This window comes from Streptomyces sp. NPDC044063 (assembly GCF_056434285.1).
The window spans coordinates 1-46364 of the sequence record NZ_JBWKFM010000043.1 but is presented as its reverse complement, the minus strand read 5'-3'; the positions used below and the strand labels follow the sequence as shown (position 1 = coordinate 46364).

Annotated in this window: 38 protein-coding genes; 22 read left to right on the top strand and 16 right to left on the bottom strand. The window is 75.4% G+C overall.

Annotation, left to right across the window (positions count from 1 at the left end):
- The first annotated feature begins 469 nt into the window (after nucleotides 1–469).
- Both AC07BS_RS33005 and ptsP read left to right on the top strand, forming a co-directional pair.
- Nucleotides 470–919: a PTS sugar transporter subunit IIA gene (locus AC07BS_RS33005; RefSeq protein ID WP_478644228.1), complete on the top strand. Its 450-nt coding sequence runs from the start codon at nucleotides 470–472 to the stop codon at nucleotides 917–919.
- Between the two features lie 107 nt (nucleotides 920–1026).
- Nucleotides 1027–2697, top strand: a complete 1671-nt coding sequence (ptsP, locus tag AC07BS_RS33000; RefSeq protein WP_478644231.1) for a phosphoenolpyruvate--protein phosphotransferase — start codon at nucleotides 1027–1029, stop codon at nucleotides 2695–2697.
- Nucleotides 2698–2787: 90 nt separating this feature from the next.
- Here the strand turns inward: ptsP and AC07BS_RS32995 are convergent, their stop codons facing one another.
- Nucleotides 2788–3741 (bottom strand): hypothetical protein, encoded by a 954-nt coding sequence (locus AC07BS_RS32995; protein ID WP_478935327.1) that lies wholly within the window; start codon nucleotides 3739–3741, stop codon nucleotides 2788–2790.
- Nucleotides 3742–3853: 112 nt separating this feature from the next.
- Entirely contained in the window at nucleotides 3854–5860 is a 2007-nt protein-coding gene (locus tag AC07BS_RS32990) for an acetoacetate--CoA ligase (RefSeq protein ID WP_478935326.1), read from the bottom strand.
- 206 nt (nucleotides 5861–6066) lie between these two features.
- Here AC07BS_RS32990 and AC07BS_RS32985 point away from each other — a divergent pair, with 206 nt between their 5' ends.
- A complete protein-coding gene (locus AC07BS_RS32985) occupies nucleotides 6067–8424 on the top strand; it encodes a glycoside hydrolase family 31 protein (RefSeq protein ID WP_478935325.1) in 2358 nt (785 codons plus the stop codon).
- Between the two features lie 73 nt (nucleotides 8425–8497).
- Entirely contained in the window at nucleotides 8498–9286 is a 789-nt protein-coding gene (locus AC07BS_RS32980) for a M15 family metallopeptidase (protein WP_478644239.1), read from the top strand.
- Nucleotides 9287–9293: 7 nt separating this feature from the next.
- Here AC07BS_RS32980 and AC07BS_RS32975 read toward each other — a convergent pair whose 3' ends face one another.
- From AC07BS_RS32975 to AC07BS_RS32960, 4 genes are all read right to left on the bottom strand, one after another.
- A complete protein-coding gene (locus AC07BS_RS32975) occupies nucleotides 9294–9899 on the bottom strand; it encodes a GTP-binding protein (protein ID WP_478935324.1) in 606 nt (201 codons plus the stop codon).
- Nucleotides 9900–10047: 148 nt separating this feature from the next.
- Nucleotides 10048–10446, bottom strand: coding sequence for a DUF742 domain-containing protein (locus AC07BS_RS32970; RefSeq protein ID WP_478644243.1), 399 nt, complete (start codon nucleotides 10444–10446; stop codon nucleotides 10048–10050).
- An 8-nt stretch (nucleotides 10447–10454) separates the two neighbouring features.
- Nucleotides 10455–10916 carry a roadblock/LC7 domain-containing protein gene (locus AC07BS_RS32965; RefSeq protein ID WP_478644245.1) on the bottom strand — a complete coding sequence of 154 codons (462 nt, stop codon included), beginning with the start codon at nucleotides 10914–10916 and terminating at the stop codon, nucleotides 10455–10457.
- On the bottom strand, nucleotides 10913–13387 hold the full coding sequence (locus AC07BS_RS32960; RefSeq protein WP_478935323.1) for a sensor histidine kinase: 2475 nt from the start codon (nucleotides 13385–13387) through the stop codon (nucleotides 10913–10915). Before AC07BS_RS32960 ends, AC07BS_RS32965 begins: the two co-directional genes overlap by 4 nt.
- 247 nt (nucleotides 13388–13634) lie before the next feature.
- Between AC07BS_RS32960 and AC07BS_RS32955 the strand changes: the two genes are divergently transcribed.
- Nucleotides 13635–13997 carry a hypothetical protein gene (locus tag AC07BS_RS32955; RefSeq protein ID WP_478935322.1) on the top strand — a complete coding sequence of 121 codons (363 nt, stop codon included), beginning with the start codon at nucleotides 13635–13637 and terminating at the stop codon, nucleotides 13995–13997.
- Nucleotides 13998–14022: 25 nt separating this feature from the next.
- Here AC07BS_RS32955 and AC07BS_RS32950 read toward each other — a convergent pair whose 3' ends face one another.
- From AC07BS_RS32950 to AC07BS_RS32930, 5 genes are all read right to left on the bottom strand, one after another.
- Nucleotides 14023–18645, bottom strand: coding sequence for a coiled-coil domain-containing protein (locus AC07BS_RS32950; RefSeq protein WP_478935321.1), 4623 nt, complete (start codon nucleotides 18643–18645; stop codon nucleotides 14023–14025).
- Between the two features lie 67 nt (nucleotides 18646–18712).
- A complete protein-coding gene (locus AC07BS_RS32945; RefSeq protein WP_478644255.1) occupies nucleotides 18713–19624 on the bottom strand; it encodes a hypothetical protein in 912 nt (303 codons plus the stop codon).
- A 259-nt stretch (nucleotides 19625–19883) separates the two neighbouring features.
- A complete protein-coding gene (locus tag AC07BS_RS32940; RefSeq protein WP_478644257.1) occupies nucleotides 19884–21446 on the bottom strand; it encodes a hypothetical protein in 1563 nt (520 codons plus the stop codon).
- A 106-nt stretch (nucleotides 21447–21552) separates the two neighbouring features.
- On the bottom strand, nucleotides 21553–22521 hold the full coding sequence (locus AC07BS_RS32935; protein ID WP_478935320.1) for a DUF979 domain-containing protein: 969 nt from the start codon (nucleotides 22519–22521) through the stop codon (nucleotides 21553–21555).
- Nucleotides 22518–23210 carry a DUF969 domain-containing protein gene (locus AC07BS_RS32930; RefSeq protein WP_478935319.1) on the bottom strand — a complete coding sequence of 231 codons (693 nt, stop codon included), beginning with the start codon at nucleotides 23208–23210 and terminating at the stop codon, nucleotides 22518–22520. Before AC07BS_RS32930 ends, AC07BS_RS32935 begins: the two co-directional genes overlap by 4 nt.
- 168 nt (nucleotides 23211–23378) lie before the next feature.
- On the opposite strand from AC07BS_RS32930, the gene AC07BS_RS32925 reads away from it, so the two are divergent.
- The 4 genes from AC07BS_RS32925 to AC07BS_RS32910 are packed head-to-tail and all read left to right on the top strand — an operon-like array spanning nucleotide 23379 to nucleotide 26294.
- On the top strand, nucleotides 23379–24023 hold the full coding sequence (locus tag AC07BS_RS32925) for a GntR family transcriptional regulator (RefSeq protein ID WP_478935318.1): 645 nt from the start codon (nucleotides 23379–23381) through the stop codon (nucleotides 24021–24023).
- Nucleotides 24020–24796 carry a LamB/YcsF family protein gene (locus tag AC07BS_RS32920; RefSeq protein WP_478644263.1) on the top strand — a complete coding sequence of 259 codons (777 nt, stop codon included), beginning with the start codon at nucleotides 24020–24022 and terminating at the stop codon, nucleotides 24794–24796. Before AC07BS_RS32925 ends, AC07BS_RS32920 begins: the two co-directional genes overlap by 4 nt.
- The gene (gene pxpB, locus AC07BS_RS32915; RefSeq protein ID WP_478935317.1) at nucleotides 24793–25431 is read left to right on the top strand and encodes a 5-oxoprolinase subunit PxpB; all 639 of its coding nucleotides are present in this window, start codon (nucleotides 24793–24795) and stop codon (nucleotides 25429–25431) included. Before AC07BS_RS32920 ends, pxpB begins: the two co-directional genes overlap by 4 nt.
- On the top strand, nucleotides 25428–26294 hold the full coding sequence (locus AC07BS_RS32910; protein WP_478935316.1) for a 5-oxoprolinase subunit C family protein: 867 nt from the start codon (nucleotides 25428–25430) through the stop codon (nucleotides 26292–26294). Before pxpB ends, AC07BS_RS32910 begins: the two co-directional genes overlap by 4 nt.
- A gap of 21 nt (nucleotides 26295–26315) precedes the next feature.
- Here AC07BS_RS32910 and AC07BS_RS32905 read toward each other — a convergent pair whose 3' ends face one another.
- Complete coding sequence (locus AC07BS_RS32905; RefSeq protein ID WP_478935315.1) at nucleotides 26316–27470, bottom strand: glycosyltransferase family 4 protein; 1155 nt, start codon at nucleotides 27468–27470, stop codon at nucleotides 26316–26318.
- A gap of 73 nt (nucleotides 27471–27543) precedes the next feature.
- Nucleotides 27544–27720 (bottom strand): hypothetical protein, encoded by a 177-nt coding sequence (locus AC07BS_RS32900; protein ID WP_478644270.1) that lies wholly within the window; start codon nucleotides 27718–27720, stop codon nucleotides 27544–27546.
- 212 nt (nucleotides 27721–27932) lie between these two features.
- Here AC07BS_RS32900 and AC07BS_RS32895 point away from each other — a divergent pair, with 212 nt between their 5' ends.
- From AC07BS_RS32895 to AC07BS_RS32865, 7 genes are all read left to right on the top strand, one after another.
- Nucleotides 27933–28388, top strand: coding sequence for an SPW repeat protein (locus tag AC07BS_RS32895; protein ID WP_478935314.1), 456 nt, complete (start codon nucleotides 27933–27935; stop codon nucleotides 28386–28388).
- 519 nt (nucleotides 28389–28907) lie between these two features.
- Entirely contained in the window at nucleotides 28908–30521 is a 1614-nt protein-coding gene (gene mdlC, locus AC07BS_RS32890) for a benzoylformate decarboxylase (RefSeq protein ID WP_478644275.1), read from the top strand.
- A gap of 104 nt (nucleotides 30522–30625) precedes the next feature.
- Complete coding sequence (locus AC07BS_RS32885; protein ID WP_478935313.1) at nucleotides 30626–32029, top strand: FAD-binding oxidoreductase; 1404 nt, start codon at nucleotides 30626–30628, stop codon at nucleotides 32027–32029.
- Entirely contained in the window at nucleotides 32026–33465 is a 1440-nt protein-coding gene (locus tag AC07BS_RS32880; protein WP_478935312.1) for a cytochrome P450, read from the top strand. The genes AC07BS_RS32885 and AC07BS_RS32880 overlap by 4 nt, the downstream gene beginning before the upstream one ends.
- Complete coding sequence (locus AC07BS_RS32875) at nucleotides 33462–34832, top strand: alpha/beta hydrolase family protein (protein WP_478644281.1); 1371 nt, start codon at nucleotides 33462–33464, stop codon at nucleotides 34830–34832. The genes AC07BS_RS32880 and AC07BS_RS32875 overlap by 4 nt, the downstream gene beginning before the upstream one ends.
- Before the next feature lie 82 nt (nucleotides 34833–34914).
- Nucleotides 34915–36678, top strand: coding sequence for a peroxidase family protein (locus AC07BS_RS32870; RefSeq protein WP_478644283.1), 1764 nt, complete (start codon nucleotides 34915–34917; stop codon nucleotides 36676–36678).
- Entirely contained in the window at nucleotides 36675–36965 is a 291-nt protein-coding gene (locus AC07BS_RS32865; RefSeq protein ID WP_478644285.1) for a hypothetical protein, read from the top strand. Before AC07BS_RS32870 ends, AC07BS_RS32865 begins: the two co-directional genes overlap by 4 nt.
- A 73-nt stretch (nucleotides 36966–37038) precedes the next feature.
- Here AC07BS_RS32865 and AC07BS_RS32860 read toward each other — a convergent pair whose 3' ends face one another.
- Nucleotides 37039–37386 carry a hypothetical protein gene (locus tag AC07BS_RS32860; RefSeq protein ID WP_478935311.1) on the bottom strand — a complete coding sequence of 116 codons (348 nt, stop codon included), beginning with the start codon at nucleotides 37384–37386 and terminating at the stop codon, nucleotides 37039–37041.
- A gap of 226 nt (nucleotides 37387–37612) precedes the next feature.
- Here AC07BS_RS32860 and AC07BS_RS32855 point away from each other — a divergent pair, with 226 nt between their 5' ends.
- Together AC07BS_RS32855 and AC07BS_RS32850 are read left to right on the top strand one after the other, a co-directional pair.
- The gene (locus AC07BS_RS32855; RefSeq protein WP_478644289.1) at nucleotides 37613–39013 is read left to right on the top strand and encodes an FtsW/RodA/SpoVE family cell cycle protein; all 1401 of its coding nucleotides are present in this window, start codon (nucleotides 37613–37615) and stop codon (nucleotides 39011–39013) included.
- Nucleotides 39014–39165: 152 nt separating this feature from the next.
- Nucleotides 39166–40710 (top strand): ATP-dependent DNA ligase, encoded by a 1545-nt coding sequence (locus tag AC07BS_RS32850; RefSeq protein WP_478935310.1) that lies wholly within the window; start codon nucleotides 39166–39168, stop codon nucleotides 40708–40710.
- A gap of 149 nt (nucleotides 40711–40859) precedes the next feature.
- Here the strand turns inward: AC07BS_RS32850 and AC07BS_RS32845 are convergent, their stop codons facing one another.
- The gene (locus AC07BS_RS32845) at nucleotides 40860–41276 is read right to left on the bottom strand and encodes an ankyrin repeat domain-containing protein (protein WP_478644291.1); all 417 of its coding nucleotides are present in this window, start codon (nucleotides 41274–41276) and stop codon (nucleotides 40860–40862) included.
- A 105-nt stretch (nucleotides 41277–41381) separates the two neighbouring features.
- On the opposite strand from AC07BS_RS32845, the gene AC07BS_RS32840 reads away from it, so the two are divergent.
- Nucleotides 41382–41576: a hypothetical protein gene (locus AC07BS_RS32840; RefSeq protein ID WP_478644292.1), complete on the top strand. Its 195-nt coding sequence runs from the start codon at nucleotides 41382–41384 to the stop codon at nucleotides 41574–41576.
- A gap of 3 nt (nucleotides 41577–41579) precedes the next feature.
- Nucleotides 41580–43121, top strand: a complete 1542-nt coding sequence (locus AC07BS_RS32835) for a hypothetical protein (RefSeq protein ID WP_478935309.1) — start codon at nucleotides 41580–41582, stop codon at nucleotides 43119–43121.
- Between the two features lie 6 nt (nucleotides 43122–43127).
- Here AC07BS_RS32835 and AC07BS_RS32830 read toward each other — a convergent pair whose 3' ends face one another.
- Nucleotides 43128–44633, bottom strand: a complete 1506-nt coding sequence (locus tag AC07BS_RS32830; RefSeq protein WP_478644296.1) for an SCO1417 family PLP biosynthesis transcription factor — start codon at nucleotides 44631–44633, stop codon at nucleotides 43128–43130.
- Nucleotides 44634–44697: 64 nt separating this feature from the next.
- Between AC07BS_RS32830 and yczE the strand changes: the two genes are divergently transcribed.
- Both yczE and AC07BS_RS32820 read left to right on the top strand, forming a co-directional pair.
- Nucleotides 44698–45516, top strand: a complete 819-nt coding sequence (yczE, locus tag AC07BS_RS32825) for a membrane protein YczE (RefSeq protein WP_478935308.1) — start codon at nucleotides 44698–44700, stop codon at nucleotides 45514–45516.
- Between the two features lie 251 nt (nucleotides 45517–45767).
- Entirely contained in the window at nucleotides 45768–46142 is a 375-nt protein-coding gene (locus AC07BS_RS32820) for an RNA polymerase-binding protein RbpA (RefSeq protein WP_004948858.1), read from the top strand.
- Nucleotides 46143–46364: the final 222 nt, after the last annotated feature.

Genomic DNA, 46364 nt, shown 5'->3' with positions numbered 1-46364 from the left:
AGATGGACGGGGTGTCAACATATCTGGCGTTGACTTTTGGCACGCTGTTGAGTTCTCAAGGAACGGACGCTTCCTTTGTACTCACCTCAGCTATTAGCTGGGGCTTTCCTCCGGGCGCTTCCCTTCGGTGTTCCACCACTCTATCAGGAGTTTTCCGGCCCCTTCACCGCCCGTCCTTCCCTCATGCACAACGGCATGCGAAAAGAACCAGCAGATCCGGGAATCTGGATCTCATCCGAATGGAGGCCGCCCTCGCCTTGCCCGCATCTCTGCGGGCCTCGGTCGTGGGCAGGAATCTGACAGTACATGCCTCGTCGGAGCGAGGCAAATCGATTACTCAGCGCACACGCCTCCCGCGCGCACGCTCGTGCGGAATCCTCAGTTCCTATGACTTAGGCTTCCGACCAGTGCGCCGTCCAGGACAGGTAGTGACGGCGCGTGATGAATCTCCACCTCTGGGAGGCTTCCCATGACCACCGTGACGTCCCCGATCGCCGGACGCGCCATCGGACTCGCGGCAGTGCCCGACCCGGTCTTCTCCGGCGCGATGGTGGGACCCGGTACCGCCATCGACCCCGTGCGTGAGCCCGCCACCGCGGTCTCCCCGGTCGACGGTGTCATCGTCTCGCTCCACCCCCACGCGTTCGTCGTCGTCGACTCGGAGGGGCACGGCGTGCTCACCCACCTCGGCATCGACACCGTGCAGCTCAACGGCGAGGGTTTCGAGCTGCTCGTCAACAAGGGCGACACCGTGACCCAGGGCCAGGGCGTCGTGCGCTGGAACCCGGTCGCCGTCGAGGAGGCCGGCAAGTCCCCGGTCTGCCCGATCGTCGCGCTCGAGGCCGTGGCCGCCTCGCTGGACGGCGTCCGCGAGGACGGCGACATCAAGGTCGGCGACATCCTCTTCACCTGGCAGTGACGTTTCACCTGTAGGACCCTCTGCCGTCGCGCCCTCCGGCGACCGGCGGCACGTACGACATCCACGGCGGCGGCATGTTCCGCCGCATCCACACGGAGACAGGTGAAATGGAGACAACGCTGCGAGGCGTCGGCGTGAGCCACGGTGTGGCGATCGGCGAGGTGCGGCACATGGGCACGGCGGTTCTGGAGCCGCCGGCCAAGCAGATCCCGACGGACGAGGCGCCGCGCGAGCAGGGGCGGGCGCGTCAGGCCGTCGAGGCCGTCGCCGCCGATCTCATCGCGCGCGGCAACCTCGCCGGCGGCGAGGCCCAGCACGTGCTGGAGGCCCAGGCCATGATGGCCCAGGACCCCGAGCTGATGGCCGACGTCGAACGACGCATCACCGTCGGCAGCACCGCCGAGCGCGCGGTGTACGACGCCTTCGCCGCCTACCGCGCGCTGCTCGCCAACGCGGGCGAGTACCTGGCCGGCCGCGTGGCCGACCTGGACGACGTCCGCAACCGCATCGTCGCGCGCCTGCTGGGCGTGCCGATGCCGGGCGTGCCGGACAGCGACGAGCCGTACGTGCTCATCGCGCGGGATCTGGCGCCGGCCGACACGGCGCTGCTGGACCCGGCGCTGGTGCTGGGCTTCGTGACCGAGGAGGGCGGGCCGACCAGCCACTCCGCGATCCTGGCGCGTGCGCTCGGGGTGCCGGCGGTCGTGGCGCTGCCGGGCGCCGGTGAGCTGGCCGAGGGCACGGTGGTGGCCGTGGACGGCAGCACTGGCGACATCTTCGTCGACCCGAGCCCGGAGAAGCGGGCCGAGCTGACGAAGGCGGCCGAGGAGCGGAAGGCCGCTCTGGCGGCTTCGTCCGGTCCGGGCGCGACGTCCGACGGGCACAAGGTGCCGCTGCTGGCGAACGTCGGCGGTCCGGCGGACGTGCCGGCCGCGGTCGAGGCGGGCGCGGAGGGCGTGGGCCTGTTCCGTACCGAGTTCCTCTTCCTCGACGACAGCAAGCAGGCTCCGTCGGAGGCCAAGCAGGTCGAGGCCTACCGCAAGGTGCTGGAGGCGTTCCCCGAGGGCCGTGTGGTCGTGCGGGTGCTGGACGCCGGCGCGGACAAGCCGCTGGACTTCCTGACGCCGGCCGACGAGCCGAACCCGGCTCTGGGCGTGCGGGGTCTGCGGACGCTGCTCGACCACCCCGAGGTGCTGCGGACCCAGCTGACGGCGCTGGCCAAGGCCGCCGCGGGGCTGCCGGTCTACCTGGAGGTCATGGCCCCGATGGTGGCGGACCGCACGGACGCCAAGGCGTTCGCGGACGCGTGCCGTGAGGCCGGGCTCCAGGCGAAGTTCGGCGCGATGGTGGAGATCCCGTCCGCCGCGCTGCGGGCCCGTTCGATCCTGCAGGAGGTCGAGTTCCTGTCGCTGGGGACGAACGACCTGGCGCAGTACACCTTCGCCGCCGACCGTCAGGTGGGCGCGGTGTCGCGGCTGCAGGACCCGTGGCAGCCGGCGCTGCTGGACCTGGTGGCCGTGTCGGCCGAGGCCGCCAAGGCCGAGGGCAAGAGCTGCGGCGTGTGCGGTGAGGCCGCCTCGGACCCGCTGCTGGCCTGTGTGCTGACGGGTCTGGGCGTGACGAGCCTGTCGATGGGCGCCGCCTCGATCCCCTACGTCCGTGCCACGCTGGCCAAGCACACGCTGGCCCAGTGCGAGCGCGCGGCCGCCGCCGCGCGTGCCACGGACACGGCCGAGGAGGCCCGCCTGGCCGCGCAGGCCGTGCTGTCCGGCGAGTAGTCGCCGGCGTACGGCCGGCGTACGGCGCCGGGTGACATCGCGTCCCACGAGGGGTGCTCCCGCTGATGGCGGGGGCACCCCTCGTGCCGTTCACACGTCTCCTCCCCCGCCGGGTTCGTCCAGGTCGAGCGGGACGCCCGCGCGGTGGTCGACGCCGGGCTCGGGCGGCACGGGCTCGCCGGTCTCGGCGTCGGTGCAGTAGGCGGCGAAGACCTCGGCCTCGGTCAGGGGCCGCAGTCCGCCGTCGCGCAGGCCCCAGCCGCGGACCGTGTCGGGCCGGCCGCCGCCGGCGGTGGTGCGCAGGACGACGCCGCCGGTGCGGCCGGTGGCCATGCCCGCGGCGAGCACCGTGCAGAACACCAGGGCCTCGGTCTCGGCCAGGTGGAGGCGGCCGTCGCGGCAGTCGGCGGGGAGTACGGCGGTCAGGGGTGCCGTCCCTTCCTCGGGGACGCTGCACACGAGGTGGTGGGTGCCCTCCCCGGCGGCTTCGAGGATGAGGCGCAGTGCCCGGGAGGCGCGGGCGAAGGCGGCCCGGCCGGCGTCCTTTCCGCAACCGGCGCAGCCGCCTCCGGCGGAGAGGAGGGTGGTGGCACGTTCCCAGGTGGCGCGCTGCGCGGCCTCGTCGGTGAGGCGGGGCAGGAGGCGGGTCATGGGCTGGCCCTCGTAGGGGACCGTGGCGCCGGTGGCGGCGACGTCGGCGGTGTAGCGGGTGCGGCTGCCGGCGGTGTCGGGGTCGAGGCGGTGGTCGGCGCAGTAGCGCGCGTAGTCGCCGGGGTCGAAGAGGACGACGCCGGTGCGGGTGCCCCGGGTGGTCAGGGAGCGCAGCAGGCCCTCGACCTCGCGGAGGTAGGTGGCGTGGTCGTCGAAGAGGAAGGTGGTGTAGCGCCGCATGGCGGCGAAGTCCTTCTCGTCGGCGAGGACGGCCACGGTGCTGGGCGCCTCGGCGCGCAGGGCGCGGCGTGCGGCCCTGCGTGCCCGTGGCCCGGTGTGTGCTCTCGGCCCCGTGGGTCGTGCGCGGCCCGGGCCGTGGTCGGTGTGCGGCATGGATTCCCCCCTCGGCGCGTGGCCGGGCCCGGTGCCCGACCACGCGTAGTCGATGCTCACTCACCGTAACCGAGGGGTCTGACAGCGGCCCTGCGCGGTCCGTCCGCCCCGGTCAGGAGCGTTCGCGGGCCAGGCGCTCGTAGAAGCCGAGCAGTTCGGCGTTGTCGACGGAGCCGGGGTTGACCGCCTTCTCCAGCGGCGTGCCCTGGAGGAGGCGCTTGACGGGGACCTCGATGCGCTTGCCGGTGAGGGTGTGGGGGATGGCGGGGACCTCGATGACCTCGTCGGGGACGTGGCGGGGGGAGAGCTGTTCGCGGATCGTGCGCTTGATCTTCTCCAGCAGCGCGTCGTCCAGCCGGGCGTCCGGTGCGAGGTGGACGAAGAGCGGCATCCAGTAGCCACCGTCGGGCTGTTCGACGCCGATGACGAGGGATTCGCGGATCTCGGGGAGGCGCTCGACGGCCTCGTAGATGTCGGCGGAGCCCATGCGCACGCCCTGGCGGTTCAGGGTGGAGTCGGAGCGGCCGTGGATGACGGCGGTGCCGCGGGAGGTGAGGGTGATCCAGTCGCCGTGCCGCCAGACGCCGGGGAACATCTCGAAGTAGCTCTCGCGGTAGCGGTGGCCGTCGGGGTCGTTCCAGAAGCGGATCGGCATGGAGGGCATGGGGTTGGTGACGACGAGCTCGCCGACCTCGTCGGTGACGGGCTTGCCGTGGGCGTCCCAGGCCTGGAGGTCGGTGCCCAGGCAGGGGGCCTGGAGCTCGCCGATGTACACGGGGAGGGTGGGGACGGCGCCGGCGAAGCAGCTGCAGACGTCGGTGCCGCCGCTGACGGAGGCGATCCACATGTCCTCGGCGACCTCGTCGTGGATCCAGCGGAAGCCGTCGGGGGGCAGCGGGGAGCCGGTGGTGGCGACGCAGCGGACGGTGGAGAGGTCGAAGTCGCGGCCGGGGTGGACGCCGGCCTTGCGGCAGGCCATGACGTAGGCGGCGGAGGTGCCGAAGAGGGTGGTCCGGGTGCGTTCGGCGATGCGCCACTGGGCGGCGGTGTCGGGGTGGCCGGGGCTGCCGTCGTAGAGGACGACGGTGGTGCCGGTCAGGAGGCCGGAGACGAGGAAGTTCCACATCATCCAGCCGGTGGAGGTGTACCAGAAGAAGCGGTCGCCGGGGCCGAGGTCGCAGTGGAGGGAGAGCTGCTTGAGGTGTTCGAGGAGGATGCCGCCCTGGGACTGGACGATGGCCTTGGGCAGTCCGGTGGTGCCGGAGGAGTAGAGGACCCACAGGGGGTGGTCGAAGGGGACCTGCTCGAAGACCGGGGCGGTGTCCGAGGACGTCAGGGCGGACCAGTCGAGGGTGCCCTCGGGGGCCGGGGTGCCGAGCAGCGGGATGTGGACGACGGCGCGCACCGTGGGCAGTTCGGAGCGCAGTTCGGCGACGACGTCGGCCCGGTCGTGGCGCTTGCCGCCGTAGCGGTAGCCGTCGACGGTGAACAGGACGACGGGTTCGACCTGCTGGAAGCGGTCGAGGACGCTGCGGGCGCCGAAGTCGGGGGCGCAGGAGGTCCATACGGCGCCGACCGCGGCGGTCGCCAGGAGGGCGACGACGGCCTCGGGGATGTTGGGGAGGTAGCCGCTGACGCGGTCGCCGGGGCGGACGCCGAGGCGGCGCAGTTCGGCGGCGAGCGAGCCGACCTGGCGGCGGAGTTCCGCCCAGGTGACGGGACGGGGGTCGTGGGTCTCGTCGACGGCGAGGAGGGCCGCCTCGCCGGCTCTGGTGGGGTCCTCGGCGGTGCGCAGGGCGTGCTCGGCGTAGTTGAGGGTGGCGCCGGGGAACCAGCGGGCGCCGGGCATGGCGCGGTCGGCGAGCACCTGGTCGGCGGGGGTCGTGAAGCGGACGTCGCACCATGCGGCGACGGCCCGCCAGAAGTCGTCGAGTTCGGTGGCGGACCAGCGGTGGAGCGCGGCGTAGCTCGCGGCGGGGTCGCCGGGGACGGGGGCGGGGGCGCCGTGGCGGTCGGCCGCCCAGGCGTGGAAGCGGGTGACCTGGGCGCCGGCGACGCGGTCCGCGCCGGGGCTCCACAGGGGTTCCGGCCGGTCGACGGGCTGCGGTGCGGTGGTCATGGCTGCTCCCGGGCTCTACGCGTCGTGGGCGGGGCCGCGCGCACGGCGGGGTGTGCGCGGCGCGTGGCTGTCCAGGACGATGCCATGTGATCGACTCGTGCACCAGGGTCGGCGGCACGGATCACGTGGGGCGTGGCGTCGCCCGGGGGGTGAACGCCACTTGAACGGTGGGCGCGGCTGGGTGGGGCGGTGGGAGGGTGAGCGGCATGGACGCTGGTGACCTTGTGCGGCCGGGGATGTGGCGGGCCGCGTTGCGGGTGGTGGGGAGCGCTCAGGGGCTGCGGTCCGTGCGGTCGGCGTGGCGCCGGCAGCGCGTGGACGCCGCGGGTCTGCCCCGGCCGGGGGCCGGGCGGGCGCGGGTACCGGGTGTGGCGGTGGGGGCGGACGCGGAGCCGGGGGGTGGTGTGGTGCGGTTCGCCCGGTCGTCGCTGCGGGTGCGGGTGGCGGCGGGCGGGGCGGTGTTCTGCGGCTGGGACGACGCGGCGCCGGAGCCGTCGTACGCGCTGGCGGGGCCGGTTCCGCCGGCGGACGAGCGGGCGGTGCTGGAGCCGGACACGGACGGCGGCTGGCGGGTGGTGTCGGAGCGGGTGCTGGTGGTGGTGTCGCGGCACGGCGCGGTGGAGGTGCGGACGCCGGGCGGGGTGCTGCTGCGGCGTGACCTGCCGCCGCGCTGGTGGGAGCCGGCGGCGCGGGAGGCGGGCGGGGCGCGGTGGACGCAGCGTTCCGAGGTGCCGGCGGACGCGCGGTTCTTCGGTCTGGGCGGTCGGGCGGTGGGGCCGCGGCTGCGGGACGGCTCGTACCGGCTGTGGAACACCGATCCGGGGGCCTTCGAGCCCGGCGAGGACCCGCTGTACATCACGATGCCGGTGCAGCTGGTGGTGGCGGACGCCGGGACGCACCTGGCGTTCCACGACAACACCTGGGACGGCCGGGTCTCGGTGTGGGAGGGCGAGGAGGGCGCGGGCTCGGGCCACGACCGGCCGGGGCGCGCCGAGATCCGTATGGACGGGGGGCCGCTGCGGTCCTGGGTGCTGGTGGGTACGCCGGCGCGGGTGCTGCACGGCTGGGCGGGGCTGACGGGGGCGGCGGCGCTGCCGCCGGCGTGGGCGCTGGGGTACCAGCACGCCCGCTGGGGGTTCGGCAGTGAGCCGGAGGTACGGCGGGTGGTGACGGGCTATCAGGAGCGGGGTCTTCCGCTGTCGGCGCTGCATCTGGACATCGACCACTACCGGGGGCACCGGGTGTTCACGGTGGACCGGGAGCGGTTCCCTGATCTGCCGGGGCTGGCGGAGGACCTGCGGGAGCGGGGGGTGCGGCTGGTGTCGATCGTGGACCCGGCGGTGAAGGCGGAGCCGGGGCTGCCGGTGTACGACGAGGGGACGGCGGCCGGCGCGTTCGTGAAGGACGCCCGGGGGCGGGTGGTGCGCGGCGAGGTGTGGCCGGGCGAGTCGGTGTTCCCGGACTTCACGGATCCGGCGGTGCGCCGCTGGTGGGGCGGGTTGTACGCGGAGCGCCTCGCGCAGGGTTTCGCCGGGTTCTGGCACGACATGAACGAGCCGGTGTCGTTCGCCGCGTTCGGTGATCCGACGCTGCCGCGATCGTCGCGGCACGCGCTGGAGGGGCGGGGCGGGGACCACCGCGAGGCGCACAACGTGTACGGGCTGACGATGGCACGGGCGGGATACGAGGGGCTGTGCGCGCTGCGCCCCGGGGAGCGGCCGTTCCTGTTCTCGCGGTCGGGCTGGGCGGGCATGCAGCGGTACGGCGGCACCTGGTCGGGCGATGTGGCGACGGGCTGGCCGGGGCTGCGGGCCTCGCTGGCGCTGGTGCTGGGGCTGGGCCTGTGCGGGGTGCCGTACTCGGGGCCGGACGTGGGCGGTTTCGACGGGTTCCCGTCGCCGGAGCTGTATGTGCGGTGGTTCCAGCTGGGGTCGTACCTGCCGTTGTTCCGTACCCACGCGGCGATCTCGGCGGGGCGGCGGGAGCCGTGGGAGTTCGGGGCGGAGGCGCTGGAGTACGCGGGGGCGGCCCTGCGGGAGCGGCAGCGGCTGCTGCCGTACTTCATGACGCTGGCGCACCTGGCGCGGCGGACGGGGGCGCCGTACGTGCGGCCGGTGTGGTGGCGGTCGCCGGAGGACCGGGCGTTGCGGGACTGCGAGGACGAGTTCCTGCTGGGCGACGCGCTGCTGGTGGCCCCGGTGCTGGAGGCGGGCGCGGACCGGCGGGCGGTGCGGTTGCCGCGCGGCCGGTGGTACGACACGGCGACGGGCCGGGTGTACGAGGGGCCGGGGCAGGTGCTGCTGGACGCGCCGTTGTCGCGGGTCCCGGTGCTGGCGCGGGCGGGGTCGGTGATCCCGGTGGCGGGTGCGGACGGGGAGGTGGAGCTGGAGGTGTGGGCGCCGGCCCCGGGGCGTACGGGCGGGGGTGTGCTGATCACGGACGCGGGGCCGGGGTGGGAGCGGCCGGAGGTGGTGCGCTTCACAACGCGGGCGCGGGGCGGGGTGGTGACGGTGGAGCAGGAGGGGGCGCCGGAGCCGGCGTACCGGGTGCGGGTGCGCGGCTGAGGTGGTCGTAGGGGCGTTCGGGGGCGCGCGGGGTCTTCCGTGGCGGCCGGTCGGACTGGTAGAGGGAGGGGTCATGCCGAGGTTCTCCGCCGTATGGCGTGTCATGACCCTGTCGCTGGCGGCGCTGGCCGCCGCCCTGACGCCCGTGCCGGCCGCCGGAGCGGCCCTCCCCCGCTCCGGGCCGCCGCCCGGTTTCGTCGCGCTCGCGGACGTGGACCCCACGATCGTCCAGGAGATGCGCTACGCCACCGTCCACAACTTCACCGGCCACCGTGTCACCGGCTATGAGCGCCCCCGCTGTCTGCTGACGCGCCCGGCCGCCGAGGCGCTGCGCCGGGCGCAGCGGACCCTGCTGCGCGAGGGTCGCACACTGAAGGTCTACGACTGCTACCGGCCGCAGCGCGCGGTGAACGACTTCGTGGAGTGGGCGAAGGACCTGGGCGACACCCGGATGAAGCGGGAGTTCTATCCGCGGGTGGACAAGTCGCGGCTGTTCGAGGACGGCTACATCGCGGCGAAGTCCGGGCACAGCAGGGGCAGCACGCTGGACCTGACGATCGTGCCGCTGCCGGTCCGGCCCACGCGGCCGTACCTGCCGGGCGAGCCGCTGGTGCCGTGCCACGCGCCGAAGGCCCTGCGCTTCCCGGACAACTCCGTGGACATGGGCACGGGCTTCGACTGCTTCGACACCCTCTCCCACACCCTCGACCCGCGGATCCAGGGCGAGCAGCGGGCGAACCGGCTGCGGCTGAAGTCCGCGATGGAGGGCGCCGGGTTCACGAACCTCGCGGAGGAGTGGTGGCACTACACGCTGCGCGGGGAGCCGTACCCGGACACCTACTTCGACTTCCCCGTGCGCTGAGGGGGCCTCAGACGGCGGCGGGGCTGCGTCGCACCCCGCCGGCCAGGGCGTGCTCGACGACGGAGACGAGGACCTCCTTGACGGACTCGCGGTCGCGGGCGTCGCACATCACCACGGGCACGCCCGGGTCGAGGTCGAGCGCCTCGCGCACGGTCTCCACGGGGTAGCGGTCGGCGCCGTCGAAGCAGTTGACGGCGAGCGTGAAGGCCATGCCGCGGCGCTCGAAGTAGTCGACGGCGGCGAAGCAGTCCGCCAGCCGGCGGGTGTCGGCGAGGACGACCGCGCCCAGCGCGCCCTGGGCCAGCTCGTCCCACAGGAACCAGAAGCGGTGCTGCCCCGGTGTGCCGAAGAGGTAGAGGACCAGGTCGTCGCGGAGGGTGATGCGGCCGAAGTCCATGGCGACGGTGGTGGTGCGCTTGGCCTCCACGCCCGAGGTGTCGTCGACCGGGCGGCCCGCCTCGGTGAGCAGCTCCTCGGTGCGCAGCGGCTTGATCTCGCTGATGGCGCCGACCAGGGTGGTCTTGCCCACCCCGAAGCCGCCGGCGACCAGGAGTTTGAGGGCCACGGGGGTGACCGCGGCGGACTCGCTTCGGTCCGTGCGCCCGAACACCATGGAATGCTTCCTCCGAATTGTCACAGGTCAGTGCGTGGTCGTGCCCCCCGTGGTCGTGCCCCCTGGTCACCGCCCCCCGTGGCAGTGATCGTTCCGTACGGATCGCCGCTGGACAACCCCCGGCCGGCCGGTCGGCCGGCCGGGTGCGTCACAGCGCGCGCAGCCCCTCGATGACCTCGCGCAGGACGCCCTCGTCGGGGAGTTCGGCGGGCGGCACGGGGCGTGCGACGCGCACGTACCCCGCGTCGACGAGGTCCCCGATCAGTACGCGGACCACGCCGACCGGGAGGTCGAGCCCGGTGGCGAGGTCGGCGACCGAGTGGGGGGCCTGCCGGACCAGGCCGGCGATGTCGAGGTGTTCCGGGGACAGGGTCCGGTCGGCCACGGCCTCCACGTCGTCGGGGTGATCGGCGAGGAGGTCCTCGGCGACGACGAGGGCGATGAGGTCGAACCGGCCCTCCGCGGGGCCGCCGGTGCGGCCCCGGGTCATGGTGTACGGGCGGACCACCGGGCCCGCCGCGTCGTCGTACCAATGGTCTCCGGTCATGCCGCCCGTCACTCGCCGGCGGCGCCGGCCCGCGGAGCGGTGGCCAGGTGCGCGCCCACGCGCTTGACGAGCAGCGTCATCTCGTAGGCGATCAGCCCGATGTCCGAGTCGGCGTCGGCGAGCACGGCCAGACAGCTGCCGTCGCCCGCGGCGGTGACGAACAGGAAGGCGCGGTCGAGTTCGACCACGGTCTGGCGGACCTCGCCGGCCTCGAAGTGCCGTCCCACGCCCTTGGCGAGGCTGTGGAACCCGGAGGCGACGGCGGCCAGGTGCTCGCCGTCCTCCCGGCCGAGGTCCTTCGAGGTGCCGGTGGCCAGGCCGTCGCCGGACAGGACGAGTGCCTTGCGGATGCTGCCCACGCGCTCGACGAGGTCGTCGAGGAGCCAGTTGAGCTCCCCCGTGGCGGCGGCCCGCCGGTCCGGGCCCGTCGTCGACGGAGTGGTGCGTATCTCGGCCTTCGGTGCGGTCATCGACCGTCCCCCTCAGTTGTCGTTCCTGGTGCTGGTGTGCTCATCGGGTTCGTGGGGTCATTCTCCTCCCGGCCGCGCTGCCAGCCGCGCTGAAGGGCCGTCATACGGGCCCGCACCTCGTCGGCGTCGCGGTCGGGCTCCGGGCCCGCCGGGTCGGGAACGGGCCGCGACCGGGCGGGGGCCTCGCGCAGCTGCGGGGCGAGGCTGGCCTGGCGTACGCGGCGGGGCAGCCCGCCCGGCGGGGTGGGCTCGGCGGCCGGGGCGGCCGCCGCGGAGCTCCGGCGGCGGGGCAGGGGTGCGGGGCCCTCGTCCGCCTGCTGGTGCTGCTCGTCCTCGGGCAGCGGTTCGCGGGCCAGGCGGCGCAGGATGCCGGCGGTCGTGTCGCCGCCGGTGCCGTCGGTGCCGTCGCCCGGGCCGGCCTCGAACGGGGAGGGGGCGGTGTCCGGTTCGAGGAAGGCCAGGCCGTCGACCGGGCCGGTCTCCTCGTGGTGGACGTAGCGCCGGGTGTCGCCGGGCGGGCGGACGACGGGCCGGGGCCCGGTGTCCTCGTCGGCGGGGCCCTTCCCGTGGGTGGCCGGCGGGGCGGGGGTGAGCAGCCCGGCCGGGATCAGCACCACGGCCGTGGTGCCGCCGTAGGGGGAGGTCTGGAGCGAGACGCGTACGCCCTGGCGCCGGGCGAGCCGGCTGACGACGAAGAGGCCGAGGCGGTCGGTGTCGGACAGCTCGAACTCGGGGGTCTCGGCGAGCCGGAGGTTCGCCTCCTGGAGGGCCTCGGGGCTCATGCCCAGGCCGCGGTCGTGGATCTCCAGGGTGAAGCCGTTGGCGACGCGCTCGCCGTGGACCTGCACCGCGGTGTGCGGCGGGGAGAAGACGGTGGCGTTCTCCAGGAGTTCGGCGAGGAGGTGGGTGACGTCGGCGACGGCCGGGCCGGCGAGGGCCAGCCGGGGCAGCCGGCGCACCTCGATGCGCTCGTAGGCCTCGACCTCGCCGACGGCGGCCCGGACGACGTCCATGAGCCGTACGGGTTTGCGCCACTGCCGGGAGGGGGCGGCCCCGGAGAGGATGACCAGGCCCTCGGCGTGGCGGCGCATACGGGTGGTGAGGTGGTCGAGGCGGAAGAGGTCGGCGAGGTGGTCGGTGTCCTCGGTGCGGCGTTCCATGGTGTCGAGCAGGGTCAGCTGGCGGTGCAGCAGGACCTGGCTGCGGCGGGCGAGGTTGACGAAGACCTCGGAGACGCCGCGGCGCATCTCGGCCTGTTTGACGGCGGCCTCCACGGCGGCGCGCTGGAGGGTGTTGAGGGCCTGGCCGACCTGGCCGAGTTCGTCGGGGCCGTAGGCGAGCCGGGGGGCCTCGGTCTCGATGTCGACCCGTTCCCCGGCGGCCAGCCGGCGCATCACGGCGGGCAGCCGGACGCCGGAGACCTCGTGGGCCTCCTTGCGCAGCCGGCGCAGGTCCCGCACGAGGCCGCGGCCGACGCGCAGGGAGATGACGAGCGAGCAGACGAGCGCGGCCAGGCCGAGGACGCCGGCGACGGCGGCCTTGGTCAGGACGCCGATGGCGACGGGCTCGACGCGGTCGGCGAAGCGCCGGCTGGCCTCGCCGCCCATCCGGCCCAGGTCGTCGAGGACCGGGGTGACGGCGGCCCGCCAGCGCTGGGCGTCGATGACGCGGACCGCGCGCGGGGGCCCGGCGAGGATCACGGTGTCCTCGGCGGCGGTCAGGGCCTGGGCATTGCCGCCGCGCCAGTAGTCGTCGTAGGCCTTCTGGTCGGCGACGGGCAGCTGTTCGAGATTGGTGCTGTAGAGGACGCGGCGCTCGGCGACGCTGTCGGAGAAGGCGCGCAGGTCCTGGCGGCTCATGCCGCCGGCGGCGAGGGCCGAGGCGAGCAGGGCGTCCTCGCGGGAGACGGCCTCGCGGGCGCGGCCGAGGCCGACCAGGGCGCGGCCCTCCTTGTCCATGTCGGCGTCCTGCAGGGCGCTGAGGCTGTTGAGGAAGTCGTAGTAGGGCGCGATGAGCTCGTCGTAGGACTGGAGGGCGCTGTGCCGGGTGACGGCGGCGTCCTCGACCCTGCGGCGCAGTCCCTCGATGCTGTCGAGGCTCTTCTCGATGGCGCGGAAACGCTTCGCCGCGTCGTCGCTCATGTCGTCGCGCACGCCGCCGTCGACGCCCGAGCGGAAGGTGGCGACCTGGCGGTCGGTGGCGCGCTGGAGGGTGCGCAGCTCGTCCAGGGCGTCCGCGCGGCGCGGGTCGGCGAGGTGGACGAGGGTCTGGCGGCGCTCCTTCTGCAGGGCGCGCACCATGTCCTCGGCGGGGTAGCCGACCTTGCGCATGACGTCGGCGACGGAGAGCAGTTGGACGGCCTCGCTGCCGGTGATGACGGTGGCGAAGGCCCACAGGCCGGTCAGGGACACCAGGGGCACCAGCAGCAGCGCCACGATCTTCCGGCGGATCGACTTCCCGCGAAAGCGCATGGCCTCCCCTACGGCAACCCCGGCGGACGGGGGTGGTGTTCCGACAGTAATGCGGCGTGAGCCTACTACTGCGGGGTACGTGACTCGAAGGCCAGTGCGGTGGACGCACGGCGGTCTGGCCGGAATTCCCCGGCACGCCGGATTCGCCCCCGGAGCGGGAACCTCCCCGGGCCGCCGTACGCTCCTTACCACCGGGTGCTTTGAAGCGCGCCCGCGCGGGGCAGCCACTGGGGGAGGTGAACCGCCGATGGACCACGACCAGCGAACGCGCCGCGTACCGCCGGCCGGTGCCCGTAGGCCGCTGTGGGTCGAGGAGCCCGCCCGCAGGCCGCGGATGCCCGATCCCGTGCGGTCGTCCGCCGTGCGCGCCGGCCTCATCGTCGCCGTGACCCTGGTGGTCACGATGGTGACCATATTGTTCGCGCTCGTCGGCAGCTGGTACGCCTTCCCGGCCGTGCTCTGCGCGGTGGCGTGCACGGTGGCGGCGACCTGGAGCGTCCTCGACGTCCGGGTGACGCGTCAGGTGTGGTTGCAGCGGCACGGCGTGGTGTCCGTGCCGAGCAGCTCGGCGCGCGGCCTGCGCGGCGCGCGGAGCCCGCGCCACCCCTGACGGGGCGGCACGGGCCCGGTGGCCGTCACCGGCCGGCCGGCGCGGCCTCCTCCGCCGGGCGGCGGAACATCCGCGTCGCCGTGATCCGGCCGTGCACCTTCTCCTCGTCCGGCTCCTGCGGCTGCGGAAGGCCCGGCCGCAGGTGCTCCTCCACGCTGATGTACTTCAGGCCCGCCCGCAGGTCGGCGTCGTTGCGCAACCTGATGACCAGCGGGAACTCCGCCAGGGCCGTGGTGTCGAAGAGGCCGGTGGTGTAGAGCAGCTGGACGCCCAGCGCGTCCGCGACGGCCCGCTGGAGCTCCAGCAGGTACGTGGCGTTGGCGCGGCCGATGGGGTTGTCCAGGAACAGGGTGCCCGCGTGACGCTGCTTGTCGCGGCCCCGGTCGTTGCTGCGCAGCGCCGCCATGGTGCAGTACAGCGCGATGGCCGCTGTCAGCAGCTGGCCACCGGAGAACACGTCGCCCATCTGCCCCACCGGCACCCGCTCGGCGCGCAGCACGGCGTCCGGCTTGAGGATCTCCACCGCCACGCCGCGCGGCAGCAGGGCCGCCCGCACACCGCGCAGCAGCAGGGACATCCCGTCCCGGCGCAGGTCGGAGTTCTTCTTCACGGCGGACCGGGTGGCCTCGTCGATGACCTCGCCCAGCCGGTCGGTGAGCGTGGACTGGTCCGGGTCCTCGAAGCGGATGCGCAGGAACTCCTGGCCCGACCACTCCCCCAGCCCCTCGGGCAGCCGGGACAGCCGCTGCGCCGAGCGCAGCGTGGCCAGCGAGGACTCCACCAGGCCGCGCAGCCGGTCGACGATGCTGTCGCGGTTGCGCTCCAGCTGCTCCAGCTCGTCGGTCAGCACCCGCAGCCGGGGCGCGAAGGCCTCGGCCCAGGCGGCGGCGTGCTCGGGCAGGGCCGCCGCGGGCAGTTCGCGGATCTGCTGCCGGGCCGGGGTGCGCACCTGCTCGAAGCGGGTGGCGTTGGCGTGCCGGACGAGCACGTCGCCGGCCTCGCGGACGGCGGCCTCGGCGGCCGACAGGTCACCGGCGCAGCCGCGCAGGGAGCGGCGGGCCTCGGCGGCCACCTGGCGGGCCTCCTCCAGGGAGCCGCTGTACGGCTCGGGCTGCTCGGCGTCCTCCTCCGGGGCGTGGTCGCGCAGCAGGTCGCGCAGCAGCGCCGCGGTGTCGTCGAAGCCGGTGGCCGCCTCCTCGGCGGAGCGGTGGGCGCGCAGCAGGTCGGCGTGGACGGTACGGGCGGTCTCCAGCGCCCCGGTGCGCGCCGCGAGCTCGCCGGTGGCGGTGCGCAGCAGCTCCTTGGCCCGGTCGGCGTCCGCGGGCACCAGCTCCTCGGGGAGCTCGGTGTGGGCCTCGCCGTCGGCGGGGGCGAGGCGCTCGGCCTCGCCGCGCAGCCGGCCCAGCTGCTCGCTCGCGGTGGACGCGCGGGACTCCAGCATCGCCACGAGCGACTCGGCACGGGCGGCGGCGGCCTGACGGGACGGGCCGTCGGCGCCGTCGGTGCCCTCCAGGAGCTGGGCGGCGCGGGTGCGGACCTTGTTGGTGAGGCGGTCCAGCTCGGCGCGGGCCGCGCTCTCGTCGCTCTCGGCCCGGGCCTGCTCGGCACGCAGGTCGGCACCGACGCCGACCTTCTCGTACACCTGCGAGGCGGTGCGGTACGCCTCGCGCAGGGCGGGCAGGGAGGCGGTGGCCGGCTCGGTGCCCTCGGGGAGCTCGTCGGGGGCACCGGCGATCTCGGCACGCTCGGCGCGCAGGGCGCGGGAGGTACGGCGCGCGTCGTCGGCGGCGCGCTGGGCGGCGCGGCGGTCCTCGTCGGCGGCGCGGGCGCGGTCCACGCAGACCTCGGCCCGCTCCTCGGCCTCGGTGGCCTCCTCGGCGAGTTCGCGCAGCCGGCTCTGCCAGTTGGCGCGCTCGCGCAGCCGGTAGGCGAGGCCGGCGAGGGCGTCGGCGACGCGGCGGGCGCGCTGGGCGGTCTCCTGCCGCTCGTCGCGCACCCGGGCCGTCTCGGCGGCGGTCGCGTCGGCCTCGGCACGGACGGACCGCGCCTCGGCCAGGACCCGCTGCGCGGCGTCGGCGGCGGTACGGGCGTCCTCGGCCGCGGCGGCCAGCTCGGCGAGGCGGCCGGCCGGGCAGCCGGAGCGCCAGGACGTGAGCCGGGCGGCGAGGGTGCGGTCGCCGGTCAGACGGGCCGCCACCGCGCGGATCTCCTCGTCGCGGGCCAGGGCGCGCTCGCGCAGGGCGTGCCGCTCCTCGTCGGCGGCCCGCTCGTCGTGCATGGCGGGGTTCGGCGGCACCAGGAAGACGTCCTGGTCGTCGGCGTCCCGCTCCGGGGCGGGGGCGAGCAGCGCGGCGGCGGTGCCCACCGCGACGGCCGAGCGCGGCAGCAGGGAGGCCGCGGCGAGCGCCTCGCGGGCGCGGGCGTGGGAGCCGGCGTCGGTGATGACGACACCGTCGACGAGCTCGGGGCGGGCGGCCAGCACGGCGGCGTGCCGCGCCGGGTCGACGGACTGGGCGAGGTAGCGCCAGCCGGGCAGGGCCGGGATGCCGTGCTCGCCGAGGAACTCCACGGCGGCCAGCACGTCGGCGCTGGGCGGCAGCAGGCCGCCGTCGCCGAGCGCGCCCAGGATGCGGGAGTCGTCGGCGGCCGCGGTCCGCAGCTCGAACAGCTGCCGCTCGGCGGCGGCGACATTGTCGTCGAGCAGCTCGCGCAGCGCGTCGGCGTTGCGGTCCAGCTCCTCGGCGGTCAGCCCGGCGGCCGGCGACGGGTGGCCGGCGCCGCCGGTGTCGCCGGCGGCGGACGGCTGGGGCAGGCCCAGCAGCTCGGCCAGCCGGGGGTCGGCGCCGATCGACTCGGCGGCCCGCCGCTCGGCGTCGTACGCGGCCTCCGCGGCGCCCGCGGCGTCGGCGGCACGGTGGGCGGCCAGCTCGGCGCGGGACTCGGCGGCCGCCGTCTCCTTCGCCCGGTCGCCGGCCTGCCGGGCGGCCTCGCGGGCCGATTCGTAGGCGGCGACGGCGGGCTTCTCGGCGTCGCTGGCGGCGAGCGCGGCACGGGCGGGGTCGGCGTCGGGCGCCGAGTCGTCGAGCCAGCCGGCGCGGACCGCCTCGGCGGTCTCCTGCTCGACCTCCGCCAGGCGCTGGCGGAGGTGGCCGGACTCGCTGCGGGCGCGCTGGGCCTCGGTGGCGGCGGAGGTGGCGTCGCGGTGGGCGGCCTCGGCCGCCTCCTGGAGGACGGCCGAACGTTCCTCCTGCTCGTTGGCGAGCCGCTCGCCCTCCTCGGCAGCCGCGTTCAGGGCGCGGACCAGCTCCACGGCGGCCTGGGTCCGGGCCGCCAGGGCCGGCGCGGCGTCGCGCTCGGCCTCGTGGATGGCGGCGGCCACCCGCGCGGAACGGTCGGCCGCGGCGCGGTGGCGCAGGACGGTCTCGGCGGCCTGCCAGGCGGAGTGCAGGGTGCGGGCGTCGTTGAGCTCGCGGCGCTGGGCCGCCGCGGCCTTCTCGGCGGCGGCCAGGGCGAGCGAGGCGTGCCGGTAGGCGAGCTCGGCGGCCACCAGCGAGGCCCGGCTCCGCCCGGTCTCGGCGTCGGTGACGGCGTGCGCCGCCGCGGCCACCTGGCCGGCCAGCTCCACCGCGCGGCCGCGCTCCTCGGCGCCGCGCCCGGAGAACCGGCGGGCCAGGACGCGGGTGCGGCGCTCGGCACCGGCGTGCACGCCGCGGGCCGTCTCGCGGCGCCCGGCGGCCTCGGCGATGCGGGAGAGCAGGTCGAGGGAGCCGGCGGTGAAGTCCCGCTCGGCGGTCAGCTCGGCGCGGCGGCCCAGCTTGTGGGCGAAGCCGTGCACGAGGTCGGCGAGGCCGTCGGTGTCCCGGGTGTCGGTGACGGCGCGCAGCAGCAGGTCGGTGAAGTCGGAGTCGTTCTTGACCGCGAAGAGGCCGGCGGCCTCGCCCTCGTCGGCGTTCATCTCGCGCTGGTAGCGGAAGAGTTCGGGGTCGAGGCCGAGCTCGCCGAGGTGCTCGTTCCAGCGCTCATGGATCTCCTCCCACACCACGTCGAGGTGGGGGTAGGCCTTGCCGGCCTCGGTGAGGGCGTCGCGGAAGCCCTTCATGGTGCGGCGGCGGCCGCGCGCGCCGGAGGCGCCGTCGGGCCGCGCGCGCATCGCGGTGGACTCGGCCACCGGCAGCGAGTCGAGGCTGAGCCCGGGGCCGGGGCGGAAGGAGTACCAGGCCTCGGCGAACTTGCGCGGGTCGTTGGAGACCTGCCGGCCGCGCCACTCGCTGACCTTGCCGACCACCACGGACTCGCCGGTGAGGACGTGCTGCCACTCCAGGGCGACGTGCCCGCAGTCGTCGGCGAGGAGGAACTTGCGCAGCACGCCGGAGCTGGCGCCGCCCAGGGTGTTGCGGTGACCCGGCAGCATCACCGAGAAGATCAGCTTGAGCAGGACGGACTTGCCGCCGCCGTTCTCCAGGAAGAGCACGCCGGCGGGCGCGGGGCGGCGCGGGGGCCCCACGGGCTCGTCCTCGAAGAAGTCCGCCTGCGCGGGGGCGGGGGACGGCACGGGCGCGCCCACTCCGCGCAGGTCCAGCACGGTGTCGGCGTAGCGCGCACCGGCGGGCCCGATGGAGTAGAGGCGGACCCGGGACAGCTCGTACATGGCGGCGGACTCTCGTTTGTCGCTGGGTTGACGGCTTGACGGTGTGGCGGTTCGGCGGCTCGGCGGCCTACGCGTGGTGGAAGGGCAGACCGGCGTCGGCGACCAGTTCGAGGTCGTCGGTGTCGTCCGGCGGCAGCAGGGTGGCGCCGCCGTCACCGACCGGCACGACGCCCAGCTCCAGCAGCTCGGCCATGGCGGCCGAGCCGGCCATGTCGCGCACCTGGAGCTGGTAGCGGGCGGTGGTACGGAAGGCACCGCCGGCGTCGTCGCCGGTGCGCTGGAGGAAGCCGGAGTCGACGAGGAAGGCGACGGCCTTGGCGATGATGCCGGTGGTGGAGCCGGCCAGGCGGCGGGCGTCCTTGGTGGCACCCGTGGCGCTGCGGCGCGCGTAGACCCGCCAGGCGGCCTCCAGGCCGGGCGCGTCGGTGGCCGGGTCGGTGTTCTCGCCCTCGGCGGCGGCGCGCTCCTCCAGGCGGCGGCAGGCCTGGCGGACGAATGTGTCGACGCCGTTGACGGTGATACGGCCGATGTAGCCGTCGTCGGCGAGGTCCTCCGGGCGGGGGAAGGCCAGCGCGGCGACGGCGAGGTGGGCGAGACCGTGGAGGAAGCGGTCGCCGGAGTCGGCGGTGGCGCGGCGGGCGTAGTCGCCCATGCGCACGGCGAAGACGGAGTCCTCGGCGGCGGTGACGGCCATCCCGGCGCGGGTGGACACCTCCAGGACGACGAGCCCGAGCCCGGCGGCGACGGCGTCGGCCAGGCGGGCGAACGCCGGGTCGTCGCGGTGGCGGAGCAGCAGCTCGGCGTACTCGGCGTCGCGGGCGGGCTGCAGCTTGGGCTGGAGCCCGAAGGCGACGAGGCGGGCGGCGTCGGCGGCGTCGGCCGGGGTCAGGGTGGCGGGGCCGCTCGCCGCGGGGGCCTCCGGAGCGTCGGCGGACGCGGGGTCCGGCTGCGCCGGGTCGTAGGCCTCGTACTCAGTCACGGTTGGTGCTCCTGCTGGGGGTTTGCGTGGGGGTGCGGTCGGCTGGGCACCGCCGGGCACGTGGTGGGGGGCTGAGCGCCGTCGCGGCGGGGGTGAGGCCCCCGACCCGCCCTTTCACCGTTTCCCGGGGCGCCGCCCCGGACCCCGGGGGGCCGGGGGCCTGCCCCCGGTCGCGGGAAGGGGCGGGGCCGGGGAACACCCCTCCGCCGCGACGGCGCGCCACCCCCACCGGGCAGCCGGGCGGTGCCGGGCCGGCCGGTCACGACGCCTCCGCCCGGTCGGCCGCCATGCCGGCCGCGTCCAGCAGGGCCTTGCCGACGATGAGGTCCGCGCCGCCGTACTCGGGGTCGTCCAGGACCGTGCCGTCGTCGACGGCGAAGAGCAGGGACTGCTCGCCCTGGCGGTAGGCGGTGCCGACCGCCGGGCTCGCGGCGTGGACGGCCAGCAGGGCGACGAGGTACGGCAGTTCGGGGTCGGTGCGGCGGGCCTCGGCGAGCAGGCCGGACAGCCGGCGGGGGGCGTCGGCGGGCAGGTCGAGGAGCTCCAGCGCGGCGGCCAGCTGCTCCTCGCTGAAGCGGCTGTCGTCGGGCGTCTCGACGAGGTCCGGCTCGGGCATCTCCGCGCCGAGGTGCTCGCGCTCGACGGGCGGGCTGAGCAGCATCTCGACGAGGTCGCCGACGCGTACCGCGGCGGGGGTGCGCAGGCCCGTACCGCGGGCGAAGAAGGCGTCCGTGACCCGGCCGGCCTGTTCCAGGGGCAGCGGCAGCACCGGCGCCAGCAACTGCCCGTACAGGTCGAGGCCCGCGTGGGCCGCGGGGGTGGAGAAGGCCTGCCGGTCCTGCTCGGCGCGGAAGAGCGGGCCGGCCTCCAGCAGCCGGGACTGCAGCTGGGTGTGGCGGCGGATGCAGTCCTTGACGATGTCGACGAGCTCGGCGGCGCGGCGCTTGTTCTCGGGCTCCTCCGCCTCGTCACGGGCCTTGCGGATGTTGGTGAGGATCGCGTTCTCGTGGCGGTAGCGGTCGGCGACGTGGTCGAGCGCCTCGGCGATCATGTCGGGGACGGCGCGCAGCCAGTCGACCGCGCGGACGTTGCGCCGCGTGGCGTCGAGGGTCTTGCGGAGTGTCTCGGCGTACTGGACCGTGCGGTAGCGGGCCTGCTCGGCGGCGAGCTGGGCGTCGGCCAGGCGGCCCCGGCTGATGAGGACCTCCAGCTTGACCTCGGCGGCGATCTGGGCGCTGGTGACGTCCGTGTCGAGGGCGCCGACCAGGACGTTGACGGCCTCGTCGGTGGTCCGCAGGAAGACGGTGCCGCCGGGCCCGGGGACCTCCTCGACGAGCTTGAAGTCGTAGTCGCGGCGCACATAGGCGCCGTCGGCGCCGAAGGTGCCGTAGACGGCGCGGAAGCCGCGGTCGACGCTGCCGACGTTGATGAGGTTCTCGAGGACCCAGCGCGCCACCCGCTCGTGCTCGGCCTGCGGCCGGTCGGGGGCCTGGGCGGCGACGCGCGGCTGGAGCCTGGCGACTATCTGCTCGTGGTCGGCGCCGGTGTCGAAGTCCATGTTGAGCGTGACGAGGTCGATGGCGGCCAGCGCCACCTCCGCCATCGCGTAGACGCCGTACTCGCCCGCCAGGTTGGCCTTGCGCACGTCCAGGTCGTGGAGGGGCGCGGTGCAGGCGAGCGCGCGCAGCCGGCGGGCCAGGCCCTCGTCGGCGGCCGGACCCGGGGCCACGGGCACCGCACCCGCTCGCGCGGAGCCGGGAGCCTGCGCGGGCGCGTGCCCGTTGAGCTGGGGCGGAACGGTCGCCGGGGCTGGAGAAGTCACGTCGCACAGAGTAGGCGGTCACCCCGACAACGGACGAAACGGCGCGGGGTCACGGGGGTGGAGGGTGCGCGAGGCGGCCCGTCGGCCCGCTGTGCCGGTCACGCGTTCAGAGGGCGAACAGGGACATGATGCCTATATTGCAGCCCAGCAGGATCACGGCCGTCGGCAGTTGCGCCTTGATCGGGCCGTACGGGTCGTCGAGCTCCAGCAGGGCGGCGGGCACGAGGTTGTAGTTGGCCGCCATCGGCGTCACGAGGGTGCCGCAGAAGCCCGCGAGCATGCCGACGGCGAGCACGGCGGGGGCGTTCCCGTGGTGCTGCTCGACGAGGACGGGCCAGCCGACGGCGGCGGTCAGCACGGGGAAGGCGGCGAACGCGTTGCCCATGACGACGGTGAAGAGGAACATGCCGCAGCAGTAGGCGACGACGGCGAGGAAGGCCGAGCCCTCCGGGAGCACGGCCGTGGTGATCCCGCGGACCTGCTCGCCCACCCCCGCGACGGAGAAGATGGCGCCCAGCGTGGCGAGCAGCTGCGGCAGCAGCATGGCCCAGCCCATGGCCTCCAGCATCGACCGGCCGGCGTGCAGCGGCGCGGACGGGCGCCGCTCGCGCAGCATGACCATGGCGACGGCGAGGGCGACGAGGGAGCCGATGCCGAGCCCCAGGACGGTCTCGCTGCCCTTCTGCAGGACCGGTTCCCCGCCGATGTGGAGCCTCTTCACGCCGACCGCGCAGATCAGAGCGACGGCGGGGATGGTGAGGGCGGGCAGGAAGAGCCGGGAGCCGTGCCGCCGCGCGCTCGCCTCCCGCTCCGCGGGGGAGGGAGTACGGGCCTCACCGCGCCCGGTGCGGCCGAAGCCGGCGAGGCAGATCATGACCAGGACCGCGGCGCCCAGCGGCTCGGGGGGCGCACTCCCGTCGGCGACCCCGGTGCTGTAGACGAAGCCGGCGCCGAGCAGTCCCCAGAAGGCGGCGGTGCCCAGGCGGCGGGGGTTGGTGCGGTCGGTGAGCATCTGGGCGGCCATGGCCAGGAAGACGGCGCCCACGAGCCAGAAGAACCATTCGGCCTTGATCACTTGACGGCCTCCGCGACACGCGGCTCCGACTGGCGCGGCAGGGCGCGGTCCAGGCGCAGCAGCCGGAAGCCGTGGACCGCGAGGGCGCACAGGGCGGTGGGTATCGCCCAGAGCGCCAGGTCCAGGGGTTCGAGGCGGGTGTGGTAGGTCGTGTTGACGAACCCGGTGATCAGGAGGATCGAGCCGACGGCGAGGAAGACGTCCTCCCCGAAGAAGAAGCCCACGTTGTCGGCGCTGGCGGCGAAGGAGCGCACCTTCTCGCGGGTGGCCCGGGCGAGCGGGCCGTGGCGGCGCTCGGCGGCGCCCTCGGCCATGGGCGCGGCCAGCGGCCGTACGGTCTGGGCGTGGCCGAGGACCCCGCCCAGCCCGAGCGCCGCGGTGACCTGGCGCAGCAGCAGGTAGAGGGCGAGGAAGCGGCCCGCGGTGAGCCCGGCGAAGCGGGTGATCAGCCGGCGGGCCTGTTCCTGGAGGCCGTGGTGCTCCAGCAGGCCGATCACCGGGAGGGTGATGGCGAAGAGGGTCACGGCCCGGCTGGAGGCGAATCCGGTGCCGAAGGCGGCGAGGACCTCGCGGGGCGACAGGCCGCCCAGCAGGCCGGTGGCGATGCCCGCCGTGCCGACGACCAGGAGGGGATTGCGCCTGGTCGCGAAGCCGGCCACGACGACGAGGACGCCCAGGAGTACGAGCATGCGTCCGCCTTCCGCATTCTCGGACCTCACTCGATCAGGTGAGGCGACTGGCGAGGAGGCTAAGATATTGTTCAACAATCCTCAATAGGCAATGCTGTCACCGGAATTCTCGTCACCGACGCGGCATCCCGGACCGGCAGACCTCCACCGCCACCCACGGGGGACGCCATGGAACGATCCACCGCGCAGCGCGTCGCCGCCGCCCTGCGCGACCGCATCGAGGGCGGCGGCCTGCCGCCCGGCACCCGGCTGCCGGAGGAGGCCCTGGGGCGGGATCTCGGGGTCTCGCGCAACACGCTGCGCGAGGCCTTCCGGCTGCTCGTCCACGAGAGCCTGGTGGTCCACCGGCTCAACCGCGGGGTCTTCGTCCGGGTCCTGGAACCCGCCGACGTCACCGACATCTACCGGGTGCGCGAGGCCCTGGAGACCGCCGGCATCAGGGCCGCCGGCACGGCGCCGGCCGCGGCGCGCGAGGCCGTGACGGCGGCGGTGGACCGGGCCGAGCGGGCGGCGGGCGAGGACGACTGGCGCGAGGTCGCCTCGGCGGACCTGCGCTTCCACCGGGCGCTCGCCGCGCTGGCGGACAGCACGCGCGTGGACGCGGCCATGGACCGGCTGCTGGCCGAACTACGCCTGGCCTTCCACGAGATGCCCTCGCCGCGCCGCTTCCACGAACCGTTCGTCGCGCGCAACCGCGACCTCGCCCGGCTGCTGGACCGGGGCGAGTACGCGCGTGCCGAGGCGGAGTTGACCACCTATCTGGATGACGCCCTGCGGCTCATCCTCGACGTGATGCGGGAGACCGGCCGATGACGACGCCCCTGTTGGAACCCGTGCTCGATCTCAACGCCGATCTCGGCGAGGGCTTCGGCCGCTGGCGCCTGACCGACGACGACACCCTGCTGTCGGTCGTCACCAGCGCGAACGTCGCCTGCGGCTTCCACGCCGGCGACCCCTCCACCATGCGCTGGGTGTGCGAACGGGCGGCCGAGCGCGGCGTGCGGATCGGCGCCCAGGTCTCCTACCGTGACCTCGTGGGCTTCGGACGGCGGGCCATGGACGTGCCGCCGGACGAACTCGCCGACGAGATCACCTATCAGATCGGCGCGCTGCGCGTCTTCGCGCAGGCCGCCGGGACGGACGTGACGTACGTGAAGCCGCACGGGGCGCTCTACAACCGGGTGGTGACCGACGCCGAGCAGGCCATGGCCGTCGTCTCCGGCGTGCTGCGCGCCGGCGGCCGGCTGCCCGTGCTGGGCCTGCGCGGCTCGCGGCTGCACGAGGCCGCCGGGCACGCCGGGCTGCCCGTGGTGGCCGAGGCGTTCGCGGATCGCGCGTACACCGCCGGCGGCACGCTCGTACCGCGCCGGCAGCCCGGTGCGGTCGTCCTCGACCCCGACACCGTCATCGCGCGCTCCGTGCGGATGGCCTGCCTCTCCTCCGTCACCGCGCTCACCGGCGAGGAGATCCCCGTCCACGCCCGCTCCCTGTGCGTGCACGGCGACACCCCCGGGGCCGCGCTGCTGGCCCGCCGCGTGCGCGAGGGGCTCCAGGCCGCGGGCGTCCGCGTCGAGGCCTTCACATGACCGGGCCCGGGCGTCCACGCGTCCGCGCGCTGCCCGTCGGGCGGCACGCGCTGCTGGCGGAGGTCGGCACCGCCGAGGAGGCCCAGGCCCTGCACGCCGAGCTGGTGCGCCGGCGGGAGGCGGGCGAGCTGCCGCCCGTACGGGAGATCGTGCCCGCCGCCCGTACCGTCCTGCTGGACGGGCTGGCCGACCCGCACGCCCTCGCCGCCGAACTCGAGCGCTGGGACGTGCCCGCGCTCGCCGCCGCCGACGCGCCACCCGTCGTGCTGCCCGTCCGCTACGACGGCGCCGACCTCGCGGAGGTCGCCGCGCTGTGGGGCGTGACCGAGGACGAGGTCGCGCGGATCCACTCCGGTACGGAGTTCCGCGTCGCCTTCTGCGGGTTCGCGCCCGGCTTCGGCTATCTCACCGGGCTGCCGGAACGGCTCCACGTGCCGCGCCGGGCCACGCCGCGGACGTCCGTGCCCGCCGGGTCCGTCGGCCTCGCCGGCCCGTACACCGGCGTCTACCCGCGCTCCTCCCCCGGCGGCTGGCAGCTCATCGGCCGTACGGACGCGGTCCTGTGGGACACCGCCCGCGAACCGGCCGCGCTGCTGGCCCCCGGCACCCGGGTCCGCTTCGAGGTGCTGCCGTGAACGGCCTGACCGTCGTCCGGGCCGGGGCGCTCACCACCGTCCAGGACCTGGGCCGGCCGGGCCACGCGCACCTGGGTGTGCCGCACTCGGGGGCCCTGGACGAACCGGCGCACCGGCTCGCCAACCGGCTCGTCGGGAACCCCGAGGAGTGCGCCACGCTGGAGACCACGGTCAGCGGCTGCGCGGTGCGCGCGACCGCCGCCGTCACCGCCGCCGTCACCGGGGCGCCCTGCCCTGTGCGGGTGGACGGCCGCCCGGTGGCGTGGGGCGCCCCGGTGCGGGTGCCGGCCGGGGCGGTGCTGGAGGCCGGGCCCGCGACGGCCGGGCTGCGCTCGTACCTCGCCTTCGCCGGTGGCGTGGCCGTGCCGCCGGTGCTGGGCAGCCGCTCCCGGGACCTGCTCTCCGGTCTGGGGCCCGAGCCGCCGGCCGACGGCGACCTTCTGCCGCTGGGCGCGCCGTACGGGCCGCCGGGCGCGGCCACCGACGTCGTCCCCTGGTCGGGGCCGCCCGCCGGGGGGCTGGTCCTGCCGGTGGTGCCGGGGCCGCGCGACGACTGGTTCACGGCCGGGGCCCTGCGGACGCTCGCGGGCCCCGGGTTCCGCGTCTCGCCGGCCAGCAACCGCATCGGCCTGCGGACGGAGGGGCCCGCCCTCGACCGCGCCCGCCCGGGCGAACTCCCCAGCGAGGGCATGCCCCTCGGTGCCGTCCAGGTCCCCCCGGACGGCCGCCCGGTCGTCTTCCTGGCCGACCACCCCACGACGGGCGGCTACCCCGTCATCGGCGTGGTCCCCGCCGCCGCCCTGCCCGCCGCCGCCCAGGCCCCGCCGGGCACGCCGGTGCGGTTCGTCCCGCTGCGGGGCTGAGGGCGCGGGCCCGGTGACGGCTCACGCGCAGGCCTGCCCCCGGGCGGCCGGCGAGCCGGTCGCGCGGGCGGCGAGGACCTCGGCGTAGTGGGTGAGCAGCTGGTCGCCGACGGCCGTCCAGGTGCGGGACAGGACGGCGGCCCGGCCGGCCCGGCCGTACGCGGTGCGGGCGCGGCGCGCGGTCTCCAGGGAGAGGACGGCGTCGCGCAGGGCCTCGGCGTCGTGGGGGCGGACGAGGAGGCCGGTCCGGGCGTGCTCCACGAGGTCGAGGGGGCCGCCGGCGGCGGGGGCGACGACGGGCACGCCGCTCGCCTGGGCCTCCTGGACGGTCTGGCAGAAGGTCTCCTGCGGACCGGTGTGCACGAAGACGTCCAGTGAGGCGAAGATGCGGGCGAGTTCGTCGCCGGTCCGGGTGCCGAGGAAGCGGGCGCCGGGCAGGGAGGCGCGCAGCCGGGCCGCGTACGGGCCGTCGCCGGTGATGACGACGCGCACGCCGGGCAGGGCGCAGACGGGCCCCAGGAGGTCCACGCGCTTCTCGGGCGCGAGGCGTCCCACGTACCCGACGATGAGCTCGCCGCCGGGGGCGAGCGCCCGCCGGAGTTCGAGGTCGCGGCGGCCGGGGTGGAAGCGCTCGGAGTCGACGCCGCGCGGCCACAGCCGTACCCGGGGCACACCGTGCGCCGCCAGGTCGCGGACGGCGGCCGTGGACGGCGCGAGGGTGCGGTCGGCGGCGCCGTGGACCGCGCGCAGCCGGCGCCAGGCGACGGCCTCGCCGGCGCCCAGATAGGTGCGCGCGTAGCCGCCGAGGTCGGTCTGGTAGACGGCCACGGCCGGCACGCCGAGGCGGCCGGCGGCCGCCATGGCGCGCGCGCCGAGGACGAAGGGGCTCGCGAGGTGGATGATGTCCGGCCGGTGGGCGGCCAGCGCGGCGGCCGGGCGCCGGCTGGGCAGCGCGACGCGGATCTGCGGATATCCCGGCAGCGGCACGGACGGCACGCGCACGACCGGGCACGGCCCGGCCCCGTGCTCCTCGCCGGGCCGGCCGCGGGCTCCGGCCGGCGTGACGACGAGCGGCTCGTGGCCGCGCAGCGCGAGGTGCCGGGCGGTCTGCCAGGCGCAGTGCGCGACGCCGTTGACGTCGGGCGGAAACGATTCGGTGACGATGACGACACGCATACGGGTGTTGTCGGCCACCGGCGCGTGGCGCGGGCCACGTGGATCTTTCCACCCGGGGAACGTCCCGTGAGCGTCAGTCCATGCCGCGCACGATATGGGGCTCGGGGTCGTCCTCGTCGCCCGCGGCGGGCGGTTCGGGGCGGGCCCGCACGGGCGCGCGGCCCGGCTCGGCCGGCCGGGCGGGCCGGGCCGGGGTCGTGCCGCCGGATCCGGCGGACAGGCGTTCCTCGGTCGTCTCGGGATCGTCCATGGTGAACTCCTCCCCCTGCAGTACCGTTCCTGCTGCCCCTTCGGCAGCCTCCTGCGCCCCCGGTGGACATCCTTTCCCCGACTGCCCGTCCCGTACGCCCCCTCTTCGGACCAGGCGTCACTTCCTACCGCCAATAGGGTGAATTCACGGCCAATTGGGTTAAAATGCAACCAGGTCACCAGGTCCGTTCGGCACGAAAGAAGGTGGCTGACGTGACCGTCCCCCGTACGACGCCCGGGATCGAGCACCACCCGGACATCCTCGCCCTCCGCGCCCACTCCGAGGAGACGACGGCGACCCCGGTCGCCCAGGGGGTCGAGGCCCTCGCCCTCCTCTGTGGCGTCTATCTGGCCGCCTCACCATGGATCGCCGGCTTCAACGGCGCCTCCACCCTGACCATCAACAACCTGATAGCCGGAATCGCCTTCGCTTGCCTGGTCGGCGGATTCGGTCCGGCGTATGAACGCGTCCACTCCAGCAGCTGGGCCGCCCTGGGCATCGGCGCCTGGTCGATCATGGCCCCGTGGATCGTCTCGGGCCACCCGTTCGGCACGGCCGCCCAGGTCAGCAATGTCGTGGTCGGCATCGTCTGCTGCCTGACCGCTCTCGCCCTCGCGGCCCTGGGCTCCGCACGGGGCACCCGCGGCGCGGCCGTCCTCGGCCGGTGATCCGTCCGGGCGCCCACCGGCGCCCGGGCCTCACCGGCACCGCCCACGACCCGGCCGGGCCACCCTCTCCGCAGGCCGACCGATTCCCGTACGGCACGCCCCGCCGCCCACGCGGCGGGGCGGTCGCACGCCCGCGACCGCCGCACACCGACGGGCTACTCCCCCGCCCCGGCCCCGGACCGGCCCGCGGGTGCCGCCGCCGGACACCCCCGTAGGTCCTCGCTCGTCTCCGCTCCGCCCTCGCCCGAGACGGCCCACCCCGCGGGGCCGTCCATGGCCCGTCTCGCCCGTTTGCGCAACTCCGTGTCCATATCGCGTCGAATTCGTCGGATGATCTCATCCATGTCAGGCATGCGGGCGACGGTAGAACCCGCTCCGCGGCAATACGGCGCAGGCCAGGGGGTATTCACCCGCGCGGATGAATACTCAGGTGATCTTCCGGCGTCCTGGCTTCGCCGGTCGGGAAGTGGCAATGCTCCCCCTCCCCGAACGGCCCAATGACCCCAAGAGGTGCCAGGCATGACGACCGTACGCGCAGCCGCGCGTGAGCTGTTGCGGTCCCGCGGAGCGACCACGGTGTTCGGCAACCCGGGCTCCACCGAGCTCCCCTTCCTCCAGGACTTCCCCGCGGACTTCCGGTACGTCCTCGGTCTCCAGGAGGCCGTGGTCGTCGGCATGGCCGACGGCTACGCCCAGGCCACCGGCACCACGGCACTGGTCAACCTCCACACGGCGCCCGGCGTGGGCAACGCCATGGGGGCGATCCTCACGGCCGCCGCCAACCACACGCCGATGGTCGTGACGGCCGGGCAGCAGGTGCGCGCCATGATGACCATGGAGGCGCTGCTGACGAACACGGACGCCACCGCCCTGCCCCGGCCGGCCGTCAAGTGGGCGTACGAGCCCCCGCGCGCCCAGGACGTGCCCGCCGCGCTCGCCCGCGCCTTCCACATCGCCGAGACCGCCCCGCGCGGGCCGGTGTTCCTCTCGCTGCCGATGGACGACTGGGACGTCGAGCTGGACGAGGCCGAGCTGCGGGCCGCCCGGCACGCCGCCGAGCGGCGGGTCCACGACCTGACGGCGGCCGACCGGCCGTGCGTCGAGGCGCTCGCCCGGCGGCTGGAGGCGGCCGTCGATCCTGTGCTGGTGACGGGCGGCGCGGTGGACTCGGAGGGCGCCTGGTCGGCGGCGGTGGCGCTGGCGGAGCGCCGTCGGTTGCCGGTGTGGGCCTCTCCCGTGGAGGGCCGGGTGGGCTTCCCGGAGAACCACCCGCTCTACCAGGGCGTGCTGCCCCCGGCCATCGGCCCGCTCGCCCAGGCCCTCGCCGGGCACGACCTGGTGCTCGTCGTGGGAGCGCCGGTGTTCCGCTACTACCCGTACGTGCCCGGTCCGTTGCTGGCCGAGGGCAGCGAGCTCGTCCTGATCACCAGCGACCCCGGCGAGGCCGCCCGCGCGCCCGCCGGTGACGCGCTGGTCGCCGGGCTGCGGCCCACCCTGGAGCTGCTCGCCGAGCTGGTGGACAAGCGCGGCGACGCGGGCCCGGTGCGGCCGGCCCGGACCCCGGTGGAGGTGCCGGAGGCCGACGGCGAACCGATGTCGGCCGCGATCGCGATCGCCGCCGTGGCCGGCGCGGCGCCCGAGGACACGGTGTGGGTCAACGAATCCCCCTCCAACATCCAGGCGTTCCGCGACCACGTGCGCGTCGACCGCCCGGACTCGTTCCTGATGACCACGGGCGGCGGCCTGGGCTTCGGCCTCGCCGCCGCCGTGGGGGCGCGGCTGGGGCGTCCCGAGCGGCCGGTGGTGGCGCTGGTGGGCGACGGGTCCGCGCAGTACGCGATCACGGCGCTGTGGACGGCGGCCGCCTACCGGGTGCCGGTGACGTTCGTGATCCCGGCCAACCGCGAGTACGCCATCCTCAAATGGTTCGGCCGCTTCGGGAACACCCACGGGGTGCCCGGCCTGGACCTGCCCGGGCTCGACCTGTGCGCGCTCGCCCGGGGCTACGGCGTTCCCGCCCACCGGGCCACCGACCCGGCGCACCTGGCCGAGCTGGTGGCGGCCGCGACGACCCGGCAGGACGGGCCCGTCCTGATCGAGGCCCCGGTGACGACCGTCCCGCCGGTGCTCTGACCCTCCCTCCGCTCCGGCCGCCGGGCGCCCGCGCCCGCGCGTCCGCCCCGGCACCCACTCCCTCCCGTACCCGCCCTTCCGGGCCCCGTCGCATGGAGCTGCCCATGACCCTTCCCGCAGCCGACCGGCTGCTCACGGCCCTCGCGGAGGCTCTGCCTCCGGAGGCGCTCGGCACCTCGGAGACCGAGCTCGCCCTGCACCGCCACGACGCCGCTCCCTTCGCCGAGTCGGGCAGACCCGCCGTCGTCGTCCGCCCCGGGACCGTGGACGAGGTCCGGCACGTCCTGCGGACCGCGAGCGCCCTGGGTGTCCCCGTGGTGCCGCAGGGCGCCCGTACGGGGCTGGCCGGGGCCGCCAACGCGGTGAACGGCTGCGTGGTGCTGTCCATGGTCCGGATGGACCGCATCCTGGAGATCGACGCGGCGAACCGGCTGGTGCGCTGCGAGCCGGGCGTCGTCACCGCCGACCTCGCGGCGGCCGTGGCGGGCGAGGGCCTGTGCTACCCGCCCGACCCCGCCTCGGGGGAGACGTGCACGATCGGCGGCAACATCGCCACCGGCGCGGGCGGCCTGTGCTGTGTGAAGTACGGCGTGACCGCCGACTACGTCCTCGGCCTCACGGTCGTCCTGGCCGACGGCGAGGTGCTGCGGGTGGGGCGGGACACGGTCAAGGGCGTCGCCGGGTACGACCTGACGCGGTTGTTCGTCGGGTCCGAGGGGACGCTCGGCGTGATCGTCGAGGCGACGCTGGCCCTGCTGCCGCCGCGGCCGCCCGCGCTGGCGCTGCTGGCGACCTTCGCGAGCACCCGGGACGCCGGCGCGGCCGCCGGCGCGGTCATCCGGGCCGGGCACGTGCCCTCGGCGCTGGAGCTGATGGACGCCACGACGACGGAGGCCGTGGCGGCGCTGGGCCATCCGCTGCTGGCCGGCGGGGGCGGGGCGACGCTGATCGCGGCGAGCGACGCCCCCGACGCGGCGGCCCGGGTCCGGGCGATGGCCGAGCTGTGCCGGGAGGCCAAGGCGCTGTCCGTCACGCTCGGGGAGGACGACGCGGGCTGCCGGCGGGTGCTGGACGCGCGGCGCATGGTGATGCCCGCGCTGGCCGGGGTGGCGCGGCGGATGCCGGGCGAGGCGGCGGCGTTCGTCGAGGACGTGGCCGTGCCGCGGGACCGGCTGGCCGCCCTCGTCGAGCGCGTCGAGGAGATCGCGGCGGAGTACGGCCTGTACATCGCCACCGCCGGCCACGCCGGCGACGGCAACCTCCATCCGACGGTCGTCTTCGACCGTTCCGATCCCGGGGCGACACGGCGCGCACGGGAGGCGTACGACGCGATCATGGCGGCGGGCCTGGAGCTGGGCGGCACCATCACCGGCGAGCACGGCGTGGGCACGCTCAAACGTGAGTGGCTGACCCGGGAGCTGCCGCCGCGCGCCCTGCGGTTGCAGCGGGACATCAAGCGGCTGCTGGACCCGGAGGGTCTGCTCAACCCCGGGAAGGTGCTGGCATGAGCTGGACGAGCAGGACCTTCGGCAGCACGGCCGGCCCCGCGGCGGACCTCTTCGGGGAGGACACACCCTCCGGTCTGCCCACCGCCGGCCGGAGCGAGAACCTGCGGCTGACCCTGGGCTACTTCCTGCCCAACTACCTCAGGGGCTCCTTCCGTTCGCGCCCCCGGATGGCCCGGCTGGTGGCCCGGATCGACCCGGACCGGCGCGGCGTGGAGCTGATGCGCGCCCTGCGCCGGCGGTACGGCCGGGGGCCGGTCGTGGTGCGCGGGGCCTTCGGGCCGACGCTGCTGGTGCTGGACGCGGAGGACGTCCGGCAGGTGCTGGCCGGGCCGGTCGAGGTGTACGCCGTCGACACGTGGGAGAAGGTGAGCGCGTTCGCCTCGGTGCAGCCCGAGGCGCTGGTCGCCTCGCACGGCCGGCAGCGCACGGCGCGGCGGGCGTTCAACGACGCGGTCCTGGACGCCGGGTGCCCGGTGCACCGGCTCGCCGGGCACTTCCTGCGGATCGCGGGCGAGGAGGCCCGCGAGCTGCTGGGACCGCGCGCGGAGGCCGGGCTGGCGGCGTACGAGATCCGCGCGCGGATCGAGCGCGTGGGACGGCGCTGCTTCCTGGGCGAGGCGGCCGCCGGCGACACGGAGTTCTCCCGGCTGCTGGGCGAACTGCTCGCCGAGGCCAACTGGATGGGGGCACGGCGCTGGCGCACGGCCCGTACCCGCCGGATCCGGCGGAAGATGATGCAGCGTCAGGCGCGATATCTGTGCGACGCCGACCCGCGCAGCCTGACGGGACTGTTCCGCACGGCGCCCCGGGGCCCGGAGACCGCCCCCGAGGGGCAGGTCGCGCACTGGTTCATGGCGCTGGGCGGGCTGCACACCGTGGTGACGCAGACGCTGGCGCTCCTGGCCACGCATCCGGCGCACCACCGGCGGGCCGCCGAGGAGGTCGCGGCGGCGGACCGCCGGCACGGCGCGCGCACGGTGGGCGGGTTCCGGGACATGCCCTATCTGCGCGCGTGCGTCCAGGACGCGGCGCGGCTGTGGCCGCCGGTGCCGGGCCTGCTGCGGCGCACGACGGCGGAGACCCGCTGGCGGGCGGGCGCGGCGCCGGGCGGGGCGAACGTCCTGGTGCCCGCCGCCTTCCACACCCGCGACGGGGAGCGGATCGACTACGCCCACCGCTTCGCGCCCGACAAGTGGCTGGACGGCACGGCGGAGACGGACTGGGCGCTGAGCCCGTTCAGCCGCGGCGAGGCCCGGTGCAGCGGGACGGAGCTGGCGCTCCAGCTGGCGACCGGCTTCGTCGCCGAGTTCCTGCGCGGCGGCGAACTGGCGGTGGCGGGCGTACGCCTGGGACCGGGCGCGCCGCTGCCGCACACCTTCGACGCGACGCGGCTGCGCGTCGGCTACCGCCCCTACCGCGCCCCGGAGGGGTCATGACGGCCGGCAGCGGCACCCGTGCCACCGGCCCCGACGTGGCCGCCCTCGCCGCGGTGGCCCGGACGCTCGGCCGGGCGGCCGGCGAGATCCGGGCGGCGGGCCGGGCGCTGACGGCCGTGATCACCGCCCCGGCCCTGGCCGCCTCCCTGGCCCGCTCGCCGCGCAGCGGGCTGCGGGCCGTACGGGCCCTGGCGGGCGCCCTGACGTCGTCCGCCGGGCTGGGGTACGCGCCCGACGGCGGGCGGGTGGGCCGGGCGGCGTGGCTGGGCGGCGTGCTCACCAGCCGCGAGAGCCTGGCGGTCGCGGTGGCGGTGACCTCGCTGGAGCTGCGCATCCGGCTGTGCTCGGTGCGCCATCCGGAGTTCGCCGAGGACGGGCCGGTGCGGCGGCTGCTGGACGCCATCGCGGCGGACCGGCAGCTGCGCGCCCTGCGGACGCTGCGGCAGAACGCCCGGGAGCAGGGCACGGAACGGTCGCTGGCCCAGCTCGCCCCCTCGCTGGCCGAGGTGATGGCGTGGAACGCGCTGGTGGACGAGAACCCGTTCAACGACGCGGCGGCCTGGCACATCGTCACCGGCACCCGGGCGGACGGTGATCCGGTGCTGGGCACGACCATCGGCGCCTGGGCGCGCTGGGACCGGGGGGCCGGGCGGGCCGAGGTGCTGCCGCCCGACCCGGCGCTCCTGGCCCGGCTGGACACCGGCGGGAGCGTCAGCGGCCAGCTGCGCAACGTGGCGCTCCTGGGCGCCACGGGCCGGATGCTGATCCAGCGGGTGACCGGCCCGGACGGTGCCGTCCGCTATGTGGTGGTACTGCCGGGCATGGCCTTCGGGCGGCCCCGCAACGCCACCCCGCAGGACCTGGTCGGCGCGGTCACGGCGGTGGGCCGCAACGACACGCCGTACACCCGGGCGGTGCGCAAGGCCCTCGCCCGGGTGGTGCCCGGGGGCGCCGAGGTGGCGCTGGTCGGGCACAGCCTGGGCGGCATCACGGCGCTGAACCTGACCGAGCTGCCCGACGTCAACGAGCGGTGGCGGCTCACCCACGCCGTCGCCGTCGGCTCCCCGGTCGACTTCAAGCGCCCGCTCGATCCCCGGACCCGGGTGGTCAGCCTCGTCAACGAGCACGACGTGGTGCCCAACCTGGAAGGCCGCGGCCCGGTGTCGGTCTTCCCCGTGCCCGCCGACTGGCTGGAGATCACCTGGGTGGACCGGTCGCACGACTTCCCGCAGTGCCACAACGCGGGGGCGTACGCGCGGAGCCTCGACGAGGTGGTCCCCGAGGCGCGCGACCGGGTGGACGCCCTGCTCGCGCCGTACCGGGGCCGGGTGGAGGAGAGCGTCGTCCTCCGGCTCCACGACCGCTGACCCACCATCCCTCCCCCTTCCGGAGAGCTACCCCCCGTTGGAGCGACCCCCCGTTGGAGCGACCCCCGTTGGAGAGCGACAGATGACACCGGCACCACGGCACCGCCGCGAGTGGCACTCCCTGCCCTTCCCCCTGGCGCTGCTGGAGATCAGACGGCAACGGGAGCTGCTGCGCGCCCACAATCTGCACGACACCCACGGCGCCGGCGGCGAGCGGCCCCGCACGCCCACCGCCGACCCGCTGCCGCACCGCAGCTACGACGGCTCCGGCTACGACCCGGCCGACGCGGACATGGGCCGCGCCGGCACCCGCTTCGACCGCAACTGCCCACTGCCGCAGACCTTCCCCGAGTCCGAGGAGCAGGGGCTCTTCGCGCCGAGTCCCCGGGAGGTCAGCCGGCGGCTGCTGGCCCGTTCCCGGGGCTTCCGCCCGGCGACCTCGCTCAACCTGCTGGCCGCGGCCTGGATCCAGTTCCAGAACCACGGCTGGTTCAGCCACGGCGACAATCCCGCCGAGACGCCCCTGGACGTACCGCTGGCATCGGACGACGACTGGCCGCGCTGCCCGATGCTGGTCCGGCGCAGCCGGCCCGACCCCGTCGCCCACACCGGGCCCGGGCGGCCGCCGACGTACGAGAACACCGTCACCCACTGGTGGGACGGCTCGCAGATCTACGGGTCGGACGAGCGCAGGTGCCGGGAGCTGCGCACGGGCGAGGGCGGCCGGCTCGCCGTGGTGGACGGCAGGCTGCCGGACGAGACGCGTCCGGGGCTCTCCGGCATCGACGCCACCGGCTTCAACGACAACTACTGGGTCGGCCTGTCGCTGCTGCACACGCTCTTCGCCAAGGAGCACAACGCGATCTGCGCGCGGATCGCCGCCGCGCACCCCACCTGGGACGACGAGCGGCTGTTCCAGGTGGCGCGGCTGGTGAACGCCGCCGTCATGGCCAAGATCCACACGGTGGAGTGGACGCCGGCGGTCATCGACCGCCCGGTGACCCGCGCGGCGATGCACATCAACTGGTACGGGGTGCTCCCGGCGCGGCTGCGGCGCCGGGTGGGGCGCTACGGCCGGGGCGAGGCGTTGTTCGGCATCCCCGGCTCCCCGACCGCGCACCACGCCGCGCCGTACTCCATGACCGAGGAGTTCGTCACCTCGTACCGGCTGCACCCGCTGATCCGCGACGAGTACGAGATCCGCTCCCACCGCACCGGCGAGCTCGTCGACCTCACCGGCTTCGAGTCGCTCCAGGCGCTGGCCACCCGGAAGGCGGTGGACCGTTGGGGCACCACCGACCTGCTCTACTCCTTCGGCGTCACCCACCCGGGCGCCATCACCCTGCACAATCACCCCGACTGCCTGCGCGACCTGGTGCGCGTGTCCGGGGAGCACGTCGACCTGGGCACGGTGGACGTGCTGCGCGACCGCGAGCGCGGCGTGCCGCGCTACACCGCCTTCCGGGCCGCGCTGCACCGGCCGCCGGTGGCCTCCTTCGAGGAGCTGACCGGCGGGAACGCCCGGCTGGCCGCCGAGCTGCGGGAGGTCTACGACGGACGTCTGGACCGGGTCGACACCATGGTCGGGATGTACGCCGAACCCCGGCCGCGGGGCTTCGCGTTCAGCGACACGGCGTTCCGGGTGTTCGTGCTGATGGCGTCCCGGCGCCTGAAGAGCGACCGCTTCTTCACCACCGACTACCGGCCGGGGATCTACACCGCGGAGGGCCTGGAGTGGATCGACCGTACGACGATGCGCGACGTCCTGCTGCGGCACCACCCGGAGCTGGCGCCGGTCCTGGAGGGCGTGCGCAACGCCTTCACGCCCTGGGCGGGGACGCGGTGACGGCCCCGGACGAGAGCGTCCCGGTCCCCTGGTCGCGATCGGTGCGGGCGCAGGCCGACAACCTGCGCGAGCAGGCGGGACGGCTGCGGGCCGGCGCCGACGCCGTCACTCTGCTCGGCGCGGAGGGCACCGTGCTGCGGGAGCGCATCCTCACCCACGCGGAGCGCGCCGAGACGGCCGCCCGCTCGCTGGAGCGCGCGGCGGAGGCGCTGCGGGGCCACGAGGCGGTCCTCGCCGCCCTCGCGCGGCGGCGCGGCGAGAACGGGGGCGCGCGGCGCGTCGGGTGAGGCGCGAACCACCTGGCCGGGGCGCCTCGGCCGGGGCGGGCGTGGCGCGCGCCCGCCCCGGCCCGGGCGCGCGTCAGCTCGCGCGGACACTCTCCTCCGCCCTGGCGTACCAGCGGTCGCCGCGCAGCTCCGCCAGGCCGTGCCCGGCGAGCCCGTTGACGTGCTTGAGGATCGTGCGCAGCTGATAGCCCACCGAGGCGCTCAGCTCGTCCACGGACGCCCCGTCGGCACCGAAGGCCCGCAACCCGTCCCAGGTGCGGGCCTCGTGCCGGCCCAGCGCGGGCGCCGGCACCGGCACGGGCCGCTCCTGGCGCACCTCGCGCTTCGGCTCGGGGCGCGCCCCGGCGGGGCGGGCGGTCCCCATGGGGCGGGGGGTGCGGTTGACCCTGCGGTGTCGGCGGCCCTTCTGGCGCTTGCTCATGGCTGAACCACTGCTCCGTCCTGCGTCGTCGGTCCTGCGGTGCCGGTGCCACAACTCGGCGCGACTCCGGCCGGTTACGACAATTCCACTAAGTGTGCGCGACATCACGCACCGTCACCCGGCCATGTTCATACGAGCCGCGTATTGCGCCGGACATGTGACGCCGGGGGCGTGGGCATCGTGGCCCGGGTCCTGTTCCCGCGGGCGGTCCGGGGCCGCGCGCATCATGACGGGTGTGACCGTGGAAACCGTACGAGTCGACGGAAGCGGCGACAGCGGTGCGCCGGTGGCGGACGCGCCCCGGACGGCCGCCCGGCGCCGCCGCGACGAGGGGCTGCTGCTCCTCCTCGCCGTCCTGATCAGCTGCTGCGGGTACGCGTACACCGGCCTGGCGACCGCCGGCCGGGTCCCCGGCGGGCTGACCGGCTTCGCGGGCGTCCTGGTGTGCCTGGCGCTCGTGCCCCATCTGGCGGTACGGCGCCGGGCGCCGCACGCCGACCCGCTGATCCTGCCGCTGGCGGTGCTGCTCTCCGCGCTGGGGCTGGTGCTGCTGTACCGCCTGGACCCCGCGTACGCCCGGCGCTACGACTCCGATCCGACGGCCTCCGGGCAGCTGATGTGGACGGTCGTGGGGGTGGCGGTGTGCGTCGGCGTGGTGGCACTGCTGCGGGATCACCGCCGGTTGCAGCGCTACATCTATCTGACGATGGCCGTGGGGCTCGTGCTGCTGATGGCGCCCGCGTTCTTCCCCGGCGACCTCTACGGCGCCAAGCGCTGGATCCTCGTCGGGCCGCTGTCGTTCCAGCCGGGCGAGTTCGTCAAGACGATGATGGCGGTCTTCTTCGCCGGCCATCTCGTCATCCACCGCGACGCGCTGGCACTGACGGGGCGCAAGGTGCTCGGCATGCGGCTGCCGCCGGGACGGCAGCTCGGCCCGATCCTCGCGGTGTGGGTGCTGAGTCTGCTGGTGCTGGTCCTGGAGCGGGACCTGGGCACCTCGCTGATCTTCTTCGGCCTGTTCGTGGTGATGCTGTACGCGGCCACCGAGCGCACCGGCTGGGTGGTGTGCGGCGTGTTGATGGCCGTGGTCGGGGCCGGGGTGGTGGGCTCGATGGAACCGCACGTCAAGGGGCGCATCGATGCCTGGCTGCACCCCTTCGACGCCTTCCGGGCGGGCAGCGGCGTCTCGGACCAGGCCGCGCAGGCCCTCTTCAGCTTCGGCAGCGGCGGGGTCACGGGCAGCGGGCTGGGGCTCGGCCACCCCGAGCTGGTCCGGTTCGCCGGCCGCAGCGACTTCATCCTCACCACCGTCGGCGAGGACCTCGGGCTCACGGGGACCATGGCCGTCCTGGTGCTGTACGCGCTGCTGGTCCAGCGCGGCCTGAGCGTGGCCCTGCGCTCGCGGGACCCGTTCGGCAAGCTGCTCGCGGTGGGACTGGCGGGGGCGCTGGCGCTCCAGGTGTTCGTGGTGGCGGGTGGTGTGCTGGGGCTGATCCCGCTGACCGGCAAGGCGCTGCCGTTCCTCGCCAAGGGCGGCTCGTCGCTGGTGGCCAACTGGCTGATGGTGGCGGTGCTGATCCGCATCAGCGACAACGCGGGACGGGAGGGGGCGGCGGAGGCGGACTGAGGGGGGGCGGAGGCGGACTGAGGGGGCGGAGGCGGACTGAGGGGGGCGGAGGCGGACTGAGGGGGGCGGAGGCGGACTGAGGGGGGCGGAGGCGGACTGAGGGGCTGCGGGCCCGGCCTGCGGCGGGCCCCGGGGCGCCGCACGATGGGGGCATGCTGCTCGCCGAGATCGCACGCGTGTCCGGGGAGGTGGCGGCGACGAGCTCCCGCTCGGCGAAGACCGCCCTGCTGGCCGGGCTGTTCCGCGATGCCGAGCCGGACGAGGCGCCCGTCGTCATCCCGTACCTCGCCGGCCGGTTGCCGCAGCGCCGGACCGGCGTCGGCTGGAGCGCCCTGCGCGACGCGCCGCCCCCGGCGGCCGTGCCCACCCTGACCGTGCTGGACGTCGACCGGGCGCTCACGGAGATCGCGGCGGTGTCGGGCCCGGGGGCGCGGGCCGAGCGCGGGCGCCTGCTCGGCGCGCTGCTGGGCGCGGCCACCGCCGGGGAACAGGACTTCCTGATCCGTCTGATCGGCGGCGAGCTGCGTCAGGGCGCCCTGGACGCGCTGGCCGTGGAGGGCCTGGCGGCCGCGGCCGGGGCAGCGCCGGAGGAGCTGCGGCGGGCGGTGATGGTAGGGGGTTCGCTGGGCGCGGTGGCCCGGGCGCTGCTGGCCGGGGGCCCGGCGGTGCTGGCGGAGTTCCGGCTGCGGGTGGGACGGCCGGTGCTGCCGATGCTGGCGCGGAGCGCCGGGGACGTCGACGAGGCGCTGGACCGGCTGGGGCCGTGCGCGGTGGAGGAGAAGCTCGACGGCATCCGGGTGCAGGTGCACCGGGACGGCGGGCGGGTGCGGGTCTGGACGCGGACGCTGGACGAGATCACCGACCGGTTGCCGGAGCTGGTCGCGGCGGCGCTGGAGCTGCCGGTGGGCTCGGTGGTGCTGGACGGGGAGGTGATCGCGCTGGACGCGGCGGGGCGGCCGCACGCGTTCCAGGACATCGCCGGGCGGGTGGGCACGCGGGCCGGTGCAACCCTTCCGCTGTCGCCGGTGTTCTTCGATGTGCTGGAGGTGGACGGCCGGGAGCTGCTGACGATGCCGGTGGCCGAGCGGCACGCGGTGCTGGCCCGCGTGGTGCCCGAGCCGCTGCGGGTGCGGCGGCTGGTGGTGGCCGATCCGTCGGAGGAGGGGGCGCGGGCGGCCGCGCGGGAGTTCGCGGAGGAGGTGCTGCGGCGTGGGCACGAGGGGGTGATGGTCAAGGCGTTGGACTCCGCCTACAGCGCGGGGCGGCGGGGAGCCGCGTGGCTGAAGGTGAAGCCGGTGCACACCCTGGATCTGGTGGTGCTGGCCGCCGAGTGGGGGCACGGGCGGCGCCGGGGGAAGCTGTCGAACCTGCATCTGGGGGCGCGCCGTCCGGACGGCTCGTTCGCGATGCTGGGCAAGACGTTCAAGGGGCTGACGGACGCGGTGCTGGCCTGGCAGACCGGGCGGCTGCTGGAGCTGGCGGTGCGGGACGACGGCCAGGTGGTGACCGTACGGCCGGAGCTGGTGGTGGAGATCGCCTTCGACGGCCTCCAGCGGTCCTCACGGTATCCCGCGGGAGTGACCCTGCGCTTCGCGCGGGTGGTGCGGTACCGGGAGGACAAGACGGCGGCCGAGGCCGACACGGTGGATACCGTGCTGGCCCTGGGCGCGGCCGCGGCGGGGCCGGCCGGCGGCTGAGGCCGGCCGGGCAGAGGCGGCGCGCGACGGCGGTGGAGTGCACGAGGAGTTGACAGTGGGCCGCCTTGAGCGGCTTGCGAGGAACGGGGCGCTGACGTCGCGTCAGCGCCCCGGGGCGGCCCGCCGTCGATCGCTCCCGCCGGGTCCGGTCACGCGCCCTGGAGCAGGTCCAGCAGGTCCTGGCGGGCGAACATGGCCGCGGTGTCGAGGGCGGACGGCATACCGGCGGACGGGTCGGCGCCGTGCGCCATCAGCACGCGGACCACCTCGACCTCGCCCTTGAAGACGGCGCCCGCCAGCGGCGTCTGCCCCCGGTCGTTGGGGCGGTCCGGGTCGGCACCGCGCTCCAGCAGGGCGGTGACGGCGTCCGGGTGGCCGTGGTAGGCGGCGAGCATGACGAGCGAGTCGCCCCGGTCGTTGGTGAGATTCGCCGGAACGCCTGCGTCCACATAGGCGGCGAGCGTATCGGTGTCCCCGTGCCGCGCGAGGTCGAAGACCTTGGCGGCGAGCTGCAGCACCTCGGGGTCGTGGGCGGGCTCCGCGGCCTCGGGCGTCGGTCCGGTCATCGTCTGCCATCCTCCGTACGGGTGTGTCCCCAGTTGCCGGAATAATACTTTCTGTGAAGCTGGAGGGACTCATGGTGACCGCCCCCCAGCTCCCAGGAGATACCCATGATCCTCTCCATGTCGGGCGTCGTGCTCCTCGGTATCGTCGTCTTCCTGTTCTTCCGCAAGGACAACCTCAAGGCCTCGCACGGGCTGGTCTGCGCCCTGTTCGGCTTCTATCTCGCGGGAACCGGCATCGCCCCCAGCATCAAGGCGGGCGGCGCCAGCCTGGCCAATCTGCTGGGCGGCCTCAAGTTCTAGGGCGTGTCCGCCTCACGGCACCACCCCCCGGAGCCCGGCACGGGCCCACGCCCGCTCCCCCGCCCCCCGGCCGGCGGCATCTCGTCCGACCGGGGCAGGGAGCTCGCGCGCGGCGCCGCCGACGGCATCCGGGACGTCCTCCACCCGCTGTTCGTGGTGGCACGCGGACTGCACCGGCTGGCCGCCCGGGCGGTCCGCGGCTGGCTGCGCATGCCCGCCGACCGGCGCGGCCCCTCGCTGCTCCTGCTGTGCTCCTCCGCGGTCATCCTGGCGCTCGTGCCGTACGGGCCGCCGCTGACCGCTGCCGTCCTGGTGGCGGCGGGGGCCTGGGCCGGCCGGGAGCGGACGCCGGAGCCCGCGGAGCCGGACGCCGCCGAGGACGCCCGCCTCCAGTCGCTCTACGAGGCGCTGGTGCCCTACCTCGGCACCCCGGAGGACCCGGATCCGCTGTATGCGCGCGGCGGCGACCGGAGCGCCGCCTTCGAGGAGCACGCCTTCGACGACCGGGGCCGGCTCGCGTTCCTCCGGCTGCGCTACCCCGCCTGCTTCACCGACGGCGAGGAGGCCGCCCGGGGCAGGATCGAGCAGGTGCTGCGGTTCAAGGCCGGGCCGGGCCGGGAGTACCGGTTCACCTGGGACCCGGCCGCCAACCGGCTGGAGCTCGGCGCCCTCGCGCCGCTGCCCGCGGACATCCGGGCCCAGCCGTTCGTGACCGCCCCCGGGGAGACCGTGCTGGGCTTCACCGACCCGGCCGACGTGCCGCGCCGGCTGCCGGTGACCGGCGACGAGGGGAACCGCGACGCGCCCCCGGTCGTCTGGCGCACCGGGCCCCGCTCGACCGAACCCCATCTGCTGGTCCTCGGCCGGGCCGGCCGCGGCACCACCACCCTGCTGCGCTCGGTCGCCCTCCAGGCCCTGCGGCACGGCGACGCGGTGGTGCTCGACGGCGGCGGCACGGGGGGCTTCGCCCTCCTGGCGGAGCGGGAGGGCGTCCTGGCCGTGGAGTGCGCGGCCGCCGGGGCGCTGGCCGTCCTCGAATGGGCCTCCCACGAGACCGAGCGGCGCCTCGCGGCCGCCGACCACGCCCGTCTCCACGGCCGCCCGGCCCCGGACGACGTCCGCCGCCCCCTGTGGATCGTGGCCGACCGGCCCGTCGCGCTCGGCCGGCTCGCCGCCGCCGAGGGCCGCCCGGACCCGCTGGACCTGCTGCGGGGCCCGCTGCGGCACGGCAGGCTCGCCAACGTCACCGTCGTGGTGGGCGAGCGGCTGGAGGAGGCCGGGGCGCTCGACCCGGAGGTGTTCGCCCAGACCGGGGCCCGGGTCGTGCTGGGCCCGGCCGCCGCCGGCGAGGCGGCCGCGGCGCTGGGCGCCGCCCCCCATATCCACCCCGGTGACCTGCTGCCGCCCGGCCGGGGCTACGCGCGCCTGGGGCCGGGGCCCGTGCTGCGGTTGCAGGTGCCCGCCACCCCGGACCCGTACGACGAGGAGACGCCCGACGCCGAGCGGGAGGCGGTGCTGAGCCTGCTGCCGCGCCGGCCCGGGTAGGCGGTCCTACGCCACGTACGTGCGGGGCGTCTCGACGGCGGCGGTCGCCCCGCTCGCCACCAGGCGGGTGGCCTCGGCGAGCCGGGTCGCGGCCTGTTCGGCGACCGGGGCGCCCACGGTGAAGGGCAGCCGCACATAGCCCTCGAAGGCCCCGTCGACGCCGAAGCGCGGCCCCGACGGCACCCGCACGCCCAGCCGCTCCGCGGCCTCGGCGATCCTGGACCCGGACAGCCCGCCGGTGCGCGCCCACAGCGTGAGCCCGCCGTGCGGCACGGTGAACTCCCAGTCGGGCAGGTGCCGCCGGACGGCCTCGACGACGGCGTCCCGGTTCTCCCGGGTCTGCGCGCGCCGTATCCCCAGGGCGGAGTCCCAGCCGCCGGTGTTCAGCAGCCAGGTCACGGCCAGCTGGTCGATGACGGGCGTGCCCAGGTCGGCGTAGGCGCGGGCGGCGATCAGGGTGCGGATCACCTCGGGGGCGGCCCGCACCCAGCCGATGCGCAGGCCGGCCCAGAAGGACTTGCTGGCCGAGCCGACGGTGATGACGGCGTTGCCCGCGGGGTCGAAGGCGCAGACGGGACGCGGCAGTTCGATCCCCTCGTCGAGGACGAGCTCGGACATCGTCTCGTCGGCCACCAGCAGCGTGCCGGCGGCCCGGGCGGCCTCGACCAGCTCCCGGCGCTGCTCCTCGGGGGCCAGCGCGCCGGTGGGGTTGTGGAAGTCGGCGATGACGTAGGCCATGCGCGGCGCCGCGTCGCGCAGCACCTGCCGCCAGGCGTGGAGGTCCCAGCCGCCGAGCCGGTCCGCCATCGCCACGGGCACCAGCCGGACGCCGGCCTCGCGCATCAGCTGGAGGACGTTGGCATAGGAGGGCGACTCGACGGCGACCCGCTCGCCGCGCCCGGCCATCAGCCGGCAGATGGCCGCGACGGCGCCCATGGCCCCGGTGGTGATCATGATCTGCTCGGGCATGGTGGGGATGCCGCGCGCGGTGTAGCGGTCGGCGACGGCCTGCCGGAGGGCGGGCAGCCCGGCGGGGTAGTCGCCGTGGGTGTGGGCGTAGGGCGGCAGCTCCTCCAGGGCGCCCTGGAAGGCGCGGGTGAGCCAGGGCTCGGGGGCGGTGAGCGCGGCGCAGCCCAGATCGATCACGGACGCGGCGGCCTCCGGCGGCAGCGGGTCCAGGGCCCGGGTGGGCAGCGGGCTCCCCGCGGGCACGGCGGTCCAGCTGCCCGCGCCGCGGCGCGACTCCAGGAAGCCCTCGCCGCGCAGCGCCTCGTAGGCGGCGGCCACGGTGGTGCGGCTCACGGACAGGGCGGCGGCCAGCTCGCGCTCGGCGGGCAGCCGGGCCGCCACGGGCACGCGCCCTTCGAGGACGAGCAGCCGGACGCCGTCGGCGAGGGAGCGGTAGGCGGGCAGCCGGCGGCCGCCGAGCGGGGTGACGGTGTCCCGCGTGTGCTGCGAGCCGAGCAGACGCGCGAGCTGAGCCGCGCCGACCGAAGAGGTCCACTGAGTCATGGCGTGCAGTCCACCTTCCCGGGATTGGCTATGGATCATCCTTCGACCCAGTCCACAGACTGTCATGACTCAAGCCACTCGCACCACCAATGGGGGGATTTCCTTGTCCGCGCCACGGGGATCAGAGCCGTCGGGTCCGATATCCGGACCCTCCGGCCCGTCGCTCGCCCGCCGACTCGTCCAGCTGTACGGCGGGCTCGCGCTGTACGGGATCAGCATCGCGCTGCAGCTGCGCGCGGGGCTCGGGCTGGCGCCGTGGGACGTGCTGAACCAGGGTGTGTCCCGGCACACGGGCCTGTCGATCGGCACGATCACGATCGCCATCGGCGCGCTGGTGCTGCTGCTGTGGATCCCGCTGCGGCAGCGGCCCGGGCTCGGCACGATCTCCAACGTGCTGGTGATCGGCCTGATGGTGGACGCGACGCTGAGCGTGGTGCCGGCGCCGCCCGGCACGCTCTGGGCGCGGATCCCGCTCCTGCTGTTCGCGGTGGTGCTGTGCGGGGTCGCGACGGGGCTCTACATCACCCCGCGCTTCGGCGCGGGCCCGCGCGACGGGCTGATGACCGGCCTCCATCTGCGGACCGGGCGCTCGGTGCGACTGGTGCGGACCTGCATCGAGGTCACCGTGCTGGCGACCGGCTTCGCGCTGGGCGGCACCGTGGGCGTGGGCACGGTGCTCTTCGCGGTGGCGATCGGCCCGCTGGCGCAGTTCTTCCTGCGCCTCTTCGCCGGCGCCGAGCCGGCCACGGCAGCCGGGGCGAACGGCGGGACGGAGGCCGGGGCGGAGGCAGGGACGGACACCCGGACGCAGCCGCCCACGGCCGCCGATCCGGCCAATCCGACCATTCCGGTCCACGAAGTACCGGACCCGGTTCACCCCTGAAACCGGCGGCGCGGTAGTGTACGCCTTCGACCCACCGGACGGACCGTTACTGCGCGCTCAAGCAGCGGAAACACAGGGTGACATCTCTTGCCAGATGTGACAAAACGGGCGCTGGTGGGTACAACAAGGGGCGGCACGACGGGCGACGCATGTCCCTCAACGGGGAATCTTCACCGCCGACCGGACGTTGACCGGATGACGACGACAGCGACACCTGTCCTGTGGGCGACCAAGCCCGGGAGGCACGATTCATGAGTGAGCGAGCTCTCCGCGGCACGCGACTCGTGGTTACCAGCTACGAGACCGACCGCGGCATCGATCTGGCACCACGCCAGGCGGTGGAGTACGCATGCCCGAACGGCCATCGATTCGAGATGCCGTTCTCTGTGGAGGCGGAAATTCCGCCGGAGTGGGAGTGCAAGGCGTGCGGCGCCGTGGCACTCCTGGTGGACGGCGACGGTCCTGAGGAGAAGAAGGGCAAGCCCGCGCGTACGCACTGGGACATGCTCATGGAGCGACGCACCCGCGAGGAGCTCGAGGAGGTGCTGGCCGAGCGGCTGGCCGTCCTGCGCTCCGGCGCCATGAACATCGCCGTGCACCCGCGCGACACGCGCAAGTCCGCCTGACGGCGGCGCGCACCGCACAAAGCACCACCAAGGGCCCGGGGGGGGGGGGTGGGGGGGGGGGGGGGGGGGGGGTTGGTGGGGGGGGGGGGGGGGGGGGGGGGGGGGCCGGAGGAGGGGCGGGGGGGGGGGGGGGGGGCGGGGGGGGCCCCGGGCCGCGAGGGGGAGGGGGGGCAAGCAGCAGAAAATGTCAACCACAAAACTGCTCACCTGTGCGGGCGTGCC

Excerpts from the sequence above, each read along its gene's own strand:
- AC07BS_RS33005 (WP_478644228.1), top strand. The coding sequence starts at position 470 with ATGACCACCGTGACGTCCCCGATCGCCGGACGCGCCATCGGACTCGCG.
- ptsP (WP_478644231.1), top strand. The coding sequence starts at position 1,027 with ATGGAGACAACGCTGCGAGGCGTCGGCGTGAGCCACGGTGTGGCGATC.
- AC07BS_RS32995 (WP_478935327.1), bottom strand. The coding sequence starts at position 3,741 with ATGCCGCACACCGACCACGGCCCGGGCCGCGCACGACCCACGGGGCCG.
- AC07BS_RS32990 (WP_478935326.1), bottom strand. The coding sequence starts at position 5,860 with ATGACCACCGCACCGCAGCCCGTCGACCGGCCGGAACCCCTGTGGAGC.
- AC07BS_RS32985 (WP_478935325.1), top strand. The coding sequence starts at position 6,067 with ATGGACGCTGGTGACCTTGTGCGGCCGGGGATGTGGCGGGCCGCGTTG.
- AC07BS_RS32980 (WP_478644239.1), top strand. The coding sequence starts at position 8,498 with ATGCCGAGGTTCTCCGCCGTATGGCGTGTCATGACCCTGTCGCTGGCG.
- AC07BS_RS32975 (WP_478935324.1), bottom strand. The coding sequence starts at position 9,899 with ATGGTGTTCGGGCGCACGGACCGAAGCGAGTCCGCCGCGGTCACCCCC.
- AC07BS_RS32970 (WP_478644243.1), bottom strand. The coding sequence starts at position 10,446 with ATGACCGGAGACCATTGGTACGACGACGCGGCGGGCCCGGTGGTCCGC.
- AC07BS_RS32965 (WP_478644245.1), bottom strand. The coding sequence starts at position 10,916 with ATGACCGCACCGAAGGCCGAGATACGCACCACTCCGTCGACGACGGGC.
- AC07BS_RS32960 (WP_478935323.1), bottom strand. The coding sequence starts at position 13,387 with ATGCGCTTTCGCGGGAAGTCGATCCGCCGGAAGATCGTGGCGCTGCTG.
- AC07BS_RS32955 (WP_478935322.1), top strand. The coding sequence starts at position 13,635 with ATGGACCACGACCAGCGAACGCGCCGCGTACCGCCGGCCGGTGCCCGT.
- AC07BS_RS32950 (WP_478935321.1), bottom strand. The coding sequence starts at position 18,645 with ATGTACGAGCTGTCCCGGGTCCGCCTCTACTCCATCGGGCCCGCCGGT.
- AC07BS_RS32930 (WP_478935319.1), bottom strand. The coding sequence starts at position 23,210 with ATGCTCGTACTCCTGGGCGTCCTCGTCGTCGTGGCCGGCTTCGCGACC.
- AC07BS_RS32925 (WP_478935318.1), top strand. The coding sequence starts at position 23,379 with ATGGAACGATCCACCGCGCAGCGCGTCGCCGCCGCCCTGCGCGACCGC.
- AC07BS_RS32920 (WP_478644263.1), top strand. The coding sequence starts at position 24,020 with ATGACGACGCCCCTGTTGGAACCCGTGCTCGATCTCAACGCCGATCTC.
- pxpB (WP_478935317.1), top strand. The coding sequence starts at position 24,793 with ATGACCGGGCCCGGGCGTCCACGCGTCCGCGCGCTGCCCGTCGGGCGG.
- AC07BS_RS32905 (WP_478935315.1), bottom strand. The coding sequence starts at position 27,470 with ATGCGTGTCGTCATCGTCACCGAATCGTTTCCGCCCGACGTCAACGGC.
- AC07BS_RS32900 (WP_478644270.1), bottom strand. The coding sequence starts at position 27,720 with ATGGACGATCCCGAGACGACCGAGGAACGCCTGTCCGCCGGATCCGGC.
- mdlC (WP_478644275.1), top strand. The coding sequence starts at position 28,908 with ATGACGACCGTACGCGCAGCCGCGCGTGAGCTGTTGCGGTCCCGCGGA.
- AC07BS_RS32885 (WP_478935313.1), top strand. The coding sequence starts at position 30,626 with ATGACCCTTCCCGCAGCCGACCGGCTGCTCACGGCCCTCGCGGAGGCT.
- AC07BS_RS32880 (WP_478935312.1), top strand. The coding sequence starts at position 32,026 with ATGAGCTGGACGAGCAGGACCTTCGGCAGCACGGCCGGCCCCGCGGCG.
- AC07BS_RS32875 (WP_478644281.1), top strand. The coding sequence starts at position 33,462 with ATGACGGCCGGCAGCGGCACCCGTGCCACCGGCCCCGACGTGGCCGCC.
- AC07BS_RS32870 (WP_478644283.1), top strand. The coding sequence starts at position 34,915 with ATGACACCGGCACCACGGCACCGCCGCGAGTGGCACTCCCTGCCCTTC.
- AC07BS_RS32860 (WP_478935311.1), bottom strand. The coding sequence starts at position 37,386 with ATGAGCAAGCGCCAGAAGGGCCGCCGACACCGCAGGGTCAACCGCACC.
- AC07BS_RS32855 (WP_478644289.1), top strand. The coding sequence starts at position 37,613 with ATGACGGGTGTGACCGTGGAAACCGTACGAGTCGACGGAAGCGGCGAC.
- AC07BS_RS32850 (WP_478935310.1), top strand. The coding sequence starts at position 39,166 with ATGCTGCTCGCCGAGATCGCACGCGTGTCCGGGGAGGTGGCGGCGACG.
- AC07BS_RS32845 (WP_478644291.1), bottom strand. The coding sequence starts at position 41,276 with ATGACCGGACCGACGCCCGAGGCCGCGGAGCCCGCCCACGACCCCGAG.
- AC07BS_RS32840 (WP_478644292.1), top strand. The coding sequence starts at position 41,382 with ATGATCCTCTCCATGTCGGGCGTCGTGCTCCTCGGTATCGTCGTCTTC.
- AC07BS_RS32830 (WP_478644296.1), bottom strand. The coding sequence starts at position 44,633 with ATGACTCAGTGGACCTCTTCGGTCGGCGCGGCTCAGCTCGCGCGTCTG.
- yczE (WP_478935308.1), top strand. The coding sequence starts at position 44,698 with ATGACTCAAGCCACTCGCACCACCAATGGGGGGATTTCCTTGTCCGCG.
- AC07BS_RS32820 (WP_004948858.1), top strand. The coding sequence starts at position 45,768 with ATGAGTGAGCGAGCTCTCCGCGGCACGCGACTCGTGGTTACCAGCTAC.